Source organism: uncultured Mobiluncus sp., assembly GCF_947087965.1.
GTDB lineage: Bacteria > Actinomycetota > Actinomycetes > Actinomycetales > Actinomycetaceae > Mobiluncus.
In genome coordinates this window covers 173014-230684 of the sequence record NZ_CAMUES010000003.1, presented here as the reverse complement: position 1 = coordinate 230684, position 57671 = coordinate 173014, and the positions used below count along the sequence as shown (strand labels likewise).

General features: G+C 58.3%; 55 protein-coding genes (2 of these 55 only partly in view). 8 read left to right on the top strand and 47 right to left on the bottom strand.

Annotation, left to right across the window (positions count from 1 at the left end):
* Together galK and galT are read right to left on the bottom strand one after the other, a co-directional pair.
* A protein-coding gene (gene galK / locus Q0V70_RS04975; protein WP_297589108.1) for a galactokinase crosses the window boundary here: on the bottom strand, positions 1-555 show its 5' end (the start). 816 nt of this gene lie to the left of the window's left edge; 555 of the gene's 1371 nt are visible here — the first part of the coding sequence; it begins with the start codon at positions 553-555; its stop codon lies beyond the left edge, outside the window.
* Between the two features lie 113 nt (positions 556-668).
* Entirely contained in the window at positions 669-1928 is a 1260-nt protein-coding gene (gene galT / locus Q0V70_RS04970; RefSeq protein WP_297589105.1) for a galactose-1-phosphate uridylyltransferase, read from the bottom strand.
* 203 nt (positions 1929-2131) lie between these two features.
* On the opposite strand from galT, the gene Q0V70_RS04965 reads away from it, so the two are divergent.
* Positions 2132-4180, top strand: coding sequence for an NAD(+) synthase (locus Q0V70_RS04965; protein ID WP_297589101.1), 2049 nt, complete (start codon positions 2132-2134; stop codon positions 4178-4180).
* A gap of 154 nt (positions 4181-4334) precedes the next feature.
* On the opposite strand, the gene gdhA is transcribed toward Q0V70_RS04965, so the two are convergent.
* From gdhA to Q0V70_RS04745, 44 genes are all read right to left on the bottom strand, one after another.
* The gene (gene gdhA / locus Q0V70_RS04960) at positions 4335-5675 is read right to left on the bottom strand and encodes an NADP-specific glutamate dehydrogenase (RefSeq protein WP_297589099.1); all 1341 of its coding nucleotides are present in this window, start codon (positions 5673-5675) and stop codon (positions 4335-4337) included.
* 202 nt (positions 5676-5877) lie between these two features.
* A complete protein-coding gene (locus Q0V70_RS04955) occupies positions 5878-6480 on the bottom strand; it encodes a redoxin domain-containing protein (RefSeq protein WP_297589096.1) in 603 nt (200 codons plus the stop codon).
* A gap of 126 nt (positions 6481-6606) precedes the next feature.
* A complete protein-coding gene (gene purL / locus Q0V70_RS04950) occupies positions 6607-8937 on the bottom strand; it encodes a phosphoribosylformylglycinamidine synthase subunit PurL (protein ID WP_297589093.1) in 2331 nt (776 codons plus the stop codon).
* A 71-nt stretch (positions 8938-9008) separates the two neighbouring features.
* A complete protein-coding gene (gene purQ / locus Q0V70_RS04945) occupies positions 9009-9713 on the bottom strand; it encodes a phosphoribosylformylglycinamidine synthase subunit PurQ (protein ID WP_297589090.1) in 705 nt (234 codons plus the stop codon).
* Complete coding sequence (gene purS / locus Q0V70_RS04940; RefSeq protein ID WP_297589086.1) at positions 9710-9970, bottom strand: phosphoribosylformylglycinamidine synthase subunit PurS; 261 nt, start codon at positions 9968-9970, stop codon at positions 9710-9712. Before purS ends, purQ begins: the two co-directional genes overlap by 4 nt.
* Positions 9971-10040: 70 nt before the next feature.
* A complete protein-coding gene (locus tag Q0V70_RS04935) occupies positions 10041-11024 on the bottom strand; it encodes a phosphoribosylaminoimidazolesuccinocarboxamide synthase (RefSeq protein WP_297346959.1) in 984 nt (327 codons plus the stop codon).
* A 1063-nt stretch (positions 11025-12087) separates the two neighbouring features.
* A complete protein-coding gene (locus Q0V70_RS04930) occupies positions 12088-12576 on the bottom strand; it encodes a hypothetical protein (protein ID WP_297589084.1) in 489 nt (162 codons plus the stop codon).
* Complete coding sequence (locus Q0V70_RS04925) at positions 12573-12932, bottom strand: response regulator (RefSeq protein ID WP_004007547.1); 360 nt, start codon at positions 12930-12932, stop codon at positions 12573-12575. Before Q0V70_RS04925 ends, Q0V70_RS04930 begins: the two co-directional genes overlap by 4 nt.
* Positions 12933-12953: 21 nt before the next feature.
* Complete coding sequence (locus Q0V70_RS04920; RefSeq protein WP_297589082.1) at positions 12954-13418, bottom strand: chemotaxis protein CheX; 465 nt, start codon at positions 13416-13418, stop codon at positions 12954-12956.
* Between the two features lie 80 nt (positions 13419-13498).
* Positions 13499-13873: a response regulator gene (locus tag Q0V70_RS04915; RefSeq protein ID WP_297589080.1), complete on the bottom strand. Its 375-nt coding sequence runs from the start codon at positions 13871-13873 to the stop codon at positions 13499-13501.
* Positions 13870-14694, bottom strand: a complete 825-nt coding sequence (locus Q0V70_RS04910) for a protein-glutamate O-methyltransferase CheR (protein WP_297589076.1) — start codon at positions 14692-14694, stop codon at positions 13870-13872. Before Q0V70_RS04910 ends, Q0V70_RS04915 begins: the two co-directional genes overlap by 4 nt.
* Complete coding sequence (locus Q0V70_RS04905) at positions 14691-15818, bottom strand: chemotaxis response regulator protein-glutamate methylesterase (protein WP_297589073.1); 1128 nt, start codon at positions 15816-15818, stop codon at positions 14691-14693. Before Q0V70_RS04905 ends, Q0V70_RS04910 begins: the two co-directional genes overlap by 4 nt.
* A 244-nt stretch (positions 15819-16062) precedes the next feature.
* Positions 16063-16500: a chemotaxis protein CheW gene (locus tag Q0V70_RS04900; RefSeq protein WP_297589070.1), complete on the bottom strand. Its 438-nt coding sequence runs from the start codon at positions 16498-16500 to the stop codon at positions 16063-16065.
* Between the two features lie 6 nt (positions 16501-16506).
* A complete protein-coding gene (locus Q0V70_RS04895) occupies positions 16507-18993 on the bottom strand; it encodes a chemotaxis protein CheA (RefSeq protein ID WP_297589067.1) in 2487 nt (828 codons plus the stop codon).
* A gap of 183 nt (positions 18994-19176) precedes the next feature.
* The gene (gene csrA, locus Q0V70_RS04890) at positions 19177-19572 is read right to left on the bottom strand and encodes a carbon storage regulator CsrA (protein WP_297589065.1); all 396 of its coding nucleotides are present in this window, start codon (positions 19570-19572) and stop codon (positions 19177-19179) included.
* A 542-nt stretch (positions 19573-20114) separates the two neighbouring features.
* Positions 20115-21521, bottom strand: a complete 1407-nt coding sequence (locus Q0V70_RS04885) for a hypothetical protein (protein ID WP_297589062.1) — start codon at positions 21519-21521, stop codon at positions 20115-20117.
* Positions 21496-23589 (bottom strand): flagellar biosynthesis protein FlhA, encoded by a 2094-nt coding sequence (locus tag Q0V70_RS04880; protein WP_297589059.1) that lies wholly within the window; start codon positions 23587-23589, stop codon positions 21496-21498. The genes Q0V70_RS04885 and Q0V70_RS04880 overlap by 26 nt, the downstream gene beginning before the upstream one ends.
* 115 nt (positions 23590-23704) lie before the next feature.
* On the bottom strand, positions 23705-24808 hold the full coding sequence (locus tag Q0V70_RS04875) for a flagellar biosynthesis protein FlhB (RefSeq protein WP_297589056.1): 1104 nt from the start codon (positions 24806-24808) through the stop codon (positions 23705-23707).
* Complete coding sequence (locus Q0V70_RS04870) at positions 24805-25551, bottom strand: flagellar biosynthetic protein FliR (protein ID WP_295027912.1); 747 nt, start codon at positions 25549-25551, stop codon at positions 24805-24807. The genes Q0V70_RS04875 and Q0V70_RS04870 overlap by 4 nt, the downstream gene beginning before the upstream one ends.
* Before the next feature lie 14 nt (positions 25552-25565).
* Positions 25566-25838: a flagellar biosynthetic protein FliQ gene (locus tag Q0V70_RS04865; protein ID WP_282920902.1), complete on the bottom strand. Its 273-nt coding sequence runs from the start codon at positions 25836-25838 to the stop codon at positions 25566-25568.
* The gene (gene fliP / locus Q0V70_RS04860) at positions 25835-27088 is read right to left on the bottom strand and encodes a flagellar type III secretion system pore protein FliP (protein WP_297589052.1); all 1254 of its coding nucleotides are present in this window, start codon (positions 27086-27088) and stop codon (positions 25835-25837) included. The genes Q0V70_RS04865 and fliP overlap by 4 nt, the downstream gene beginning before the upstream one ends.
* Entirely contained in the window at positions 27081-28028 is a 948-nt protein-coding gene (locus Q0V70_RS04855; RefSeq protein WP_297589049.1) for a flagellar biosynthetic protein FliO, read from the bottom strand. The genes fliP and Q0V70_RS04855 overlap by 8 nt, the downstream gene beginning before the upstream one ends.
* A 29-nt stretch (positions 28029-28057) precedes the next feature.
* Positions 28058-28807, bottom strand: coding sequence for a flagellar motor switch protein FliN (gene fliN, locus Q0V70_RS04850; RefSeq protein ID WP_297589046.1), 750 nt, complete (start codon positions 28805-28807; stop codon positions 28058-28060).
* The gene (locus tag Q0V70_RS04845; protein ID WP_297589043.1) at positions 28804-29724 is read right to left on the bottom strand and encodes a flagellar motor switch protein FliM; all 921 of its coding nucleotides are present in this window, start codon (positions 29722-29724) and stop codon (positions 28804-28806) included. Before Q0V70_RS04845 ends, fliN begins: the two co-directional genes overlap by 4 nt.
* A gap of 106 nt (positions 29725-29830) precedes the next feature.
* Positions 29831-30424, bottom strand: coding sequence for a flagellar basal body-associated FliL family protein (locus Q0V70_RS04840; protein WP_297589041.1), 594 nt, complete (start codon positions 30422-30424; stop codon positions 29831-29833).
* Between the two features lie 205 nt (positions 30425-30629).
* The gene (locus Q0V70_RS04835; RefSeq protein WP_297589037.1) at positions 30630-31544 is read right to left on the bottom strand and encodes a flagellar motor protein MotB; all 915 of its coding nucleotides are present in this window, start codon (positions 31542-31544) and stop codon (positions 30630-30632) included.
* 56 nt (positions 31545-31600) lie between these two features.
* Positions 31601-32371 (bottom strand): motility protein A, encoded by a 771-nt coding sequence (locus Q0V70_RS04830; protein WP_297589034.1) that lies wholly within the window; start codon positions 32369-32371, stop codon positions 31601-31603.
* Positions 32372-32373: 2 nt separating this feature from the next.
* Positions 32374-32646, bottom strand: a complete 273-nt coding sequence (locus Q0V70_RS04825; RefSeq protein WP_297589031.1) for a flagellar FlbD family protein — start codon at positions 32644-32646, stop codon at positions 32374-32376.
* Between the two features lie 125 nt (positions 32647-32771).
* Positions 32772-34226: a flagellar hook protein FlgE gene (locus tag Q0V70_RS04820; protein ID WP_297589028.1), complete on the bottom strand. Its 1455-nt coding sequence runs from the start codon at positions 34224-34226 to the stop codon at positions 32772-32774.
* A 17-nt stretch (positions 34227-34243) separates the two neighbouring features.
* The gene (locus Q0V70_RS04815; protein WP_297589025.1) at positions 34244-35005 is read right to left on the bottom strand and encodes a flagellar hook assembly protein FlgD; all 762 of its coding nucleotides are present in this window, start codon (positions 35003-35005) and stop codon (positions 34244-34246) included.
* 16 nt (positions 35006-35021) lie between these two features.
* Positions 35022-36569, bottom strand: a complete 1548-nt coding sequence (locus tag Q0V70_RS04810) for a flagellar hook-length control protein FliK (RefSeq protein ID WP_297589023.1) — start codon at positions 36567-36569, stop codon at positions 35022-35024.
* Position 36570: 1 nt separating this feature from the next.
* Entirely contained in the window at positions 36571-37749 is a 1179-nt protein-coding gene (locus Q0V70_RS04805) for a C40 family peptidase (RefSeq protein ID WP_297589019.1), read from the bottom strand.
* On the bottom strand, positions 37746-38285 hold the full coding sequence (locus tag Q0V70_RS04800) for a flagellar export protein FliJ (protein WP_297589016.1): 540 nt from the start codon (positions 38283-38285) through the stop codon (positions 37746-37748). Before Q0V70_RS04800 ends, Q0V70_RS04805 begins: the two co-directional genes overlap by 4 nt.
* 12 nt (positions 38286-38297) lie before the next feature.
* Positions 38298-39632 (bottom strand): FliI/YscN family ATPase, encoded by a 1335-nt coding sequence (locus Q0V70_RS04795; protein ID WP_297589013.1) that lies wholly within the window; start codon positions 39630-39632, stop codon positions 38298-38300.
* On the bottom strand, positions 39629-40333 hold the full coding sequence (locus tag Q0V70_RS04790) for a FliH/SctL family protein (protein ID WP_297589010.1): 705 nt from the start codon (positions 40331-40333) through the stop codon (positions 39629-39631). Before Q0V70_RS04790 ends, Q0V70_RS04795 begins: the two co-directional genes overlap by 4 nt.
* Positions 40323-41342 carry a flagellar motor switch protein FliG gene (gene fliG, locus Q0V70_RS04785; RefSeq protein ID WP_282922615.1) on the bottom strand — a complete coding sequence of 340 codons (1020 nt, stop codon included), beginning with the start codon at positions 41340-41342 and terminating at the stop codon, positions 40323-40325. Before fliG ends, Q0V70_RS04790 begins: the two co-directional genes overlap by 11 nt.
* Before the next feature lie 8 nt (positions 41343-41350).
* The gene (gene fliF / locus Q0V70_RS04780; protein ID WP_297589007.1) at positions 41351-42961 is read right to left on the bottom strand and encodes a flagellar basal-body MS-ring/collar protein FliF; all 1611 of its coding nucleotides are present in this window, start codon (positions 42959-42961) and stop codon (positions 41351-41353) included.
* Entirely contained in the window at positions 42961-43392 is a 432-nt protein-coding gene (locus Q0V70_RS04775; protein WP_297589004.1) for a flagellar hook-basal body complex protein FliE, read from the bottom strand. The genes fliF and Q0V70_RS04775 overlap by 1 nt, the downstream gene beginning before the upstream one ends.
* A 7-nt stretch (positions 43393-43399) precedes the next feature.
* Positions 43400-43798 (bottom strand): flagellar basal body rod protein FlgC, encoded by a 399-nt coding sequence (gene flgC / locus Q0V70_RS04770; RefSeq protein ID WP_004007579.1) that lies wholly within the window; start codon positions 43796-43798, stop codon positions 43400-43402.
* A complete protein-coding gene (gene flgB / locus Q0V70_RS04765; RefSeq protein WP_297589001.1) occupies positions 43795-44142 on the bottom strand; it encodes a flagellar basal body rod protein FlgB in 348 nt (115 codons plus the stop codon). Before flgB ends, flgC begins: the two co-directional genes overlap by 4 nt.
* An 802-nt stretch (positions 44143-44944) precedes the next feature.
* Entirely contained in the window at positions 44945-45283 is a 339-nt protein-coding gene (locus tag Q0V70_RS04760) for a transcriptional regulator (RefSeq protein ID WP_297588997.1), read from the bottom strand.
* Positions 45273-45719 (bottom strand): flagellar export chaperone FliS, encoded by a 447-nt coding sequence (gene fliS / locus Q0V70_RS04755; protein WP_297588994.1) that lies wholly within the window; start codon positions 45717-45719, stop codon positions 45273-45275. Before fliS ends, Q0V70_RS04760 begins: the two co-directional genes overlap by 11 nt.
* Before the next feature lie 97 nt (positions 45720-45816).
* The gene (fliD, locus tag Q0V70_RS04750; protein WP_297588992.1) at positions 45817-47439 is read right to left on the bottom strand and encodes a flagellar filament capping protein FliD; all 1623 of its coding nucleotides are present in this window, start codon (positions 47437-47439) and stop codon (positions 45817-45819) included.
* Between the two features lie 135 nt (positions 47440-47574).
* Positions 47575-48873, bottom strand: coding sequence for a sigma-70 family RNA polymerase sigma factor (locus Q0V70_RS04745; RefSeq protein WP_297588989.1), 1299 nt, complete (start codon positions 48871-48873; stop codon positions 47575-47577).
* A gap of 179 nt (positions 48874-49052) precedes the next feature.
* On the opposite strand from Q0V70_RS04745, the gene Q0V70_RS04740 reads away from it, so the two are divergent.
* From Q0V70_RS04740 to Q0V70_RS04725, 4 genes are all read left to right on the top strand, one after another.
* Positions 49053-49538: a flagellar protein FlgN gene (locus tag Q0V70_RS04740; protein ID WP_295027952.1), complete on the top strand. Its 486-nt coding sequence runs from the start codon at positions 49053-49055 to the stop codon at positions 49536-49538.
* A gap of 126 nt (positions 49539-49664) precedes the next feature.
* Positions 49665-51710, top strand: coding sequence for a flagellar hook-associated protein FlgK (locus tag Q0V70_RS04735; RefSeq protein ID WP_297588985.1), 2046 nt, complete (start codon positions 49665-49667; stop codon positions 51708-51710).
* 5 nt (positions 51711-51715) lie between these two features.
* On the top strand, positions 51716-52690 hold the full coding sequence (locus Q0V70_RS04730; protein WP_297589191.1) for a flagellin: 975 nt from the start codon (positions 51716-51718) through the stop codon (positions 52688-52690).
* Complete coding sequence (locus Q0V70_RS04725) at positions 52687-53139, top strand: flagellar assembly protein FliW (RefSeq protein ID WP_297588983.1); 453 nt, start codon at positions 52687-52689, stop codon at positions 53137-53139. Before Q0V70_RS04730 ends, Q0V70_RS04725 begins: the two co-directional genes overlap by 4 nt.
* 66 nt (positions 53140-53205) lie before the next feature.
* Here Q0V70_RS04725 and purD read toward each other — a convergent pair whose 3' ends face one another.
* Entirely contained in the window at positions 53206-54468 is a 1263-nt protein-coding gene (gene purD, locus Q0V70_RS04720; protein WP_297588981.1) for a phosphoribosylamine--glycine ligase, read from the bottom strand.
* Between the two features lie 80 nt (positions 54469-54548).
* Here purD and tmk point away from each other — a divergent pair, with 80 nt between their 5' ends.
* The 3 genes in view from tmk to Q0V70_RS04705 are tightly spaced (at most 23 nt apart) and all read left to right on the top strand, a layout consistent with a single transcriptional unit that may run on beyond the window.
* On the top strand, positions 54549-55268 hold the full coding sequence (gene tmk / locus Q0V70_RS04715; RefSeq protein ID WP_297588977.1) for a dTMP kinase: 720 nt from the start codon (positions 54549-54551) through the stop codon (positions 55266-55268).
* Between the two features lie 22 nt (positions 55269-55290).
* Complete coding sequence (locus Q0V70_RS04710) at positions 55291-56601, top strand: DNA polymerase III subunit delta' (protein ID WP_297588974.1); 1311 nt, start codon at positions 55291-55293, stop codon at positions 56599-56601.
* Positions 56602-56624: 23 nt separating this feature from the next.
* On the top strand, positions 56625-57671 hold the 5' portion of the coding sequence (locus Q0V70_RS04705) for an alpha/beta hydrolase (protein ID WP_297588972.1). It continues 522 nt past the right edge of the window; the window shows 1047 of its 1569 coding nt (coding positions 1-1047); the start codon lies at positions 56625-56627; the stop codon falls past the right edge of the window.

Below are 57671 nucleotides of genomic sequence, written 5' to 3'. Positions count from 1 at the left end.
AACCCCGACCGCCACGGCACATTCTAACGCCGCCGATGAGGACAGCCCCGACCCCAGCGGCACGCAGGAATCCACCGCAATATCGAAGCCGGTCGCCGCCCCCGGGCGTTCCAACACGTCCTCCAGACTCAGAATCGTGCCGCCCACGTAAGCCGCCGGGCCGCGGACCAGGCGCGAACCGTCCTCGGGAATCGCGTCCGTCAGGCCCCGGGAAAACTCGTCCAAGTCCAGTTCCAGCGCCTCGCTGCCGGGGGCAAATTGGGCCGAAATGAGGCGTAACCGGCGATCCGAGCGCGGGCGCATCGCGGCATAAGTCGCGTGGGGCAGGGCCATCGGTAACGCGACCCCGCCGTTGTAATCCGTGTGCTCCCCGATGACATTGACCCGTCCCGGGGCGCGAAACACGCCCGCTGGCTCGGTTCCAAACGTGTTGCGGAACAGGTCGGTGACACGTTCAGCGCCCTGCTCCACCGGGTAAGGGTCCATAAATAGCGGCTGGGATTGGTCCGGGGTGGCCAGGGCGTTGCCCGGAGTGGCGGGGGTGGCGTCGCTCATGTTTTGCCTCGTTTCGTGGTCTGGGTTTGGGTATCAAGTTGTAAAGGGCGGTTGACTTAGTTTACCGACCGGGTGGCCGGGCAGGGAGTCGGGCGCGTAGCGGAGTCGGCGGTTTAGTGGAAAGTCGTGGGGTAATCTAGCCCCGCAAAAGCGTCCAGTTCCACGCACTCGCGCGCCGCCTGACGGGCGCGAGTGGCAATCCGTTCCGGGGTCGTGTCGGAAATCCAGGCACCCATCCCCGATTCGGAACCCGCCAGGTACTTGAGTTTCCCCGGCGCGCGCTGGAAAGAGAAAAACTCGCAATGCAAGCCCAGCTGGCCGCGACCGTCCGCGGAAGCCACCGGCGCTTGATGCCACGCCGAAATATAGTTGACCGGCAGATACGCCCCCGGCTGCGCGTCCTCGCCACGGGCCGGCTCGCGATGAAAATGGTTCGCCACAATCATCATCTTCAGGTAAATATCGGCCAGCGACTCGCGCTGCGCCGCATCCAGAGCCGCAAAATCCGGCACGATACGCCGCGGCACCAGGTGAAACTCGATGGGCCAGCGGGCCGCGACCGGAACGTAGAGCACCCAGTGGGCGTTTTGTGCAACCAGGCGCGTGCCCGCCCTGACTTCTGCGTCCCGCACGGAGGCGATGAGGTTCACCTCGGGGTCGCCGGTTTTATCCGCCAGGGCGCGAGCTTGGCGCAGCATCGCCGCGGTCTTCGGCGTCAAGTAAGGGTAAGCATAGATTTGCCCGTGGGGATGCGACAGGGTCACCCCGATGTCCTCGCCGTGATTTTCAAAGACAAAAACCTGTTTGATCTGGGGTAACGCCGAGAGCGCGGCGGTGCGGTCAGCCCAAGCCTCAATGACGGTTCGCATCCGCCCCGGCCCCATCGAAACCAGGTTCGTGTGCAAATCCGGGCCGAAACACACGACTTCGCAACGCCCATTGGCGGGACGCTCACAGAACAAGTCCTGGCCATCCGGGTGAGTTTCGGCATTGTTTACGCCGGGGACTTCCAGCAGGGAGGGGAAACGGTTTTCAAAAACCACCACGTCATAGTCAGTGTCCGGGATTTCGCCGTCTTGGTAAGTCGCGCCCGGACGCGCTGGGCCCAGCGGATTGGCGTCGGCGGGCGGTAGGAAAGTGCGGTTCATGCGGTGAGCCGCCATCGGAATCCAATCCCCCGTCAACGGGTCGCGGCGCATAATCGGGCCCGACACCGCCGTTCCATCCCCCGGCTCAAACCGAGGTGGCAGCGGACGCGGATCGTCACTGCGGCGAGTCGCCGCCCCGGACACATAGGGCTCAGAATCGTCAAAATAGAACAAATCGCGGCCATCAGCCAGTTTTATCGCAGTTTTTCGTACCAGGTGTTCCATCACGTACCCCTTTCGGGTTAATTCTAAGCGGAATGCGCGGCCAAAGTGTGGGTATGTGCCAAGTCCGCGCATCTGGGTCAGTCGGGGCGAACCGTGTCGGAGTCGGTGGTGCGCGCGGGGGCGAATCAACGAATCGGTGAAGCGACGGATTGGCAGATTGGCGGAGAGGGCCGTGGGCGGCACGGGGCGACTAAACTGGTTTCATGGATAACATCTATGCTCATGGAATCGCGCGCGTAGCCAGCGCGACTTTTACGATTCAGCTGGGAGACCCCCACGCCAATGCCCGCCAAATCGTCGAACTGGCCCGGGCCGCCGCCGCCCAACACGCCGCCCTGGTGGTGTTTCCCCAAGACTGCCTGACCGGCGTCACCCTTGGGGATTGGGGTGCGAACACTGCGGTCGCCAACGCCACCGTTTCAGCGCTGCACTGGATTGCGACCCAGACCGCGGATTTGTCGATTGTGACCATAGTGGGGGCGCGCCTCGGCGGGGTGTCGAGAGCGGTGTCCATCTGGGGCGGAGAGGTCCACGACGACTTAGACCAGAGCTGGGGATTTTCCGCCACGAACCTGCCCGGACTGCATATTTTGCCGGTCGTCGGTTCACTAAACCGGCTGGCCGCAGCCGACAACCCGGCTCCCATCAGCTTCTATACCCGCAACTCTTTCGGCGCCGCCATGTCGGGGAATTCCTTGCCCTCCGCCACCGTCATCGCCCACCTGGCCGCACCGGCACACACGGTCGGTTCCACTCGCCACCTGCACCGCGCGGCTCGCGCCCTCTCTGCGGACCTGCACCTGGCAGTCGTACAAACGATTGGCTCTCACGGCGAATCCTCCACCGATGGGGCCTACAGCGCCAGCGGATTTATTGCCGCTGACGGCCAGGTCCTGGCTGCGGAAACACACCTGAACAGTGCCGGTTTGACCCTGGCCGACATCGTGTTGCCCGAACTGGCGCGAGCGGTGCGCTACACCGGCCCGGGCTATACCGAACTGACCGGGTACGGAAACTTCGAGGTGGCGCTGGATTTGGACACCGAGATTCCCCTGCTGGAGCCGCCCGCGCAGCGTCCCCTGGTTCCCGTGACGAACCGGCGCTACCGGGCTGACCTGCGCGAAGCCTTTGATATACAGCGCGATGCCCTGGTGCGGCGCCTGCAGGCGTTGGGGAATGCGAACATTATCTTGGGGATTTCCGGCGGCCTAGACTCCACCCTGGCCCTGCTGGTCGCTAAAGCGGCTAAAGCTGCGCGCGACAGCGCTTTAGCGCATGAGTCGGCGCGGCAAACGGCGGAGCCGAACCGCGACAGCAACGATTGCGGACCGGAGATTCTCACCTTTACCCTGCCGGGCTTCGCCACTTCGGAACACACGAAAGGCAACGCCCAAAAACTCGCCGCCGCGCTCGGGGTGAACTGCGAACTTATCGACATCCGGCCAACTGCGACCGAAATGTTGAAAACGATGGGACATCCCGCCGGACACGGCGAGGCGGTCTATGACATCACGTTTGAGAACGTTCAAGCCGGGCTGCGCAGCGACTACCTGTTCCGGCTGGCCAATCAGCGCCGCGGGTTCGTGCTGGGGACCGGGGATTTGTCCGAAAGCGCGCTAGGGTGGACGACTTACGGAGTCGGGGATCACATGAGCCACTATTCGGTGAACTGCGGCGTGCCCAAGTCGATGATGCCCGATTTGATTCGTGAGGCCGCCGAGGTGCTCATCGAACGGGAGTTAGTTGCTGACCCCGCGGGCTTGCTGGACACGGTGGAATCCATCATCGCCACCGATGTCACCCCGGAGCTGATTCCCGACCACGACAGCAACGGGAAAATCGCGCACCAGACCACAGAGGGGTCAATCGGGCCGTACCTGTTGCACGATTTCTTCCTGTATCACACGCTGCGGGGAGCCGGACCTGACCTGGTCGGATTCCTGGCGCTGGCGGCGTTCACCAAACCCGCGGGGTGTGCGTGTCAGGACGCCGGGGATAAGTGTCAGGACACCAGGGACGCGAAAGACTCCACGGGCAGCTGGTCAAACGAGGGCCGCTACTTTAGCCGCGAGGAAGTCCTGAAATGGCTGGAAGTGTTTTACCGCCGCTTCCTGACCCAGCAGTACAAGCGCTCTACCTCGGTCGATGGGCCGGTCATCTGGGAGGGCATGACGCTGTCGCCCCGCGCCGGATTCAACTTCCCCTCGGATTTATCCCCCGCGGCCGCCCTGGCGCAACTGAAAAACCTGTAACCCGACGCTGGAAAATTCGTTCGATACCCGCGCGGGTATGGATAACCTGGCCAAAAGCGGCTCAAAATCTGTTTAAGCATTCAAGGATACCGGTTTAAACTGCTCGGTATGCCATACGGCATACCGAGCAGTTTTTTAGTATAAGCGGCGATAATCAGATGACGCCGTGAGCCAGCATGGCATCAGCCACGCGGCGGAAACCGGTGATGTTCGCGCCGTAAACGTAGTCGCCGGGCTTGCCGTAATCCTCGGCGGTCGCCAAGCAATCGGTGTGAATGTCGCGCATCATGGCTTCCAAGCGTTCCTCGGCATACTCGAAGGACCAGCGGGAACGCGAGGCGTTCTGTTCCATCTCGAAAGCGGAAGTCCCCACGCCACCGGCGTTAGCGGCCTTGCCCGGAGCGTAGGAAACGCCAGGAGCAGCCTGGAAGATGTCAATCGCCTCAGGAGTCGAGGGCATGTTTGCGCCCTCCACCACATACTTGCAACCGTTTTTCACCAGGGTCTGCGCATCGTTGGCATCGATTTCGTTTTGGGTCGCGGCAGGCAGAGCCACATCAACAGGAACGGCCCAAACTCGGCCGGAATCGTGGAACTCCGCGCTGGGACGCTGCGCGGCATAGTCGGAAACGCGGCCGCGGCGATGTTCCTTAATCTCTTTGAGCAAATCCAGGTCGATGCCGTCCTTGTCATACACCCAGCCGTTTGAATCTGAGCAGGTCACCGGCTTGGCGCCGAGCTGTTGAGCTTTTTCGATGGCGTAGATTGCCACGTTGCCCGAACCGGAAACCGCGCAGGTCCGGCCTTCCAGGGATTCTCCCCGGTCCTCGGCCATGAACCGCGCGAACATGACCTGACCGTAACCGGTCGCCTCGGTACGGACCAGGGAACCACCCCAGCCCAGACCTTTTCCGGTCAGGACGCCGGCCTCGTGCACGCCGGTCAGACGCTTGTACTGGCCGAAGAGGTAGCCAATCTCGCGACCACCCACACCGATGTCACCAGCGGGAACGTCAGTCTTATCGCCGATGTGACGGTACAGCTCGGTCATGAAAGACTGGCAGAACAGCATGACCTCGTTATCCGACTTGCCGTGCGGGTCGAAGTCCGAACCGCCCTTACCGCCGCCGATGCCCTGGTTCGTCAAGGCGTTCTTAAAGATTTGCTCGAAGCCCAGGAACTTGATGATGTTGCGGTTCACCGACTTGTGGAAGCGCAAGCCGCCCTTGTACGGGCCGAGCGCACTGTTGAACTCCACGCGATAGCCACGGTTGACCTGGACTTCGCCCTTGTCATCAACCCAGGGAACCCGGAAAATAATCTGGCGTTCCGGCTCGGTCAGACGCTCCAACAGGCCGTAATCAGCGTATTCGGGGTGACGTTCGATAATCGGATCCAGCGAAATCAGTACCTCAGTCAAGGCCTGGAGGAACTCCGGTTCACCGGGATTACGATGATCAGTTTCTTGTAATACTTTTTCTAGTTTAGGATGCATGAGTTTACGCTCCTTTGTTTAATTTATTTTGTCGCGCCAAATATACCATCGGTCTCATTTCGCAAACGAATCGTTCCGCATCTTGGACACGTGACGGCACGTTCCCGACAAACCCCCACCACCGACCTTGTGCGCACCACAGACCCAAAAAAGTGACCGGGAAACCTGGTGAGGTTCCCCGGTCGAGAAGATGAAAACAGACTCAGATAGACAGCGACACGAGGTTCGTGGCCGCTTTGAATACGTCGAGGGTCGGTTCGCCCGGATGCCACCCGCAGGAGGTCAAACCGCCAGACTGCAGGGCGTTGAGCTGGCGCAACAGCTCCTCAGCGTTACGCCCGACCGAGCCGTCGTCGACCGAAACGAAACGCACCCGATTATCGGGGTCAACCAAGTAAGACGCCCGGTCGCACACGCCGTCGCAGTTCAACACCCCGACAGCTTTCACAAATTCTTGAGTCAGGTCGCTGGCCAGCGGGAACGGTATGTTTTTCAGTAGCTCGTCCTTGGAGCGCCAAGCCAGGTGGACGTACTCGGAATCAGTGTTCACCGCCACCACGTCACAATGGCGTTCCTGCAGGTCTTCGTAAACTCCGGCGATGCCAGCCAGTTCGGTGGGGCACACAAAGGTGAAGTCCTTGGGCCACATGATGAACAGGCGCCACTGGCCCTCCGGTACGTCAGCGGAGCGCACCCGGGTAAAGTAGTCTTCTTCCTTGTTCACGGGCAACTCAGAGAGTACGCCGCCCACTACGGCCTGAAAGTCGTACTCCGGGAACTCGTCGCCAATCGTCAAAATCGCCATCGTTTGTCTCCTCTGGACTTAGAGTCAGCACCAGCCGCTGACGTGGTAATTGTATGCGAAAGCTGCAAATTATGCAGGCTTAAGCGGTATTGCTGGCCGGCACGGGTTCAATCTGGCCGGCAGGGTTCAATCGAACAAGTCGGGCAAGACCTGGTTGCTGGCTTGAACCAGTTCTAGCGCCGAGAAACGCACTTCGCCCTGTTGCACAGTTATTGCCAAATCGGACCCGCCGCTCTCGCCAATCCGCCACACGCCGATACCGGCCGCCGCCGCGCTGCGATACACCGCGTCAATATGGTCCGTACGGACGCAAGCCACGGCTCGCGCCTGAGTCTCGCTGAACAGCAGCGCCGTCGCTCCCAATCCGGTATCGGCTTGCAGCTGACGCAAATCCAGGCGCGCCCCGATGTGGAAACGGCACGCCATTTCCACCAGGGCCTGGGCCAAACCGCCGTTAGAAATGTCGTGCGCACCGAGGTGAGCAAAACTATCCGCACCGGCAATCAAGACCTCGCCCAAAGCCTGCTCCGCGGCAAAATCCACTACCGGCGGTTTCCCACCAAAATGCCCGTGGAACCGCGCCCAAGCCGAACCATCCAGCTCCGCCGTGGTTTCGGCACCGAGCAGCAAAATCTGTTGTCCTTCAGCCACGAAAGCGGCGGGCACCACCCGCGTCACCGAATCCATCAAACCCAGCATCCCCACCACCGGGGTCGGATTGATGGAAGAATCCGGCTGGCTCATCGTGTCTCCTGACGAGTTATACAGCGACACGTTACCGCCGGTCACCGGCACTTTCAGGGTGACGCAGCCGTCCGCCAAGCCCGTCATCGCCTGGACCAGCTGCCACATCGCGTCCGGGTCCTCCGGGTTACCAAAGTTCAGGCAGTCCGTAATCGCCACCGGACGCGCCCCGACCACGCAGACGTTGCGGTAAGCCTCCGCCAGCGCTTGCTGCGCCCCGGTGTAAGGATCCAGCTTCGTGTACCACCCGTTCGCGTCCGTAGACAGCGCCACGCCGCGCCCGGTCTCTTCGACCACGCGAATGACCCCGGCATCATCCGGGTAGCTAAGGCCGGTATTGCCGCGCACGAAGCGGTCGTACTGGTCGGTCACCCAATTTTTTGCCGCCGCATTCGGGTTGGTCACACACACATCAAGGATTTCTTGGCGCAGTTTCTCCGGGTCGTTATCCCCCGGCATCTCCAGCTCGCCGCGCGCCATCGCTTCCAGCACCGTGTTCGCGTTCAGCGCGTCTTGCCAAGCCGGTTTCGCATAAGGGCGGTCATAAACGGGCGAGTCAATGGCGACGGTCTTTGGGTCGACGTCCACGATGCGCTGGCCGTGATGGTCCACGGTCAAGCGTCCGTCCCCGGTCACCGTGCCAATCACGGCGTATTCCACGTCCCACTTGCGGACAATGTCCTCAAACTCGCTGAGGTGGGCGGTCGAGACGATAGCCATCATGCGCTCTTGGGATTCGCTCATGAGGATTTCACCAGCCGTCAAAGTCGGGTCGCGCAGCAGGACTTTCTCCAGGTCTACGTGCATTCCCGAGTCTCCATTGGCGGCCAGCTCGGAAGTCGCGCAGGAAATCCCCGCCGCGCCGAGGTCCTGGATTGCCTCCACTACCCCGGCGTCAAACAGTTCCAAACAGCACTCAATCAGGACTTTTTCCATGAAGGGGTCGCCGACCTGGACGCTGGGACGCTTCGTGGGCATGCCGTCCTCGAAAGACTCAGAAGCCAGGATGGAGGCCCCACCGATGCCGTCCCCGCCGGTGCGCGCCCCGAACAGCACCACGTGGTTACCCACGCCGGTCGCATTAGCCAGGTGAATGTCCTCGTGCCGCATTACTCCCATACATAGGGCGTTGACCAGCGGGTTTCCTTGATAACTGGAGTCGAACTCGGTTTCGCCGCCGATGTTGGGCAGCCCCAGGCAGTTGCCGTAGCCGCCCACGCCCGCGACCACGCCGTGCACCACGCGAGCCGTGTCTGGGTGGTCTACTGACCCAAAACGCAGCTGGTCCATGACCGCCACCGGGCGCGCGCCCATCGCCATAATGTCACGGACGATACCGCCGACCCCGGTGGCGGCGCCCTGATAAGGCTCCACAAAAGAGGGGTGGTTGTGCGACTCGACCTTGAACGTCACCGCGTAGCCGTCCCCGATGTCAACCACCCCCGCGTTTTGGCCCATACCGACCAGCAGGTGTTCCTTCATTTCCGGGGTGGTTTTCGCGCCGAACTGTTCCTTCAGGTGCTTCTTGGAGGATTTATACGAGCAGTGTTCAGACCACATGACGGAATACATCGCCAGTTCCGCCGCGGTAGGCCGGCGTCCCAGGATTTCTTTGATGTGGGCATATTCATCATCTTTCAGCCCCAAAGCGCGGTAATCTTGCGGTTCATCGGGGGTCTGTTGGGCATTTTCAACAGTGTCATAAGTCGTCATGAGTGGCTTCCTTTAATAGTTGATTGGGTGGGCGGTGCGTTTTGCTGCGACTCCTCGATTTGGACTTTCGGTTAGCCCAGCACTGAGCTAATGGCGGAAGTAAAGAACTTGAGACCGTCAATTCCGGTCCGATTTTGCTGGCCGGGGGTAGGGCCGAAACCCGACTCCACGGCGTGCTCCGGGTGCGGCATCAAGCCGACCACGTTACCTTTTGCGTTCGTAATCCCGGCAATGTCATTGAGCGAACCGTTGGGATTGCCCAGCGGACCGGCATAGCGGAACACGACCTGGCCTTCGCCTTCGAGGCGCTCCACGGTGAGCGGGTCAGCCCGGAAATTGCCCTCCCCGTTCTTGAGCGGAATAAGGATTTCTTCGCCCGCGCTAAAAGCGCTGGTCCAAGCCGTGTGAGTGTTTTCGACTCGCAACACCTGGTCGCGGCAGATGAACTTTTTATGCTCGTTACGCATCAGGGCTCCATCCAGCAGGTGCGCTTCGGTCAGCACCTGGAACCCGTTGCAAATCCCCAACACCGGCATACCCCGACCGGCAGCTTCGACGATAGACTCCATCACCGGAGCGAAACGCGCAATCGCGCCGCACCGCAAATAGTCCCCGTACGAAAACCCGCCCGCCAAGACTACGGCATCAACCCCGTGCAAGTCCGCGTCCTGGTGCCATAACTGCACCGGCGTGGCACCGGCCAAGCGCACCGCCCGGCGGGCGTCCTGGTCATCGAGGGTTCCCGGGAACGTCACGACCCCAACTTTGGCACTCATGCGTGATCCTCCGTGACGGCTTTGACAGCCACAACATCCTCGATAATCGGGTTGGACAGCAGGGTTTGCGCGGCCTGGCGAGCCGCTTCAAGGTCCGCTTCGGTCACGTCGCCAGGGGTGTCCAAAGTGAAGCGTTTGCCCTGGCGCACGTCCACAAAGTTGTCGATGCCCAGCCGCGACAGCGAGCCTTTAATGGCTTTGCCCTGCGGGTCGAGAATCTCTGGTTTCACCATAACCTCAACAACGATTTTTCCCATTTTTCTTCCTTTTTTTCCTTGGATAGGTATTGGGGCGACTTTCCGGGGTTCCGGAAAGTATTTCAGAGTTTTAGATGAGGGGCTCGCCGGTCAGAATCCGGTAAGCCTCCAAGTAGCGTTCGCTGGTGCGCTGGACCACCTCGGGGGGCAGAGCCGGAGGCTTGGCATCACCGTGACGGTCCCACCCGGACTGGGGTCCTGTCAGCCAGTCCCGCACATACTGCTTGTCGAAACTGGGGGTGACCTGGCCTTCCACCCAGGCATCGGCGGGCCAGAAGCGGGAAGAATCCGGGGTGATGACTTCGTCGCCCAGCACGAAGGACGCGGCGGCATCATTGAGGGTATCGCCGTGAACGTAATGTCCGGGCAGCGCCCCGAATTCGAACTTGGTGTCAGCCAGGATAATCCCGCGTTCAGCCGCGATTTCGGCGGCTTTGCGGTAAATCAGCAGGGTCAGGTCCGTCAGGCTCTTGGCCACCGCTCGGCCGTGCAGTTGGGCAATACGGCCAGCGGAAACGTTTTCGTCGTGTTCGCCCAGTTCAGCTTTAATTGCGGGGGTGAAAATCGGCTCGGACAGTTTCGAGGCCTCACGCAGCCCCGGCGGCAGAGCAATGCCGCAAACCGCGCCTGATTGTTGATATTCCGCCAATCCCGAACCTGTCAGGTAGCCGCGAGCCACGCATTCGACCGGATACATTTCCAGGCGGCGGGTTATCATCGCCCGTCCTGCAACCTCTGCCGGCACGTCAACATCCAAGTAGTGCGTATCAACCAGGCCATTGAGCTGGTTAAACCACCAGCGAGACAGTTGCGTCAGCACCGCGCCCTTACCGGGAATCGGGGTATCAAGGATAAAGTCATAAGCCGAGATCCGGTCGGTCGCCACCAACATCAAGCGGTCTGCGGTGGATATTCCGGCGGCATCTTCGGGGATAAAGATTTCCCGGACTTTGCCTGCCGCTGCCTTTTTCCACCCGGGAACGTCTGGAATCTCAGTCACTGGGTGCTCGAGAACGTCGCTGGGAACATAATCTGGAGCTACAAAATCAGCCATGCGTTCATTCTTTCACACATGCGCCAGCGCCCTCAAACCACTGTGCTTGGCCTCGTCTGGCCCAGATTTTGCCGCAAGGGCGGCGCCCGTATGCCCGCGAGTGCTGGTGGGGTTCGGGCTGGGGGTGTTGCTATTTGGTGATTAAATCGGGGTTGCTGGTCTATATGGTCACGTACCCGTGTTTAATCACCGATTTCGATCACGAACTGCCGAGTAACGTAGTGGTGAGTGTGCGCGGGCTTGCTCTGTGCGTGGGATTTGGCTGGGGCCTGCACGGATTCTGGCGATGCCGAGTAAGGCCGCGAGGTCTGGCGGTGTTCGGGGGGATGCCTCTCAGTCGCAGAAATACTTGGAAAGCTGCGCTTTCCGTACCGCTTCCTGGACTTTGGCAATGCAAGCGAGCTTGCGCTGCCAAAGTCTGCGTCGCGGTGGTCTCCCGTTCTTTTTTTCTAAGCGGCAAAGCCGCTAAGAAAAACTACGAACACCCGTGTCATGCCAGGGGACGCAATCTCGCAGAGATTGCAAGTACCCATATGCTCCTTCGAGGTCCCCCCTCCACCACCGCCCTCGCGTAAAACCGGCCCGTCTTGCACGAATGACCGATTTCACTTTGCATAGTGCCGGCTCTACACAGCTAGAATCTTGCTGACCTGCAGGTTTGTGAAACCGGGAGTTGATGATGGCCCAGATTCTGGGTTGAAATCGGTCGTTCGTGCAACTATTCCGAAAAACCACAGGAGGTTTTACGACTGAACAGCGCTGAATTCAGGTTATTTACACCGGAATTTAGGCTGGCGGGGCGGGGAGCGTTGGGGGCGACTCAGCGAGAGGCTGGGGGGTGAGCGTTTTGCGACAATAGTCGCGCAAAACGCGAGGGGGCCCTCCCCCTTCCGCCTCTCGCGAGCGCACCCGAGCGACCGCCCCGCGCCATAAAGACAAACAGCCCCGAAAATCCTCGGATCACCCGGAATAAAACCTATTTAAACAGCTCGGTGTGCCATATATGGCACACCGAAGCAAATTAATAGGATTAACCCCGGGGCAAACCCCAGCGACAACGCCGCTAGTTAAAGCACATGACGCCGAAGCGGCCCTTGCCGTAGCCTTCGATGTCGAGGATGGAATCGCGGCGCTCCACGTAGGAGGTAACCATCTTGTACTCGTTAGCCGGCAGTTCCTCGCCAGGGGTATACATCAAACCGATGGTGACGTGCGGGGCACCTTCCTTGTTCAACAGACCAGAGAAAATGTTGAGAATCTCGTAGACATTCTCAATGTAGCTGTCAGAGAGGATGCCGTTGTTGATTTCGTCTTGCGCCCCAGCAGCGGGAATCAGCTGCAGAGCGGCGCCGGCGTAGGCACACAAATCCAGATCCATGATGCAGGCGGCACACACATTGTCCATAGCATCGTTAAAGAACGCCACGCAGCAACCGAATTCCTCATCAGGCTTCAAAATTTCATAGTCCGGGGAAAGCTCAACGGTTCGCCCCAACAGCATTTCGTACAGGTCACGGATTTCTTTTCCAGTAGGCAAAGGGGTGGCACTCATCGGTTGAACGCTCCTAAAATCGACTTGAACGTGGCGGCATCAAAAGGTTTTTGAATCAGGAAGTTCGCACCCGCCTGTTGTGCGATTTCCCGCATCTGAGGGGAACCCTCGGAAGTCACGAACCCGACCGGAATCTTTGACCCGGTCGCCCGCAGCTGCTGTAGCATCTCAATACCCAGCATATTTGGCATATTCCAGTCAGAAAGCACCAAATCAGGTGATTCCGATAGCGCTAACTGCAAAGCCTGGGCGCCATCCTCGGCTTCCATAACTTCCCAATCAAATCCTGCTTGGCGCAGGGTACGCACCACAATCTGTCGCATCACTCGCGAATCGTCTGCAACAATAATACGCATCGACTACCTCCGTGTTCGCCCTTATGCCGCATCCGGAGTGGCATTAAGGTCACTTATTGAGACTACCAGGAATTTGCCTTTCCAGTTGAGGTTTACGTTAATAAAAGGCGATTCTGGTTGTATCGGTTTTTCCTTTCTAACCTGTGGAATGATAAGGTTTCCGGAATCTTCCACAATAGATTTCATGTTTCCACCAATAACATTGACGATTTCCCCGAAAGCGTCCTGTTGATCTTCCTCGGTGACCTCATCGGTTTCAACCAGGAGGAACAGGGCTCTAGTCAGGTCCTTTGCTGTGGAATCTTCCATCTCTAGCATGACGCGCAACTGCTTATCCCCTTGTGAATCCACCCAGGCATAAACCGGATTCTGGAAGGGCTCGATTTCGTCATGCCACTCCTTCACAGTACCTTCACGTTTATCAATCAGAACATAAAAGACATCGTTAGCGATGTTCAGCACCGCTTCCCGAACTTCCTGATCCATTATTTCTCCTTGTGTTCCTTACTGGCGAAAGACTCCGGGTCTCGGTTTCACCGGCTGTTCCGCAGGGCTTGGCAAGTTCCTCAAGTTCCCAAGCCCAACAGCATGAGCTTTTCGTTGACCGCTTCGGGAGTAAAAGGTTTGATGAGGTACTCGTGCGCCCCCGCCGCCAAAGCACGCACAATCTGCGAGTGCTCCGACTCGGTGGTTACCATCATCAGGGTGATATTGCGCAGTTCCTTTTCCGCGCGGATATTCACCACCAAATCCAACCCGTTCATCACCGGCATATTCCAGTCGATTGTCGCCAAGTCGACGCGTCCCGTGGCGGGGTCGTGCAAGACTTCCATAGCCTGTTCGCCATCTGCGGCTTCCAGGATTTCAAAGCCTTCACGGCGCAGGATACCGCCGATAATTTTGCGCATAGCACGGGAATCGTCAACGACTAATGCTCTCATTTCCCGCCCCCTTTCAATTTGTATACCGCACCTTGTGTCAACGTCATGCGCTCCCAAACGGGATCCATCCCCATCGTGGTTTCTGCCGCACCCAGGAACAGATACCCGCCAGGCACCATAGAATGCGCCACACGACGCAAGACTTCTCGCTTCGCATTGATGTCGAAATAAATCAACACATTGCGAATAAACACGATATGGAAAGGACCGCCTTTAGGCGGGGTCGACAAAAGATTGTGTTCCAGGAAGTTAACCCGAGATCGCAGCGACGGGCTAATAACCCAGTTGGCGCCTTCGCGCTGGAAATACCGCACCAACATAGGCGCCGGCAAACCACGGTTCACTTCCAGCTGGGTATAGAAACCCTGCCTGGCCTTGGCTAACACTGTCCGAGAAATGTCAGTAGCAGCGATGGAAAAATTCGGAGCCTGGTCCATCTCTAACAAGCTCATCGCAATGGAATAGGGTTCCTGACCGGTGGAACAAGCCGCGGACCAAATCGAGAGGTTGCGGTGACCGGCCTCAATCAGGCTGGGAACTACGGATTCTGTCAACCCCTTAAACGGGGTGACGTCACGGAAAAATGAAGTTTCGTTGGTGGTCAGTGCCTCGGCAATGTCTTGCAGGTCACCAGCCCGGCGAGTCGCGATAACCTGTTGAATCCACTTATCCACTGCGGCAGGCCCGGTGAAACCGGCTTCCCGAGCCAAAGGAATGAGCCTGGATTCAACCAGGTATTCCTTTCCGGCGGGAAGTTGGATAGCACTGCGTTGCTTGACCAATCCCGCCACATAATCAAATGTTTGGCGGGTCAGACTCATCGTCGAGCCTCCGGGGTATAAGTCTGGACGTGACGCTGAATCTGGGTCGAGATTTCATCAAGCGGGCAAATTTCGTCTGCAAAGCCGGCGTTGGCTACCGCCCCCGGCATCCCCCACACCACGGAGGTCTTTTCATCCTGGACCAGGGTACGGCCCCCGGCCTCCAGAACCTTGCCGCAACCGTTCTTGCCGTCCTGGCCCATGCCGGTCAGCACCACCGCCAACATGTCTCCACCATAGAGATTCACTGCGGATTCAAACATGACGTCCACGGAAGGGCGGCAAAAGTTCACCGGCTGGGTCTGGGTCAACTTCACCCGCGGAGCCCCAGCGTTGCCCGCAAAAGTCATATGGAAGTTGCCCGGTGCCAGATAAATATGACCCGGAGCCAGCATCATGCCTTCCGAAGCCTCCTGCACGATTGCGGAAGTCAGTTTGTCCAAACGGGCCGCCAACTGGGTGGTGAACACGGGGGGCATGTGCTGAGTGATGACCATGGGCACCGGCATGGGATGGCTCAGCCCGGAAATGACCTTGGTCAAAGCCTCAGGACCGCCGGTGGAGGAGCCGAGAATGACGATACGAATCGGCTTGTCTGGCATGCCGGCGCGATCGTGCAGTTTGAGCGGACCGGCAAACATGGACGGTACGGACGAAATATTGGCGCGCGCCTCGGGGGACAAGCTGGAGGACGCCGCCCCCATCGCCCGAACTTTGCTGGGCAACAAGCCCAGAATGATGGGAACCAACTGTTCCCGTACACTTTGGATGGATTGCTGGACGGAACCCTGGTTCGCAGGTTTCGTCACGTAGTCAGTGGCGCCGGCAGATAGGGCCTCCAAAGTCGCGGTCGCGCCGCGCTGGGTCAAGGTGGAGAACATGATGATGGGGTCTTTGCAACCCAGCTTACGCAGCTCCCGCACGGCTTCGATGCCGTTCATTTCGGGCATTTCGATGTCCATAGTGATGGCATCAGGCTTCAGCTGTTTCCACTTCATCAGCGCCAGTTTGCCGTTCGGGGCAGTACCCACAACCTCCAGGTTAGGGTCGGCGTTAAGCGCATCTGTCACGATTTTACGCACCACAACGGAATCGTCCACGACGAGGACTTTAATGCCTGACATCTTCTCTCCCTCAGCTGCGAGTTATACCTTTAAAGGCTAACTGGTTTTACAGTTCTTCGCCCGACAACGGACGGCGGTTTTTGCGGGGTGACAAATGTCAGACCGCGTGCCGCTTTACGTACATTTTACCCGATAAGCCGCACCCCAAAAAACACTGTTGCGCCCCACCCTTGTGCAGACAAATCGGAGGGAGCCACCGCAGTGACCCCCTCCGACTGTGCAATTCCTAAGCCACGGCAGGACCTCACGCTCCGCGGGCTTCCGCGCCGATAGCGACGACGCGCTCCACGTCGAGAACCAACAGCAGGTCATCGCTCAACTTGTACGCACCCAAGATGAGTTCGCGCATGTCCTGTCCCAGCGTGTCCGGCGGAGCCTCGAAATCAGACTCGTCAACCTCGCGAACATCACCAATCGAATCCACCATCAGCGACAGGGTCTCACCGTCCAGAACCACCACGACCATCATGGCTTCACGGAGATTCTCCCGAGGCGGCAGGTGCAGTTGGTTACGCAGGTCAATCAGGGTCGCGATTTGTCCGCGCAGGTTCACCAGGCCGGTAATGGCGGTCGGGGACAGCGGCACGTTCGTGATGTCCTCACCGTGCAGAATCTCGGTGACCTGATTGACTTCAATGCCGTAAAGGGCTCCGTCCAAACGGAAAGTTACGTACTGCGTCATCGCTCATCACGCCCCGACCATGTCCAGGCGAGAGTTCATCTCGAGTTCCGCGTTGAAGTCTTCGATTTCGTCGAAGAAAGTCGGGTCGGCGGCACGGACGGCTTGTTCGACGTCCAGCAGCTCGGTAACCCGGTCCTTCAGCACCGCAGAGCCCAACAAGCCGTGGTCTTCGATGTTGGAGTGCTTGCGCTTGTCGTCGGCCACGATGTCCAGAATCTCGCGGACCACCATCGCCACGGAACGATCGCCGCGGCGATACACCACGACCTGCAAATCCTTGGGCTCCTCGTAGTCCATGACCCCGAGCAAACGATCCAAACGGACGATAGGCAGAATCTGACCCCGGTATTGGATGACTTCGCGGCCACCCACGCGTTCCACCGCCTCGACACTGATGTGCTCCAAGCGAGTAACGGCAGCCAGCGGAATCGCCACGCGGCGCCCGTCGCCAATACCGACCACCAGCGCTTGACCGGTCATCTCGGAGCTGCGAGCCTGTGCGGCTTCCGCATCCATCTGAGCCTTCTGGGCAGCCTGGTTCGTCGCGCCGGTCAGGGACTTGCGCGCCACCGCACCGATATCCAGAATCAGCGCCACGCGGCCATCGCCCAGCAGGGTCGCACCCGCGTACAGGCCGATGGACTTGAGCTTGGAGGACAGTGGCTTGACCACGATTTCTTCGTTGTTGATGACCTTGTCGACCACCAGGCCGAAACGCTGGTCGTCGTTTTGCAACACAGCAATGACGCCGTTGGCTTCGGAGCCACGGTCGTTGGATTCCTCGGGATGCAGCACGTGGCTCAAGCGAATCAGCGGCAGCAACATGCCACGCAGGCGGTAAACCGGCGAGGCGTTCACGTACTCCATCGAAGTTTCCTTGCGAGACGAATCCAAAACGACCAACTCGAGCAGGGACACCTGCGGAATGGCGTAGAGCTCGCCGTGGGACTCGACCGTCAAGGACGGCTGAATCGCCAAGGTCAGCGGAATCCGCATCCGCCAAGTCGAGCCCTTGCCGAGTTCAGACTCGACGTCAACCGTACCGCCGATGGCCTCAACAGATGTCTTGACCACGTCGGTGCCGACCCCGCGGCCGGAAATGTTCGAGACTTTCTTTGCGGTCGAGAATCCCGGCAGGAACAGCAGGTTAAAGATTTCCTTGTCGCTCATCTCGCCGAGCTGCTGCTGGGTGACCAGGCCTTTATCCAGAGCCTTGTTCGCCACCACGACCGGATCGATACCCGCGCCGTCGTCAATAATGTCAACCACGACCTGACCACCGGCGTGGTAAGCCTTCAAGGTCACCGTGCCTTTCGGGTCTTTCCCGGCAGCCTGGCGGACCTCGGGTAGTTCCACCCCGTGGTCAACCGCGTTACGCACCATGTGCGTCAGCGGATCCTTGATGGCTTCCAGCAAGGAACGATCGAGTTCGGTGTCGCCGCCAATCATGACCAGCTGCACGTTCTTATCAGTCTGTTTCGCCAGGTCACGTACCACGCGCGGCATCTTGGACCACAGGTGTTCGATGGGCTGCATGCGGGTCTTCATAATGCCCTCTTGCAGCTCGGTGGCGACGATGGACAAGCGCTGAGACGACTGCACCAGGTTCATGTCGGTCATCGAGTCGGTCAGGCGCACAATCTGGTTACGCACCAACACCAACTCGGAGACTTCGCGCATCAACACGTCCAGCAGGTCGACATCCACGCGGATGGAAGAATCCGCGGCAGAACGCGAGGAACCGTGTTCCGCCGGCTTGGCTTCGTCCTTCTTGGATGCCGCCGGTTTCGACTGTGGGGCGGAGTTTGCCGGGGCGGCCGGCGCCGGTTTCGCCGCCGGAGCCGGTTTCGCGGCCGGGGCAGCCGGGGCAGCGTCCTCACCCAAGTTCACATTGCCGTTCTCATCAGCCACATTGGTCAAGAACGGAATCTCGGCCGGAGCTTCCTCGGCGGCGGCTGGCGGGGCCGCCAGGTCCTCACCCAGGTTCACGTTACCGTTCTCATCGGCCACATTGGTCAAGAACGGAATCTCGGCCGGAGCTTCCTCAGCGGCGGCCGGAGCCGGTTCACCAGACATGCTGTCAGCAGCGGGCACTGGCGCACTCGACGTCTTGCCTTGAATAGCTTCAATCTGAGCGATGACGGATTCGATGTCCACATCGCCTTCTTGACCGGTATCTTCCACTGAACCCATAATGTTGCGGATTCGGTCTACCATCAACAGCAGTACGTCAGCGGTGTCTTGGTCCATCTCACGTACGCCATCACGCAGCTCGGAAAGCAAGTTTTCACCACGGTGTGCCAACTTCTCGAGCCGGTTGAACGCCAGGAATCCTGACGTGCCTTTAATTGTGTGAATAGTCCGGAAAATCGAGGACAGGAGTTCTTTTGAACCCGGTTCGGATTCCAAAGACACCATGTCTTGCTCAAGTTGATCGAGGTTCTCATAGGACTCGACCAGGAATTCGCGGACAATTTCATCCATTTCGCCCATAAAGCGACCTCCCAAATAAGTGGTGCCTGCGGCACCGTCTACGCACCAGTTTCGTACATTTAAATGAGTTTGTTAGCGAATTCAGTGAATTTTCAGCGATATTTCTTGATTTCAGGAGCGCATTTGGACGGTTTGCTCAGGTTTATGGGATTTTATCCAGCTCAGGCGGCGGGCTTGCGGCGATTAATTCGTCTGTGGGGGGTGCGGTTTCGGAATCGGTTTAGCAGCGAGATTTGTCGGCGATGCTGGTGAATTTGGGGAGGGCTTGGGTGTCTGAGGTTGGGCAGTAGCGCCCGGCAGAGCTATCGACCCCTTCATCAACCGGCGCAGGTCCAAAGGCTGTCCGGATTTGGGCTTGATAGAGTGCAGGGACTGCAGGGCTGCGGCGGCCTCGACGCCCGACATGGCGGCCTGGTTTTCTTCAGAAACTGCCTGCAGCAGCTCGGCCCGGTTGACCGGAACGGAACGCGGGGCATCCACACCCAAACGCACCGAATCGCGGTGAACTTCCACAACGGTAACCACGATGCCGTCACCAATGACAATCTTTTCGCCTATGCGCCTAGATAAAACCAACACGGGACTACTCTACATGAGATAACCCCGCAAACTCACGATTTTGCACACAATCCGCGAAAAACCACCGTCATTCCTCGCCATGAACCATATGTCGGGCCTGTCTGGCACTAACGACCGATTTCACTAGGTCCAGGCGCAACCGCCTGAAACCAAAATCGCCACAACCTGCAGGTCTAGAGAAACGGGAGTCGGTGATGGCCCAGATTCGGTGTTGAAATCGGTCATTCGTGCAACTAGCCCAGATACCAAGGGAGGTTTCACACCCAAACAGCGCTGAATCCGGGGTTAAATTGTCGGGAGAATCGGAGGCTGCTCGCTGGGTTGTGCCTAAAGGTGGAGAATAGCCGGGTAGCTGCCATTATTGGCAGCTACCCGGCTATTCTCCCCTTATAATCCCCGCGCACGCCGAAACCCCGGAAGGTTTTACGCCTGAATAGCGCTGAATCCGGGGTATATACACAGGAATTCAGGCAGGCTTGCGGGAGGGAATCATCGGCAGCGATGCCAAATTGAGACAGCGCAACCCGGCCTTCAGGGAAAAATCAGTGAGCGCCGGCAAAAATGTCTTCCAGCAGCATCTTCCAGGCCTCGCCGCGCGCGGGAACCCCATCCAGCATGCCAATGGGAATGCCCACTTCGAACAGGGCGCCGGGATGGTCGGATTCCCAAATGCGCTGAACCGCCAGAGCATCGGGACGTATCGCGTCCGGCAGGCCGCGAATCCAGCTCTCGATTTTGTCCGCGGGACTACGCGCGTCGACTACCGCCCAAGTTTGATCGACATAGATAACCGAGATGAGTTTCGCCATGGTGCGCCGATGGGCTTCAATGAGCGAATCCGCCAAAGCTAGCACGCAGGTTTGCCCCGGATGGGCCTCCATCAGGGACTTCAATTCTTCCCCGGAACGAGCCCGCAAAGCCTCGCCGGGAAGGGTGGTCTTCGGCCCGCCCAGCACGCAATAGGCGTCCTCGCCCAGCCGACCCGCCAAACGCTGCGCGGTTTCCACAATCGACAGGGATATCGGTGAGGAACCGACCACCACAATCGTGGAACCGGGCTTTTCCAGCAGGGGCACCGGCTCGGGCAAAGCCCCCAGCACATCATCCAGCGCCATCTCACTGGTGTCCACGGTGCCGTTGGCAACGGACTCAGCCAGGTTTTCGCCTCCCGGCACCCCGGCAAACAACTCCGCCGGGAATCCCAATTCGCTCAGAGCCGCGGCCGGCAATTTCGGGTCGGAAGCAACGCGCGGAGCAGAGGTAACGATACGCCCAGCACTCGCACCCGGCGCTGCCGCCCCTTGCAGGCGCGCATCAAAAGCCCCGCCGGCAGGCCGCGCCATGGTCCCCATCGAGCCGGCTAAACCAGCGGTTTCACTAGCCTTGGGAGCGGCACTCGGTTCAGGCTGAGTATCGTTGATGAGGGAAGCGGCATCCCCGATTCCCATCTGAGCCATCTGGGCTTCGAGCTGGGCTTGAGCGGCTTCGGTATTGGAGCTGAGCTGGGAACGCGCTTCGTCAAGCAGGTGTTCCAGATCGGGGTCTTTCTTGGTGGGGGAAGCGGTGCCGCCATCGTCTCGCACCTTGCCTTTGCCGGTCGTATTCGCGGCAGAATCAGCGGATTCACCAGTATCCGTGGGGGCCTGCTTTTTCTTTCCTAAGCCGGCTTCTTCAGCATGTTCCGAAAGAGTCTTGTGGGTGGGCTTGGGTTTGGCGCTCGCCGTAGCGGCAGCCGCAGTCCCGATGGCGTTGCGGAAGCTCTGGGGCGGTTCGCCGACCCCCTCGACTTCCACCAGGACTTCATAGTGTTCCTTGGCGAACATCCCGGCCAGGCCGCCCTTGCGGACTTTTTCGGCTTTGAGCACGGTGACCCGTCGGCCCATCCGTTTTACTTGGCCGATGAGGACGTCAAGGCGATCGCCTTCAACCAGATATCGCGTGGCTGCCACTTATCGTTCCCATCGTCTCGATCATTACTTTCGCGCCCGATACTTCGGTGTACGACAGCACCGGCAAACGCGCTATACCAAGGTTAACAAGTTTTCGCAGCGCTGGGCGTAAGACAGGCGCACAAACTAAAACAACAGAAAATCCGGTCTGCTCCGCCTGCTCGGTCACTTCGCGAGTCTGGTTCAGGAAAGTCTCCATCCGATCCGGGTCCAGAGCCAGTTGGGAGCCATCGTCGCCGGGACGCACGCTCTCCAACAGGGACTGTTCAAAAATCGGATCCAAGGTAATGACCCGCAGTACCCCGTCCATCACGTACTTTGCCACAATCGAGGGCCCTAGCTCCGCTCGAGCCGCCTCGATGAGCTGCTCAGGTTCGGTGGTCTGCTTACCTTTCACGGACAACGCCTCAAAAATCCGGGGCAGGTCCAGGATGGGGACCTGTTCTTCCAGCAGGCCTTGCAGCACGACTTGGACCTCGCCCAAGGACAGCATCGCGGGGATGAGTTCCTCCACGGCGCTCGGGTTCGTCTGGCGCACCCCGTCGACCAGGATTCGCACGTCTTCACGAGACAGGAGCCGCGCTGCGTTCTCGCTGACCAGCGCCCCCAGGTGGGTAATCAGCACAGAAACACGGTCCACTACGGTCGCTCCACCCAGCTCGGCGTTGTAGCGCAGCTCCACGGGAATCCATTTGCCGGTCAAGCCGAATACGGGTTCGTTGGTGATTTCACCAGGCAGGTCGTCCAGGATATCGCCCAAGGCCAGAACCTTGCCGGGCGGGGCGATACCGCGGCCGACTTCCACGCCGGACATGCGGATGACGTAGGTGGACACGGGCAGGTCTACAGAATCGCGGGTGCGCACTGGCGGCAGGACGAAGCCCGATTCGAGAGCCACTTTGCGGCGCAAGCCGCGCACTCGCGCCAGCAGGTCGGTGTCAGTGTTCGCTCCCACCAGGTCGATGAGGTCGGGAGCGAGGAGGATTTCGAGGGCCGGGACCCGCATCTGTTCGATGAGTTGTTCGGGGGTTTCACCCGCGGGCTTGGAGTCGTCCTCCTCGATTACGACGTCTTCCTCAGCCTCGACTTGCTTGAGTTTCGCCATGGAGCGCCATCCGGCATACAGCAGCATGGCGCCGATGACAAAGAACGGAGCCTTCGGCATGGCCGGAATAATCCCCATAAAGACGCAGGCCATTCCCGCGATAAACAGCGCGGCAAAGGACTGGGTCAGCTGGCGAGAAAAGTCCCCGCCGATACCGCCCTCGGGAGAATCCTTGGAACGGGTGACGATAACGCCGGTAGCCAAGCTCATCAGCAGGGACGGAATCTGAGAAACCAGACCATCACCGACCGTCAGCTGGGAATACGTCGCGATGGAGTCACCAACCGGCATGCCCTCCACGGCCATACCGATGATGAAACCGGCGATGAGGTTGACGATGGTGATGACGATACCAGCGATAGCATCGCCTTTAACGAACTTGGAACCACCGTCCATAGCGCCGTAAAAGTCGGCTTCGGAAGCAATCTCGGCACGCCGGGCGCGAGCGGTTTCTTCATCGATGAGACCGGAGTTCAGGTCGGCGTCGATTGCCATCTGTTTACCGGGCATAGCATCCAAGGTGAAACGCGCCCCAACTTCTGCCACACGTCCCGCGCCGTTGGTAATGACGACAAAGTTGATGATGACCAGGATGACGAAGACCACCATGCCGACCACAAAGTTGCCGCCCACCACGAAAGTCCCGAATGCTTCGATGACTTTGCCGGCTTTCGCGGAACCACCCCCGGAGCCGGGCGTCAAAATCAACCGGGTCGAAGCGATATTCAAACTCAGCCGGAACAGTGTCAGCACCAAAACCAGGGTCGGGAACACCGAAAAGTTTAACGGCTTGGAAACGAACATGGTCGTGAGCAAGGAAATCATGGACAGCATGATGGACATGGTGAGCAGGACGTCCATCATCCACGGCTGCAGCGGGAAAACAAGCAACATAACGATGCCGACAACCCCCATGGGGACTATCAGCTTCGGTATCAATGCGGCATCAAATTTGCCCTTCACGTGCCGGTCTCCTCACGGCCATGGACTCCATTCCTCACTTATCTTACCGTTGCCCTATCGGCAAAAGGGTCGTTTACATTAGTTTTTCCAACTTTTAAGGGGAAAAACTGGACCGTCAGGATTCTTTTCCAAAGAGGTAAGAGGGCATCTTGTGAACCCCGCCGCGAGTCCCGCGTTTTTTCAAAATCAACACGAACGCCAGAACCTGGGCGACCGCGGTGTACAGCTCTTCGGGAATCGCCGCCCCAACCTCGACCGTGGAATACAAAGTCCGCGCCAGCGAAACGTCCTCTACCTGGGGAATCTTTGAATCCTGGGCGACTTCACGAATCCGCGAAGCAATATGGTCCACCCCTTTCGCCAGGACTTTCGGGGCGCCCTGACCCGCTTCGTACTTGAGGGCAACAGCGTAGTGAGTCGGGTTTACCACCACTACGTCAGCGTTCGCGGCGTCGGCAATCATCCGGTTGCGGCTCATGGCGATGGCACGAGAGCGGCGCTGGGATTTGATTAACGGGTCGCCTTCGTCCTGCTTATATTCTTCTTTGATTTCCTGCTTGGACATCTTGGTCTGTTTCTGGTTCTTTTTAAAGATAAACAAAGCGTCCAGCACGGAGACCGCAATGCCGGCGATAACCGAAGCCCAGATGAGCAGCCACATCTTGCCCTGACCATAGGCAATCAAATTCCACAACGAGACATGTCCGGCCGCCCCCATAATCTCGGCGACCCCGGAAATGACCACGTACAACACGATGCCCACGGCGATGGTCTTAAGCAGGGCCTTCAAACCGTTCCACAGGGGTTGGATGCCGACGACTTTCTTCACGCCCTTGACCACGTTCAGGTTTTGCAGTTTGGGCTTCAAGTGTTTGGCGGAAGGAAACACGCCTTTACCTTGGATAATGTTCACCATCACGGCGACCAGCAAAATGGCCAGCATGAACGGTAACAGGGTCCACACAATCGTGCTCAGCGAGGAGGCCAGGAAACCCACGATTTCCTGCTTTGCGGGAACTTTTTTCAGGGTGACCGCCGTCAAGGTCTGATGGCGAGCCTTTTGGAACGCGGTGTCCATCATGAACGGAAGCAAGGCTGCCCCGGCGGCCAAGGAAATCCACCCGGTCAGATCCTGGGACTTTTGCAGGCCACCTTCCTCACGAACTTTTTTCAGATGCCGCGGGGTGGCCTTTTCAGTCTTTTCGCCGGAATCGCTCACATGAACACCCCCTGGAAACTCACCATGACCTTGTCCATCAGTTTCTCAACGACCTGGGGAATGACCACCATAATCAGGGGGGCGGTGAACGCGGTCATCATAATCTTTAGCGGGAAGCCCAAGGTAAAGGCGTTCATGGCCGGCGCTACTTTGGTCAACAGACCCAGACCCATGTCGGTGAGGAACAGCACCAGCAACAGCGGCCCGGCAATCTCTATGGAGGCCACCATCAGCTCGCCGAAACGAAAAACCAGGCGGTCGGCGTAGTTGGCCATGTCAAAGACCGCACCGACCGGCATGGCGTTAAAAGAGCGCGCCAGTCCCATTATCAGTAGCTGGTAGCCGTTGGTAGCGAAAAGCATGGCCATGGCCGTCAGTTCGTAGACCCGCCCGAAAGTCGCCTGGTTCGTCATGGTCAGCGGGTCGAAAGCCTGAGCCATCGCAAAGCCGCCTTCAAAGTCGATGAGCGAACCGGCCATCTGGAGCGCCGCAATGATAATGCGCACCATCACCGCCATAGAAAATCCAATGAGGGCTTGAATCAGCAGCTCAAAGAGGAATACGTCCGATTGCTCTATCGGCCCGACCCGGCTCATGCAGGCGAACCCCAAAGCAGCTCCCAGCAGCGCCTTAACCCGGCCGGAAATGGCGCGGCTATTGAAGGGCGGACACAGCGCCAGGAAAACGGTAGCGCGCACGGTGGCCAGGGCAAAAGCGGTAAAGAGAGCGAGATTGATGGTCATAGCCCCACCTCGCCTTAAGAATTCAGCAAGGCTGGAATCCGCGCCATCATGTCCTCGGTGGTGGTGACCAGGGTTTGCAGCATCCAGTAGCCCGAAATATACAGGGCAATCCCCACCGCAACGGTCTTGGGGACGAAAGTCAGCGTCACTTCCTGGATTTGGGTGATGGACTGGAACAACGAAATCAGAAAGCCCACGACCAGGGAGGTAATCAAAATGGGTGCCGCCAGCTTGGCCCCCATCAACATGGCGGTCAACGCGAGGTCCAAAACTGCGGAGGAGTTCATCGGTATGTTCCAATCAAGGTCTTGGTCAACAAGCCCCAACCGTCAACCATGACAAACAGCAAAACCTTGAAGGGCATAGAAACCATCACCGGAGGAAGCATCATCATACCCATACTCATCAGGGCAGCGCCCACGACCAGGTCAATGACCAGGAAGGGGATGAACACCACGAACCCGATGATGAAGGCGGAACGAACTTCGGAAATCATGAACGCTGGCACCAGGGTGGTAAAGGGGGTTTCCTCCAGGCTGGGCGGATTAGGGCGGTCCGCGGCGCGGGTCATCAGGGCGATGTCCTCCTCGCGGGTCAGCGGTCCCATGAATTCGCGCACCGGCTTTTCCGAGAGTTTCAGCATATCCTGCACTTGAATCTTGCCGTCCATATAGGGCTGCACGGCGTCTTGCCAGATAGACGTGATGGTGGGGCTCATGATGAACAGGGACAGGAATATCGCCAAGCCGGAGATGACCTGGGTCGGAGGAATCTGGTTCAGTCCCATCGCATTGCGCGCCATCGCCAAGACGATGAAAATCTTGGTGAAGGACGTCATCATCAACAGCAGTGACGGCGCCACCGAAAGCACGGTAATCAGCAGGAACACCAGGACGGCGGTGGAGGGCGCTTTATCCCAGCCGTTGATGTTCAGTTGAATGCCGGGTTTTTCCGGATTGACCGGCGCGTTCGGGTCATTGGGGCCGATGATTTGCCCCGGATCCGTTAACGGGTCGGGTTGCCCAGGTTGGATTACGTTTGCTGAACTCACAAGGGCGGGTTGCCCTGGTTGACTGAGCGCGGGGACTGCCGACTGGCTCACGGTTGACGCGACCGGGGCGATTGCAGGGTCGGCCGAAGCGTGGGGCATGGAAAAATTGATGGCAAAAACCGCTATGACAGCCAGGAACCAAGCCAGCTGCAGGCGCAGACGAGCCACGCGCTGTTCCGAGCTCAGCTCTCGATGTTTCAGGCCGAATCCGAAGCGAGAGCCGCGGGCACGTTCGCGCTTTTCCCGCTCCAGGCTAGCGGCATCGACAGCGGTTCGCCCGGAACCGATGGTGTCCGCGCTGAAATCAGGGGGCAAGGTAAACGTGACGCCCAGGCGTTCCCAGTGAGCAGCGCTGGTGCGGTACTGGTCACGCACGACTTGACGAAAGGCAGCTTGACGCCGCGCTTGGCGCGCCTGGCGCTCCCGCGTAAAGGCTTGAAACTCCGCCACCGAAGCGGCGTGTTGGGTCAGCAACATGTCACTCATGCGGACTCACCGCCGAAGTCTGGGACGCGGCGGCAGGAAAAGTTTCGTCTGCCGGCTTTTTCTCACTCGCCGCGGGTTTCGTAGGCGCTGTTTTCGCGGGGACGAGTTGACCGTCCGCAGCAGGTTTCTGGGGTCCCTTGGCCCCAAATTCGGCGGCAATCTGTGAGGCTAGAGCATCCATCTGTTCCTCAGTGACCTGCGATTTCGGCTTGGCCTTGGCCGCGGCGGGGACGGCTGGCGTTGCGGGCCTGGCCTGCACAGCAGTACGGCTTGGCGTGACGGAACGAGCCTCGGTAGGCTTCGGGCTAGCCGACTGCGGCGAGGGGCGCGAGTCCCGCTCGGCACGTTTCGTGGCACGAGCCAACAGCTCCCCAAAAGGCCGGGACACCGGCTGATTAGCCCGCTCCTGAAAAGCCTCGGCGGCAGCGCTCAGTTCCGCGGACATTTCCTCCGTGTCGTAAATTTCGGCGATGGGAGTGACGGCGGAATCCCCCGCCCCCACCAGGAACATTCGCCCACCAATCTCGATGAGGGCGACTTGGGAAACCCGAGACAGCTGCAACCGAGACACCAAACGCAAGCCCGGACCCTCGTAATCACCGAGGTTGGTGCGCTTGAACCAACGCCACAGCAGCCACATCAGCAGGAATACCACCACGATTCCCACGATGAAGCGCAGGAATATCATCATGGGGTTCTCGGCGGGCTGACCGGTCAACGGCACGTCCGGGGTGAGAGTATCGGAGGCAGGGGAGCTCTCTGCGGGTGTGGTCGAAGGGGAGGCCGAACCAGAGCCGACCAGCTTCGTGTTGCCGGTCGGGCTGGGACTGGCCGGGTCTGAGGTTTCGGAAGCACCTAGAGCCGCGGCAAAGTTATTGAGGTGAACGTAACCGAGCGTTGTCCACGCCACACCGGTCTGTAAGACGCCCAGTAAGCTCACCGCTCACCCCTTTTCGACTGATCCATTCACTAGGACTGGCTCTGATTCTGTTGATCGGCCAGAGACACGATCTCCGTAATACGAATCCCGTATTCTTCGTCAACCACGACAATCTCACCGCGAGCAATGAGGCGGCCATTCACCATAACGTCAGCGGCTGAACCGGCGGAACGATCCAACTCGATAACGGAGCCGGGAGACAAATCCAGCACGTCATGCACCGCTAACTTGGTGCGCCCAATCTCGGCCGTCAAGGTCATCTCGACGTCATAAAGCAGTTTCATCGATTCGGCGCGCTGCTCCGGAGTGGCAGTGGCCTGGGTAACCGGGCCTTCCGGAGTCTCCTGGGCTTTGTCCTCTGTGGTGGTTTCCTGAACCGGCGCGGGACGCACTGCTAACCAGCCCTGTACCGTGCCGTCGGCCTCCAAGGTGGCCTTAATCCAGTCTTCACTGTCCAGCAGGTCGTCTACGGTTCCCTCGGTGGTGTTCTCCATGACCCCGGTCCCCAGGGCGGAAGTGGCCGCTTCCAAAGCCGGCAACAACGCCTGGGTCTGGGTCATCCCCTCTGCACCCTCCAAAGCTTCCGCAATAATCGAGGAGGCGACCAAACACACCTGCAGAGATTCTTCGGCGGATAGAGTCGTGACCACCGCGGGAGAATCAGCACCCGGCATCGGGTCGCCGGGCTCCCATGAGGATGCGCTAAGCTCAGTGGTCGAGGGTAGTAGTGGTATGACCGCCTGAGCAGCATCCAGTACCTGAATCGGGGTCACGCTCATTTCTTTTCTCCTTTGTTAACCGAAACCACCATCGCCGCTAAACGCGACCCGGAAGTTCCTGCAGCCGTTTCTGCCAAAATCAAATCTCCAACCACCATATCCAAAGGACGAGAGGTCGGGTGGATTAGAGGTAAGGTATCGCCGATAGCCAGGCCATCGAGTTCACGCGGATTGACCTTCCGGGGAGTGAAACGCACCGCCACCTCAACCGGCACGTCTTCGATAGAATCCACCAGCAGCTGACGCACCGCGGCGGCTTCCGCTTTTTGCTGTTCAGTACGAGTGTCATGGACATCGCCCTGATGGATTGCGTCCGTAATCATCGACACCGGCATCATGATGGAGCAATTGTCCTGGTGTTCCCCGGCAGTCAGAGTAATCGGAGCAAACAGCACCGGAGTGGAACCGTCCACGACCTGCACAAACTGAGGAGCATACTCGATGGTGCGGAACTGGCTGCCCAGCGGCAACATCGACTGGAAAGCTATATCGAGATCGGAAAGCACCCGCTTAAGGAAGTCAATCAGGACCGAAACCTCGACCTCGGTCAGTTCCCGGTCAGGAGTCGATTCCACATCTCCGGTTCCACCCAGCAGGTGATCGACCCAAGCCAGAGCGGTTTGGCGAGGGAATTGCAGAACTCCCTTGTTGCGCCCCCCTTGGAAATCGATAATCACCATCAGAGTCTGAATCGGCAGGGTCTTAATGTAATCGTCATAAGACCGCATGGACAAATCCCCGACTTCACCGGTAATCACCACATGCAGGCGTCCTACCAGCTGGTTAACCCAGTGCCGGGTAAAGGCTTCCAGAGCCATCTCCATAATGCGTGCGTACTCACGCGGGAGCTTCATCGGTTTACTAAAGTCGTAAACTCTCGCATCTACGTCAGTCTGAACGGTACTTGTCTTTGCCATCGTTTTCCATTTTATCCAGGTAAACCGTTAGAGTTTGGGGTTTTCCTGCGTTGTTAGAAAGAATTTGCCTTCAGTCGCGGGTGTTCCCCGCCAGCAAGTTTGAGCTTTACTGGTAGGCAAAAGTGGTGAATTGGACAGTCACCACGTGTCCGTTATAAGGCGGAATCGGGCTCTTGTTCAGCTCAGAGATATATTTCTTTTGCAACTCCTGCACCGCGCCAGCCTTGTCCAAGTCCTCTTTTTTCATGCCTTTGAACAGCCGCAAAGCCGCGTCGCGAGCGGGGGACGGATCGATGTCCGAGCTGCCCTCGCCCTCCGGCTTAATCTCTTCGTCAAAGTAGATTGTGGCCGCAAACGACATGAAACCATCATCGAGGTTGATACTCAGCGGCTCCCCAGTCGACACCGACTGCTTGCCCATCACCAAAGCCTTAGTGGTCTCTACGGGTTTCGGGGATTCCTTTTCACCGTCTCCTCCCCCGATGACACCGAGCAGCTTCAGCGCCAAGAACACGCCCACCGCTAATACGGCCAGAATCACTACAATCAGGACGACGAGCAGAATCTTTTTCGCGCCGCCCTTCTTGCCCGATCCCGCTCCCGCCGGAGGCGCGGTTGGGGGCATAGCCGGTTTAGCGGCTGCCGGGACCGGTTTTGCGGCGGTGCCTCCCGCTGGTTTCGCTCCAACACCGACTGGCATATTTCCTCCCTTAGGTCCGGACCAGCATGGCCGGTTCCGGTCTGTGTTTAGAATCGGACCGCGTCAGAGACTTTGCAATTGACCTGCACCGGGACGATTCGTAATTATCTTTTTCCTACGTTACCTGTAAAGTCTTGCTTTCGGGGCGGCTTGACTCCGAAAATCTAGCTTATTCGATGTCATAGTTCGATGAAACCCGCCATGCCTAGTTCTCATTGCCCGCGGCGCCTTCCGGGGGCGCTAGGGACGGGCCAATATTGGGGGGCGGCGGGGCGATGTTGGCATTTGTCCCACCCGCGAGCTGTTTCGCCGCATCAGGCAGTAAGGCGCGGACGGAATCTTTTGCGGTTGACATAATGACAATATCCACACGCCTGTTGAATGCCCAAGCATCCTGGCCGTCCGTAGCCTCAGTCTGGTGATCGGCTCCATACGAAATCGTTCGCAGTTTCGCCCCCGGAACTCCACCGTCCTTTAGCGCAATCAGTACCTCGATAGCACGAGCTGAAGCCAGGTGGTAGTTAGAGGGGAATCTCGCGTTAGCGATTGGTTGCGGATCGGCATAACCTTCGATGGCAATGCTTTCTTGCAGGGATGCCAAAACCGGGGTCACCGCACTGAGTACCTCACGAGCGGTGGGCTGAATCGTCGCCTCTCCAGTCTTAAAGTAGGTGTCGTTGGCGACCATGCCCAACACCAGACCCTTGTCGGTGATTCGCATCGCCAGGGCGCCTTCCTTGCCAGCCGCTTTCAATTGTTCTTCAACCTGTTTCTTGATGGCGTTCAAGTGACTGGCTTCCCTCATGGCCTGCATACGTTCAGGCTGAGATTGAGGATTTTGGTTCAGGTTACCCATCAGACTGCCCAGCTGCACCGCTGAGGTGGAACCGGCTAAAATTCCCAGTCCCCCATCGGTTTGGAGCGGATTGGCAATCTGAATGGTGGCGTTGAAACCGGCCGCCAGGGACGTGCGCAGCTTGGCCAATTTGCCCTGATCAACCTGAGAAATCGCGTACAGCACCAGGAACAGGCACATCATGACGGTAATCATGTCCAGATAGGATACTGCCCAACGCTCGGTGTTGTCAGGTTCCGGACATTCATGCTTACGCTTTGCCATACAAGTTCCTCCTCTCGGCGTTTGCGGAAAAGTCGTTTCCTAACGACGGGTCAGGGCTAGGCCGCTTTTTCGGCCTTTAGTTGGTTCGGCGGAATCAACGAGCGCAGACGTTCGCCAACCTGACGCGGGTTCGCCCCGGACTGCAGACTGATGAGCCCTTCCATGACGATTTCCATTCGAGCCAACTCCAGATTGGAGATTCTCTGCATACGGGAGGAAATCGGCAGCCAAATCATGTTCGCACTGAGCAGACCCCACAGGGTAGCCACGAAAGCCGAAGCAATCAGCGGGCCCAAAGTCTCAGGCTCGGACAGCTGCGTCAGCACATGCACCAGGGAAATCACGGTACCGATAACGCCAATAGTTGGAGCGTAACCGCCAGCGACGTGGAACCAGGCATAAGCGGTCTTGTCCGACTGCTTGCGAGCCTCGATTCTATCTGTCAGCATGGAGCGCAAATCTTCGGGATCCATGCCATCGATGGCAGCCATCAAACCCTCACGCATGAACGAATCCTCAATGCCTTTCGCGGCGTCTTCCAAAGCCAACAGACCTTCGCGGCGGGCTTTTTCAGACAGCGACACGATCGTGTCAATCGCGTCGGTAGCATCGGGGACCTTAGCTGTGAATGCTTTCGGAACCTGGCCAAAAGCATAGAGGAAGTCTCTCATGGTAAACGACGCCATAGTCGCCAGAAGCGTCCCCCCAAAGACCAGGGTCATAGGCGGGGGCAACAGGATGTTTGTAATCTCGGCACCCTCCATATACAGCATGGCTACTACTGCCGAGAGCGCGCCAACGATGCCAACGATTGATGCGGGATCCATACTTAGTCCTCCGAATCTTTCTCAATGTTCACCACGGTAAGCCTCGCCGCAGGCGTCGAAGTCCGGGAATCGTCTTGGATGATTTCCTCAACGCGAGCCAGCAGGCGGGCGCGGTCCTCACGAATCAGTTCGATGACTTCGGTCACGGTTTGGGAAACCACGTAGCGAGTTGCGTCCACCATGACAATAATCGTGTCAGGCGTGGACTCGACGCGCTCAATCAGGTCAGGGTTCAGGACAAAGTCCGACCCGCCCAAGCGTGTCAACGCAATCATGGTTCCTCCTCTGCGCGGTTTTCCTTAACTTCGGTGTTTTTTCTGAAATCTAAAGGTTTTTCGGGATTTTTCCGGGAATTATGCTGGAATTTTCACTCCTGGCTCACTCCTGGTCTGTCCCTAACCTAGCGCTTCATGTTCACCAGTTCCTGCAGGATTTCATCCGAGGTGGTGATAACGCGGCTGTTCGCCTGGAAGCCGCGCTGGGACAGAATCAGGTTCGTGAACTCGGCGGCCAGGTCTACGTTCGACATTTCGATGGCGCCGCCCGTCATGGCGCCGCGCTGGCCGGTGCCGGCTTCGCCAATCTGGGGCTGCCCGGAGTTACCGGATTCCATGAAGTAAGAGCTGCCGGCCTTTTCCAAGCCCAGCGGGTTGGCAAAGCTGGCCACCGCGATACGCGCCAATGGACGGTTGTCGCCGTTCGAGAACGTGCCACGAATCGTGCCGTCAGCCTCGACCGAGTAACCCGTCATGTAGCCCGCCATATTGCCATCGACCTGCTTTTGACCGAAGTTATTAACCCCGCCGAAGCCGGTCATCGCCGACAGATCCAGGTTAATGGGTTGCTTGGTGACATTCGGCTGCAAGATTTTTGTTGACTTCGGGGTCGTTGTTTCGTCCACGTTTATTTGATCCAGCTTGAAATTAACGGTCTTCAGAGCCTTCTGGGAGGCCTCGTCCAAGGTACCGTCAGTCTTAAATTTAAAGGTCAAAACACCATCGGTATTTGCGGTTTTCACCTTTGAACCGCCCACGCTGACCGAACCGTCTGCCTTCACATCCAGCTTGATACGCGCCCCCTTCTTATCGGTGGTTAATTCACGCTGGGTTTCATCCAGTTCTTTGTACGCGTTTGCGTCGTATGCACGCAGCTCCCACTCCGGTTCCGAACCGGGATTAGCAAAATCGCGACGCGCGAAAGTCAGCAAGACATCGTGCGGGTTGCCCTTATCATCGTAAGCATGCACGATTTGGGAACGCTGGAACGCGTTATCCGGCGAAGTCTTGGAGCCGGTCGGATCCATATAAATTTGGTCAGCGGGAATGTTACCGCCATAAATGACCTTGGTAGTCGGTCTGCCCTCTACCGTCTGAGTTAGCGGCAGGGTGATATTGCCGGGAGTACCCGAAGCGTTAATGGTTCCGTCCTTGTCGCCCATCCAGCCCTGCACGAACGAGCCGTCTGCCGCGACGACCTGACCTTGGGCATCCAAACCAAAGGAGCCGTTACGGGTGTACACGCTGGAACCGTTGGTTTTGCGCAGGACATAGAACCCGTCGCCATTAATCATGGTGTCCAGGTTACGGCCCGTCATCTGGGCCGCGCCGCCGGTGAAGTTTTGGGTGATGGACTGGAGCTTCACACCCAAACCGACCTGGGCGGGGTTCATCCCGCCGCGCTCGTTTAGTCGAGGCGCCGCCCCGGAACGCACCAGCTGGCTGAACGTGTCCTCGAAACGAGTCGACGCGCTCTTAAACCCGGTGGTATTGACGTTAGCGATGTTGTTGGAAGTGACATCGAGCATGGTCTGGTGGACACTCAAGCCCGAGATGCCGGTAAATAGTGAACGTAACATTTTCTCTTTCCTTTGCTCTATGAAGCCGCGGGGGCTGGAGTGTTGTTTCCTTGATTAGTGGTCTGTGTAGCCGGGGCGGGAGTGGCTCCCGGCTGGTTCGGGGTGGTTCCAGTGGCGGTTCCCGAAGCCGCCGGCGTGTTCTTGGGTTCGGTGGCCGCGCCTGTCTTTTTGCCCTCCTGCACGGCGTCCTTGATGGCCTTATCCAAAGGCGTGTCATCAGTCGGGTCGGCGATACCGAGGATGTCGCTCATGTCGACCTTTTGGTTGCCGATGTGGGCCAAGACTTTGCCGTCAGCCAGGAACTCCACGGCTTCAATCTTGCCCGCGGTCGTCACGGCGTTGCCATCAGCATCAACGGCGTCATACACGGCCGTCTTGCCGACCATGGTCGTACCCTGGGCGCGCTGCTGAGCCTCAAAAGACTTCTTGGAGGCCTCGGTCATCTGAATCATCTGTTCCATGTTCGTCATGGTCGAGGTCTGTTCCAGCAGCTTCGCGGTATCCATCGGCTCGGTCGGGTCCTGGTACTTCAACGTCGCCAACAGCAACTTCATGAAGTCGTCCTTGCCCAGCTTGCCGGGGTTTTCCTTCGTTTGAGCAGCCTTATCGGTCTTTTGTCCCTCGTTCATTTTCTTAAGGAACAGGGCCTGCTTTTCGGCATCGCTCATTTCCTTGGTGGTGGCGAGGGTTTTCGCGTCCTCTTTCGCTTTGGCGTTCGCCCCGATTGTGTAGTTATCCACAATCGGATTGGCGCCGGCGCTTACTGCATCAACTGGCATAGTGTTCTCCTCACAATCACGCGAACATATCCACCGAACCATCAGTGCCGTCCTTCAGGACGTCACCCACCTTCGGCCTGGACACAACGTCTTCTGGTTCAGTTTCGGATCCATCCGTACCGGCTGCGCCCGCCTGGCCAGCCTGACCGGTTTCCCTCTCGGAAGAACCGGTTCCAGCGCCCGTGAACTGGGCAAACTCTTGGGCGTTTTCCGCCACATCCAAATCCGCCTGCAACCCGGTGGAAGCCAGGTCACGGCGCAAGTCGCTGAGCACTTGGCGCAGCTGGTCGCGCGCCGCCTCCGAAGCTCCCAACAGCTGCAGATGCACGGTGCCGTCAGCGTGGAAGTTCGCCGCCACCCGCACCGGACCGAAGGTCTCGGGGTTGATGGCTAACTTCAACTGATGCTGACCCTGACCCAACACTTTCAACCGCGACAGCTGGTGCTGCATCTGGTCAAAGAGCTGCTGGCTCAAGTTCGGGGCGTAAGTCGGAGCGGCTTGGGCCACCGGGTTCGGGGCGGAGGCAGCCGGAGCAGCGGCCGGCGCGGCAGACGCCACGGGGGTCGTCTGAGCCGAGGTGCCGGACACGGCGCTCACCGCGGAGCTACCCGCATTGGACGCTCCCGCCGCGGTTGCATTCGCGGTGTTTCCAGCTGTTTGCCCGACCGCCGCCAAGGCTTCGGACATTATTTCTAGCTGCTCGGTTGCTTCAGGCACCACCGGAGCTGCGACCTCAGGTTTTGCCGGAATCAGTGACGGGGCTTTACCGGATTTCAGCTGGGCGGCGATGTCTGCCCCGTCTATCGGTTTTTCTGTCTGCGGCGTCTGGACCACGGTAGCGGAGGGCTCCGGAGTGTCCGGAGCGGCCTCGGGCTGAGTCAAAGCCGGTTCCTCAGTTTCAGACGCTACTGTTTCCGTTTCTATATCTGGCGCTGGGGTCTGTGCCGTGGTTTCCTCCGGGGTGAGGGGGACGGCAGACTCCTCCGGGACCACTTCCGGGGTCGTTTCAGCGGTTTCCGTCAGCGTTTCCACAATCTCTGCGGCCACATCCGTCCCGGTTTGCGGCGCAATCGCGACATTTGCGGCGGTGTCCGCAGCGGGGGTGGTTTCCGCAGTCTGTTCAGTATCGGCCGATTTCGTGGTGTCCTGAGCCGGCTCATCGGCCGGTTTCGTTTCATCAGCGCGATCCTTTGGGGTGGTCGAATCCTTCGCCGCAACTTTTTCGGGGCGCCCCGGACGTTCCGGGCGTTCGGGACGCTCGGGCTTGTCAGCCCGGACATTACCAGGCTGACCAGGATTGTCATGACGCGTACGGGACGGACGCACCGACGCTCCCGGTTCGGTCGCCCCGACACGGGAAGGCTTTGCCGGAGCAGGGCGGGAATCACGAGCCGAGCCGGGGTGGTTTTCCCCACGGCGCACCACGCCTTCATCGGGAGTGCGAGCTTCGGTCGCCAACGCACTCATGAGGGACTCAAAAGCGGTGGTGTCGGCTGCTTTCGCACCCTGCGAAGCCATTTGGGCAGCCACCGCGGCCGCATTCGTGTTCTTAATATCAATCATGTCACACCCCCAAAGATGAACGTAGGGCGCCCAACGCACTCAAGGACGACGCGGTATTACTCAAGCTCGCGTTGGCTCCCATCGTGCCACGGTTTTCGGCCAATGCCCCCAAGCCGCCGGCCGCGTTAGAGCCGTACAGTGAGGAGCCGCCCAAGAACTGGCTGAGCAGGGTCGAGCTGTAAGAATTATTCGAGTTCGCGGTTCCCATCAAGGCGGCCAGCGGATTCGCACCGGCAGTGCCCGCTCCCGCTCCTGACAGGGCTCCCACCAGCGCGGCAGCCAGGTCCGCAGACGGATTGCCCGGGTTCGCCGCACCGCGGTTAGCCGGACCGGAAGCCGCGTTATTTTGAGCCAAAGCCGCATTGCCCAAGGCTCCCAGCAAGCTCACCAAGCCCGCCGCCACGGCATCCGGCGAAGGTGCCACCGCACTGCCGTTATCTCGGAAAGCCGCGTTCGCGGTGACCCCGGCCGGGGCCTCTGATTTATCGGAATCTTCCACGGACGGAGTGACGTGGGAAGCGGCCTTGGCGGTTTCCGGAGCCTTCGGCGCGTTTACAGTCGAAACGGGTGCCCCCGGAGCATCTCCCGCGGAGGGCATCACGCGGCGAATGGTCACAATCGGACCCAAGTCAGAAACGTTGGCTTCCGTTACGGTCTTGCCCGGGCGCGGCGCGTGAATCGCCTTGCCGTTGCCGACATACACTGCCACGTGTCCGGAGTTGCGCAGAATCAGCAGGTCGCCGGGCTTCGCATTCTCAATGCCGTCAACTTCCACGCCGGAGTGCTGCTGATCGTAAGTGACGCGCGGCAAAGTCACGCCGACTTCCCGGGCGGCAGTTTGCACCAATCCGGAACAATCCAGCCCCTTGGCGGGGTCGGTACCGCCCCACACGTAGGGCACCCCGATGTAGGACCGAACCTTTTCCACGAAAGCCTCAGCGGTCCCGGGCGCTCCTTGAATCTGCCCTTTACCGGAAGTCCGGGTGGGAGTGGCCTTATTGGCTGCGGAAATTTGGCTGGCCAACTTGGTGCTGAAATCTCCCGTGGTCTCGGAATTTTTAGACGTTGATTTTGCCGCCCCACTCTCGGTCACCGAGACCGGTGGACGGCCGTTATTATTCAACGCATTAATCATGTCTTGAATCGCACTGATTCTTGACTGGACACTAGCCAGGCTCACAATTGACCTCCCTTGGCAAAAACAGGGCTTTGCTGACCGGTTGAGCCTGTCACAGACTCACTCGGGAGCGTTTCCCTTATCGTGCGAATACGTGGTTCCGCACCGGTTTTGCCTTCCGTGGCACTGCCAGTGTTGCCCATGTGAGACGCAAGCTCATCAAGAACAACCTGTTCCTTATGCAAGTCATCGGCAATAACTTCTTCCGCATGACGATTTTCAAGTTTTTCTAAGGTTGCAGTCAGGCGACGAGCCCCCTGCCATTCATCCTGACGCCGATCCACTACCGCTTGCGCGTACTCTTTTCGAGCAATGCCCTCTTGAATCTGCATCATCGCCGCGTTACGCATCGCCGCAGCTACAGCTAGGTTTGTGGCCCCGGTAGTCTGCATGGAGCCGAGCCGCGCCCGCGCCGAGGACAGCTGCTGGTCAGCGTGGTTTAAGTCCGCGTGAGCCGAGGCGAGACGACCCGCCGCCTGATCCTCTTGGAGCTGGCGTAAATTGAGTAAACCCTGAAGACGGAACGCGCGATCTACCATTGACTACACCCCCTACGCCGCTTTCTCAGACTTGAAGGCTTGATAGAGATCAAACAGTTGTGACCAAGCCGCGTCGAATTCGACCTTCTCATCGGTCTTTTGAGTCAGGAACGCTTCGATGTCGGCATCATATTTCACCGCCGTGTCCACTTCGGGGTTCGTGCCCGCCTGATAAGCCCCCACGTCCAGCAGGTCCTGGACCGAACGCTTTGCCCCCATAATCTGACGCAGGGCGGTAGCGGCCTCCTGTTGTTCCCGGGTGGTGACTTTGGTAGCCACCCGGGAGATGGAGCCCAGGGCGTCGATAGCCGGATAGTGCCCGGCCACCGCCAGTTTCCGATCCAGCACCACGTGCCCATCCAGGATGGAGCGCGCCTGGTCAGCGATGGGTTCGTTGTGGTCGTCCCCATCCACCAGCACCGTGTAGATGCCGGTCACGGACCCGACTGAACCGGAACCGGCTCGTTCCAACAGTTGAGCCATCATCGAGAAAGTCGAAGGCGGGTAGCCGCGAGTGGCGGGCGGTTCGCCTACGGACAGCCCGATTTCGCGCTGGGCCATGCAGGTACGCGTCAGGGAATCCATCATCAGCAAGACGTGGCGGCCCGCGTCCCGGTAGTACTCAGCGACCCGGGTGGCAGTGAAAGCGGCGCGTTTGCGCAACATCGGGGACTCGTCAGAAGTCGCCACCACCACGACAGAACGGGACAGACCCTCCTCGCCCAAGTCGTCTTCCAAAAACTCCCGGACCTCCCGCCCGCGCTCGCCCACCAGGGCGATAACACAGACTTCGGCATTCGTGCCGCGAGCAATCATCGACATCAAAGTCGATTTGCCAACCCCGGAACCGGCAAACAGGCCAATGCGCTGGCCTCGTCCCAAGGTCACCAGGGTGTCCAAAACCCGCACCCCCATCGCGACTGGCATATCAATCCGGGCGCGCTCCAACGCGTTGGGAGCGGCCCCGTGAATCGGTACCCGGTCAGCCGCATAGATAGGGCCTTTACCATCAAGCGGACGACCCGCCGCATCAATGACCCGACCCAGCAGAGCCGGACCGACCGGAACTGTGGCCGGCAGACCGGTACCGCGAACCGGAGAACCAATCCGCAAACCGTCCAGATTATCCAGGGGCATACACGAGGCGATGCCCGCGTCCAGCGCCACCACTTCGGCGGGAACTCCCGGGTCATCGCCAACCAGCACGACTTCACCCACAGAGCATTGCAAGCCGCGGACCTGCACAGACAGGCCTACAACGGACTCCACCTCACCGACTCGTTGGGGGCGCGAGGCGTTCAGCAAACTCACAAAAGAGGGTAAAGTGGCCAGCTCCAAGACGCTCACTCCTCGGCTGCTTGAGCGGACACCAGAGCCTCTCGCGCACGCCGCACAGCCGAAGTCAGCCGGGCATCCAGCAAACCCTCCGGCATGTAAGCCACTGCGTCGCCCGGATCCAGTTCCGAATCGGGAACCAGCTGTACCGGGCAATCCACACCCAAGCTGGTCAGCGTAGCCACATCCTGTGGGTTCATATTGACCTTCACAATGTCTTTCGGGTCATTCATAGACAAAGCCCGCTTTAACGCCGCCTTGGCGCGAGTCGGCGCATCGGATAGCTCCGTCCCGATCAGGGCTTCCGCTAAATCCACTGCCGCTTCCATCAGCGCGGCTTTCATGTCTTCGATGACCAGGGCGTCCCGGGAGGAAACCGCATCGGCAATAGCCTGGATTTCATCCATCGCATCCACATAAGCCTCGGTGCGGGCTTCTTCCGCCAGGCGCGCGTCCTCATTGAGGATGTTGCGTTCCTGTTCAGCTTCGCGAGTCGCCCGTTTTTGACCGGCAGCCCACCCGGAAGAAAAGCCTTTGGCGTATCCGAAGGCCTGGGTGGATTTGTCGTCGCCTTTGGCCTGGTTGGAAGCGCCTGTCAGACGGAACGCTCCCGCCGTAGCCGACCCGGTAGCGGTGGATAGCGGCACCGGATTGGGCGCACCGCCGCGTCGCTGGTTTTCTTTGACCTCCAAGAGGTCCTGATCAAGCCACATATTCGTCTTCCTCCTCGCGGCGGATGACGATTTGGCCAGATTCCTCCATCTTGCGAATCAGCTGGACGATTTCGGAACGAGCTTCCTGAACCTGGCTCATGCGCACGCTGCCCAGCATGTCGATTTCTTCCATGACATTCTGGCGAGCACGCTCGGAGAGGTTCTTCATCAAGCGAGAACGCAGATCTTCGTTCGTGCCCTTCAGGGCCATCGCCAGGCGAGCCCCGTCGACCTGACGCAGCACCAGCTGAATACCCCGATCTTCGAGCATAACGATGTCCTCAAAGACGAACATCCGGGAGCGGACTTCATCAGCCAGGTCCTCGTCACGTTCTTCCAGCCCGGTCAGAATCATCTTTTCAGTACCCGGATCGGCCCGGTTGATGATGTCGACCAGCGGTTCGACACCGCCGATAGCTTGCATTTCTTCAGAGTTAATGACCTGCTCAGCCTTCTTTTGCAGGGAAGCGGCCACCAGAGTCACCATTTCGGGGTTAGCCCGTTCCATCTGAGCGATGCGCACTGCCACATCGCCTTGAAGTTTCGGACCCAGACCAGCCATGACACGCGCGGCGTGATCCGGACGCAGGTGCGCCAGCACCAGGGCAATCGTCTGGGGGTGCTCGGAGGACACCAAAGTCACGATTTCACGCGGGTCGGCGGATTTCAGGAAATCGAAGGGCTGCCCCTGCATGCCCTGCATCAGGCGTTCCATGATCTCCGCAGCTTTTTCCTTGCCGAAAGTCTGTTCCAGAACTTTCTGGGCGTAGTCCAGACCGCCGTGGCCCAGCTGCAAACTTGCCGATGCTATGGAGTTTTCATAGAACTCATCGATGACGTCCGCGGTGATTTCGCGAGGTACGTTGGTCATCCGCAAGATTTCAGCTGACAGCGCCTCGACCTCATCGTCAGTCATCTCGCTCATGACGCGGGCAGCGCGATCCTTACCGATTTGAATCAGCAGCAAGGCAGCTTTCTGTAGCCCGCTCAAAGTCAGTGCTTGTGACATTACCATGATTAGTGACCTCCCATCCAAGCGCGCAGCTGCTCAGCAACCAGTTGCGGTTTGTCGAGAGCCAGTTCGGCAATCTCCTCGCGCTTGGCTTCAATCTTTAGCAGGATTGGATCAGGCTCGGGCTCCGGTTCAGGCTCGGGCTCCGGTTCAGGTTCCGGAATCGTGGCCGCCTCAATCTCCAGAGCTTCTTCCTCCGGAGCGCTCAAGGTGTAAGGATCGGGCAGCTGATCCAGCTCGCCGAGGTCCAAAGCCTCACGTTCGCGAGCCTTGGCCCGCTTCTTGGCCACCGCCGCGATGATAATCAACAGCAAGATAATCAATCCGGCAATAACCGCCTGACGAATCAGGGAGGCGGTCTTTGCTGCGGCCTCCGCGGCAGCTTCAGCCGCAGCAGCCTTTTCAGCCGCTTTCTTTGCCGTGTCGTCGAACGGAGAACGCGAGATATTTACAACGTCTCCGGTAGCAGCATCAATGCCGGTAGCCGCCGCCACCATGTCACGCACTTGCGCCATGTCCAAGCGCCGGGCGGTATCTTGATTCAATACAACCGACACGGACTTGCGCAGCGCCGCTCCGGGTCCACGAGTGGACTGGGTCACTTCTTCGTTGACCGCGTTGTTTTGCACGTTTTGGGTGTTGGAGTAGTTACCGCCGTTATTGCCGTTCAGCTCGTAAGGGTTGGCAATGTTATCCGGCCCCAGCACGCCACCAACGATGGCCCCGCCGCCGCTGTACTGTTCGGCCGCGTTCGAGGCGGACAACTGCTTAACCCCGCCCTCCGGATCGGTAAAGATACGAGTGGTCTTAACCTGGTTATCTTGTGAGAGGTCAACTTGCGCCGAGACACGGGCATTACCGACCCCCACCAGGGGTTCCACTACCGCCAAAGCCTTGGCGACCAAACTCTTTTCCATTTCCGAAGCCGCAGCCGTACCGCCTTCGACCTTGTCGGACAGGCTGTTACCCAGCGTATCGACCACGGTCACTCCCGACTTATCCAAGTTCGGCACGGAAGCGGAAACCATGTTGATAACGGCTTGCACCGTGTCATTGGAAACGTCTTTGCGATTCTTCGGGGTGATGGTCACAGAAGCGGTGGTAGCAACGGGTTTCTTCGGGTCGGCAAATACGGATTCCTGCGGAATAGCCAGGGCGACCGAAGATTTTTCAATATCATCCATGGTGTCGATGGTCTTGGCCAGCTCACCTTCCAGGGCGCGCTTCTTGGCCATTTGCTGTTGGAAGTCGGAAGCCGCGACGCCCAGGTTATCCAAAACGGCATAACCGGCAGTGGGCTGTGCGGGCAGGTCGGCGGCCGCCAAGCTCATACGGGCGCTCTGCACATCTTTTGCCGGCACCTTGACCACACCATTGTCGGCGACCTGATATTTGATGCCTTGCGAATCGAGCTGTTCGGTGACGGCGGCTTGATCTTTATCCGTCAAGCCGGAGTACAGGGTGGTGTAGTCGGGGCGTGCCACCCAAGAGTAAAGCACCACGCCGCCCAAGATGAGCACGGCTACCCCGATAATCGACAGGGTCTTTTGGCCTAAAGAAAACTGGCCGACGGTACTTTTGACTTTATCTACTGCGTTTACGATGACCGGTGGCATTATGCTTGCATCCTCATAATCTCGTTGAACATGTCAACTGCCTTGTTCCGTATAGTGGAGGTCAGTTCCATAGTCAGCTGGGATTCTGCGGCTGCAATAGTGTATTGGTGGACATCATTGAGTTGCCCGGTCAGGGCCTGCACACCCAGCTTCTTGGCGGTACTCTCACGTTGCTGCATGTTGTACACCGCATCGGCAAAAACATTGCCGAAAGAGGTTTCCGCGACATCGCGGACATCTCCACCCAACGGAGTCAGACCGGTGCCAGTCGGGACGATGTGCGTGGCATTGGTGCCAAGACGCGCCGGACCGGCTTGGGTGGCTGCGGAACGTGAGAACCCAAGGGATTGTACTAAGTTATTGGTCAGCTGCTGGGTTCCGGTCAAGGAACTGGTCAGCTTGCTACCAATACCGTCTACAGAGTAAGGCATGGCTTACTTACCTCCCGATTTGCAATGCCGCTTCGTAAGTGGACTTTGCACGATCCACCACAGCAGCGTTTGCCTGGTAAGCCCTTTGCGCCATAATCAACTGGGTCATCTGTGATCCCAAGTCAATATCAGGGTGGCGGACATACCCTTCTTCATTCGCGTTCGGATCGCGGGGGTCGTACACGATCCGGCCGTCGGTGCCACCGAGCGCAATGCCCGATACCATCGTGCCAGCTGGACGCCCGTAATCAACAGCCTGAGCCACGACGTAGCGAGCCCGGAAGGCCTCTTCGTTCATAGGCTTGGTGGTGTTGATGTTGGCAATGTTATCCGAGATGCAGTCCAACCATTTACGGTTGACTGTCATGCCGGTTCCAGCGATACCGATTGCTCCAAACGTGGTCATGATGTCGTCCTCATGGCAGAGCGAATGTTGGTGTATTCCCCACTGATTGCTTGGGTAGCCAGCTGAAAGCGAAGAACCGTATCCACGCTGGAGATGGTCTCAGTGTCCAGGTTGACATTGTTACCGTCTATACGAGTGGGCTCCAAAGAGCGGGCAGTGGCGATATGCGTGGTAGCAGGGTGTCCGAACTCGACGGCACGAGCCAGTTCGCTTTCGAACGATACCTTGCCAGATAAGAATCCCGGCGTCTGAATATTGGCAATGTTGTCGGCGATGACTCGCTGACGCATGGACAATCCATCCAGCGCGGTTCGCATTGCTACGTAACCAACAGAATCAAACATGACGACCTCACATGTTCTCTCGCTGGATCATTCCTTCGATCCTCATTACCCGCATAACTTCCTGCTAGCGGTTCAGTGCTTTTTGCGCTGACATATTCAGTATCGGCAGTTCCCAAGCGATTGTCGAGGAGTTTTGCTAATTTGTTTTGGGGTTCATGGGAAGTATCTGCGAACCCCACTATTTTTACATTAATTAGGTTTTTGTTAATACAAATGCCTGGACTATATGCCCTAGTAAATAGGGTTTCTGGAAGATTACACAGCTGTAACTTACCGTATTTTCAGCGTCGTATTTTTACCACCATGTCAGCTTTCAAATCGGCAGCTTTCGTTCATCAAAAGTTTCTATATCTATAAAGCTAAACGGCACTTTGTTCAGTTGTTTTTCAGCATATTATGCGGCCCGCTCCGACATAGATTTTTTCTCCCGCTGTCAAATTATTGCCATTTTTGTGTATATTCACGCGAATTTCCCCGCGACCAGCTCTGATACAAAAACTTTAGAGATGGTAACATTCTGAAGCTTAGCTGAGTGTTAGGGTAACCTTCCCCAGACTTACAAATTTTTACTAGCCTGTAGATTTCGATACAAAATTAATTCATTAGCGTTCATAGACTGAACATAGTTAGGACTTTCATCCCGGGTGTGATGTTAGTCACACTACCTGATTTGTATGCATTTACTCAGCGGTTTTACTGCTTTTTTGCCCGAATACTCAGAGAACTCTCAGGAAAAGACGCTTTCCTGAGAGTTCCCCATGAACGCAAACGGTGGCGACACCCCTGAGTGCGCCCCGCGCTTTTACCCCTCTAAATCTAAATACCGGGGACCTGGTTCGATTTTCTGTTCAGGAGGAATCTTGCGGAGTTTATCGCGTTCTTCCCCGGCGCGGCGCAGCTCTTCTTGATTCTTACGCATGGCAGACGTGACTTGTTTCCCCAGCTCCGACAAGTCCTTTTGCACCTGACGCGCTCGCGGAGCCAAATCCGGAGGTAACGGCCCCAACCGCGGGGGCTGCCAACCCGACTCATCGGAAGGAACCTGACCTGCAGCCAGCTTCCGGCTGTCCGCAGCAATCTGAGCTTCCAACCGATCCAGCTCGTCCTCCCACCCCGAGGAGTTATCGCGTTTAGCCGACACCCAAATCACCTCGTGAATTGCGCTTCACCTCACCGGGCTTAGCTACCCCCACAGACTTTGCTTCCTCCGCTTCCAACTGTGCGGCCGCCTGTTTCCACGCGTCCGCCAGCGGTTCAAACAGCTCCCGAATCTCTTGAGCTTTATCAGCGTCGCCCTGCACGTTGGCGTTGACCAGTTCTTTCATGGCATACACATACAAAGCCATCAAACCCTCAGCGCCGTCCCACACGTCCATCCGCAGGGACGACATCAACTCGGCGATGATGTCCTGGGCATGAGTCAGATTTTTATGCGCTTCAACCCGGTTCTGACCGCGCAGGGCTTTCTCAGCCCGTCCAATATCAAGCAGCAACCGGTCGTAGAGCATCGTCAACAACCTGGCCGGCGAAGCCGTGACAATAGAGTCCTGCTGGAACCTATTAATGGCGGTCTGCATACTTTCCTCCACTTAAATAAAACGTACCCTTTAACCATACTTCGGCTGGGTTCACAATGTATGAAACCCAGCCGAAGAATGTTAGATTATGCGGTTTTTACTGGCCTCCCAGCTGGGCTAACTGTCCAGCCAACCAAGCCTGCTGCTGTTGCATCCGAGCCAGCATCGTCTCCAGAGAGGAATACTGCTTGTAAAGCTGCGCCTCTTTACGTGCCAGACGATCGTCGTATTCGCTGACACGGTTGTTATAGTAGGATACCGTGCTTTGCTTCGACTCAATAGTCTTGGTTAAAGTACCTTCGGTAAAGTCAGAAACCTTGGAAGCCATGTCCCCAACCTTCTTGGCGAACTCCACCATGACCTGCTGCACCTTTTCGGGGTCGCTTTCCATAGCCTTCTTAAACTTCTCGGCATCGAACTTCAACTCCACCTGAGAACTGTGGAACTTACCGTTTGCGCCTTTTTCGACACCACCTCCGAGGCTAATTCCAAACGAGGCTAGGGAATAGGTCTGTGACTTACCCTCGGCATCCGTAAGGGTTATCCCGCTGGAAACCAGACCCATAATCTTGTTCTTGAGGTCGCGTCCTTCCGAGTTACCCAGCGGACCGGCTGCGGTATAGGTGAAACGCTTGTTGGTGAGCGGATCAATGCCTTCCTTGGTGACGCTTTGCATACCTTTATTTAAGGTGGTCAGGGCATCCGTCAGGGCACCCATCATCTTTTCCATCTTGCCCGCGGCCACATCGAAGTCCCGCGTGGCGTTAATCTTAACACCTTTTAACAGGGCATCGGTATAGACCGGGGTGCCGTCAGCATTCGTCTTTTGCACCACGTTGGACAAGTCAATTTTGACGTTATCCATAATCTGAATCTGGTTCGATCCGTAGGTGCGTTCCTGGCCGAGCAGGCGAATCTTGGCATCCGAAGATTGATGGATGATGTTCAAAGCCTGTTCCTGAGCACCGGTACCCGCCACGGCGTGGGCCAAAGCGGCAGCATCCTCGTAAACGTACTGAGCCGAGTTCGTGGCCGCGTCCGTCTTGGAAGATTTGGCGGTCAGTCCCAGACCCTGGGTGATGTCACCGGCGAAAATCTTATAGTCGCCCTTGTTGGCTCCGGTTTCAGCCCCGTTAATCTGAAGCAAGTATTTGCCCGTGCCATCGGGATTGTCGCCGACACGCACCGCCGTAGCGTTTACTCCGGAACCAGAGGCCGCATTGATAGCCCTAGCGAACGCCGAGGCATCGGCTGAAGTCGGGGAAATCGTGGTGATTTTGTCACCAAGCATGATGGAAATCTTGGGCGGCTCACCACCCTTTGCCTTGGCGGCATCGTAGAGGCTCTGGATAGCGTCCTGATCCAAGGTTGCCTGCTTCGACTTCGCCACCTGCAGAACATCGAATTCGACCGAGCCAACTTGGGCTCCGGGCGAAGTGGTCACTCCCACCATCGGATCTGAAGACGTCGCCTTGGCGGCTTCCCAGATTTCTGAAGTATTGAAACGGACGCTTTCCTTGCCCACACGCCCATAAACATCCCAAGCCGCCCGCTTAATGTTGGCGAACTTGGTGTTCATATTTTGGAAAACTTGAACCTGGGACTTGTATTCCGCTTGCCTTCTTTGCAGCTTTATCAGCGGAACCTTTTCCAAGGACATCAATTTTTCAACAATGCCCTGGGTATTGAACCCGCCCAGTCCTGGTAATGCAATTCCCATGATGTGCTCCTTCCATGGAATAAAAGGTGTTATCCCATCCTGAGATAACGCCGAGGTTCAGAACACCGACAGGTGTCCCACTGACACTACCTCATGCATAATTGTCGGTCATTATCCCTGAGAATTAAGGGGAAATTATTTTTTTCGTCGATTTCGGCGCGCTTCCGCCCGCATATTCTGTTGCCGAATGGACAATCCTCCCAGGTAAGAGGTGGTTGGCGGGGTTGGTGGTTTTTCTTCTTCCGCCGGGAGTTCCGCTGCGGATTCGCCACCACGTAAGCGGGCTTTGTCTTTACTTTTAGGTTTCTCGGTAGCTTCGGCGGCGCGCTGGGCTTCTTGCTCCGCTTCGAGACGAGCCTTTGCCTGCGCTGTGCCACGGGCGTGACCAGCCAGGAAGCTCTTGGTGGAAGTACCCGACGCAACCTCGGTAGCGGACTCTTCCGACTCTTTATGGGGAGACGACCCCGCAGACGCGCCGGGCGAAACTTGTGACAACGAATCACGCAGAGACGATGAACGAGGACGCGGTGTCCCGGAAGGATCCCGCGGACGACCCCGAGCTGACGAAGAGACGGGGGGCGCAATGAGCGTGTCCTCTATCTCCGGGTCCGTATCCGGGTCTCCACGCAACATTTCGTCGGCGTGATCTTCAATCTTTTGGAAGTAGCTCTCGCGGCGTTTCTTAACGATGCCGGTAACTTCCTCGTTTTCTTCCGCAGCCGCTTCGGGATCGAGGTGGCGATTCATCCCCTCACGCATCAAGGTGAGGGCTTCGGAACGCAGCTGAGACACTCGAGATTGGGTTACTCCCAGCTCGTCAGCCACATCTTGAATCGGACGTTCCTCAAAAAAGACCTGCTCCACCACAAAGCGCAAACGCTGCGGCAGGGCGCGAACCGCAGCGCGCAGATACACCAGGCGTTCGTCATCCAGCAGCGTGTCTTCCGGGGAGGGGCTTTCATCAGGGACTTCCAAAGTCCGGTCGTCCTCGTTACCGGCGGGTGCATCCATAGAGACGACGCGGCGGGCGGCATCTTGCTGAGCGGACTCCACTGACTCTACGTCCACCCCCAGAGCCGAAGCGAGTTCCTCTTTCGTAGGGGCGCGTCCCGCAGCAGCGGTGAGGGTAGAGGTCATTTCCTCCAGCTGTTTGGTGCGTTGACGAGCCCCGCGGGTCGCCCAGTCCATGGAACGCAGTTCGTCGAGCATGGCTCCGCGAATCCGGTAAACCGCGTAACGATGGAACGGCACACCGGTCTTTGGGTCATAAGTATTAGCGGCTTGCACCAGGGCCAAAGAACCCGCCGAAGCGAGGTCCTCGCGCTGTACAAAAGACGGGACACGGCGCAACAACTCCGCCACTTGGTAACCAACCAAGGGGAGGTTTTTTTCAATTAGCTCGTTGCGGTTCACTTCGCCGAGTGAAGCCTCCACCGTGTCTCTCCTCAGAAAAAATTGCAGGTGCAGTCCCAGTCAGTTTACCTTTTAAACCATTTAATTAGCGGTAGATTAATGAGGAATCATCAGGATTGAGTGATTGGCAATTTTGCGGGTAAGTTTAGCTAAAGAGCAGTCAGGCTTTGACGATTGGGCTGACTGAGGAGGAGAGCGCTATGTCGTTAGACGCATTGTCACGCCAACTGTGGAAACAACGTGAAACTCTGGAGGTCATGCTGTTCAAGCTGGAAGAAGAACGTTTGATTACTTCCACAGCCTCGTCCCGGTGGTTGCCACGCGCCACTCGTGAGCTGGAAGCCGTCATTGCGCAAGCCCAGACGATGGAACTGGAACGCTCCATGGAATCTGAAGCCGTGGCGGTCGACTTGGGACTGCCCCCCGAGGCATCCCTGAAAGAAATTGCTGAAGCGGCGGACGAACCGTGGCAGACCCTGTTGAACCAACACCGCGAAGCCCTCATCTCCCTGACTTCTGAAATTGCCGATATGTCCAAGGCGAACCAAGAAGTCCTGTCCTCCCTCCAGCGCGCCACCCAAGAAACCCTGATGAGTATGCAAGGGGCGGAAGAAACCTATGGTGAGGACGGGGGAATCCACGCTTCGGGAACGGGTGAATCCACCATGCTTGACACTTCAATGTAAGAACAAGAACACGGGGTTTTGAAAAAATTCTCATATCCGAGCCTTTCAAGCCGATGAGCTTAAACGTGGACGCGTGAGGCGTCACAAAGATTGAGTAAGCACACAGGCTAGGGAAAGGACACTCCGATGGGTTCAACGTTTTCTTCGCTGAACGCCGGACTGACCGGTCTTTACGCAGCCCAACGTCTCATCGAGGTTTCCGGGCAGAACATCAACAACTTGAACACTCCTGGGTACACCCGCCAGCGTGTCGAACAGCGGGCTCTCGGTATCGGTTCGGAACCGTCTATCTTTGCAGGTTCCGTCCCCCAGGGCGGCGGCGTAGAGATTACCCGTATCCGTCGGCTCGACGATTTCTTTTTGGATGCGAAACTGCGTTTAGAGACCGGCCGTGCCGCCGGCACCAAAGAGACCAGCATCGCTTGGAAAGGCATCGAGTCTGCGATGGACGAGCTGGGTCGGATGTCCGTGTCCGATTCCATGCGTACTTTCTTTAAGTCTTGGGGAGACGTCAACAATAACTCCGATAACCGCGGGGCGCGCGCCACCACTCTGGGGGCCGCTGAAGCCTTGGTCACCAATATTAAGACCGGCTACACGCACATTAATGACCTGTGGAAGAACGGGCGCGAACAGCTCGAGGCGCTGGTGGCAGACTTGAACACCACGATGGATTCTGTCCAAAAGCTCAATGACCGTATCCGCAAGGCTACCGTGGCTGGCGGCAACGTTAGCGGCGCGGTCAACCACCTGAAAGATGAGCGCGACCAGCTGATTATGCATATTTCCAAGCTGACCGGCGCGACCGTCCGCCAGGGCTACTCGGTGTACACGAAAGAAAACGCGCCACACCCCAATATGATTGGCCAGGCCTACGACGACGGCACCGTGGAAGTCATGCTCGGCGGGAACTCCCTGGTCGGCAAAGATTACGTGAACCACTTTGAGGTGGAAGGTGCGCGCGATATGGCCGGCATTGACTCGGCTCCGCGAGACAAGTACAAGGCCGCGGTTGATGCGCTGAAAGCCGGGGGCAAGGATACCGGTACGATGTTTCCCTACCACGGCCAGCAAATTCAGCAATATCAAGCGCATGTACAGCGCTACGAAGTCGGCGACAAGATTCTGAACGCTGACGGTAGCGTGAAAAAGACCCTGAAATCCGGCGATCCCGAAGTCGGCACCAAGTACGTGGCCTTTTACGATATGAAAGCTGTCCAAGAGGGCACGATGAAACTGAAAGATGCCAAAGTAGCCGGCACCGAGCAGGGTTTTACCGACTTTACTTTTATGAAGGACGAGGGTCCGGTGCGCCTGCGCTGGGCACTCGGCGGACACATGGTCGCCATCGAGGACGGCACCATCGGCGGGTTGATGCAAAACCTGAAACCGGCCCAGTTCCCCGGAGTTTCCGGCACCATCGGCAACGGCGGGGCTTGGGCGGAAACCGGCAAGCTCTACAACGACTTGGCGACGAACCTGGCTACGGAAATCAACGCGATTCATGCCAACAACACCGGCGAAGGCGGGACGAACAACACCAAAACCCTGGTGACCAAAGAAACCAAGTTCTACAAAGTGGACTTGTCCAAGGACGTAAATGACCCGCATCGCCAGGAACCCATCGGCCCCACGCTAAAGCGCAGCGACTACCCGACGGACGAAGCCTACGATGCGGAAATTAAAAAGACCGTCGCCGATTTGGAAAAAAACCATAAAGGCTCTGCCATCGTGTATGAAAACGAAAAAGAGGACGGCGGAGACTTCTTTAAGTTCGCCGCCACCGACAACACGCTACCGGCCGCCATGCGCCTGTCCGTCGCCATCAAAGACCCCCAGATGATTGCTGCCGGCCAGTACACCAACGGGGTCTATGACGGCTCGGTTTCCCTGGCTTTGGGCAACCGTCAAGACGCGCCGACCTCGGCGATGAACGAATGGTCCAAGTCTGTGGTGGACATTGGCGTACACGCCAAGAGCGCCGACGACAAGCACACTTTGGCGGAGCAGACGCGGCTTATCGCCGAACAACGGCAAAAGTCACAGAGCTCTGTTGACATGAATGAAGAAGTTATTAACCTGATACAGGGCCAGCACGCCTACGCGGGCGCGGCACGCATCATGAGTACAGTTAACTCGATGCTTGAGGCCCTCATCAACCTAGGTAGGTGACTGACATGATTACCCGCATGACAACCTCTATGATGGCTGGCACTACGCTGGCTACGATTCAGCGCAACTTTAACCGCCTGGCTGATGTAAACAAGCAGCTGTCCTCGGGCAAGCGCATGTCTTTCGCCTCCGACGATCCGGCCTCCTCCGTCTCCTCTATGCGCCTGCGCAAGGAGCTGGCCGCGACCGAACAGTTCAAGCGCAACATCAGCGATGCTAACTCCTGGCTGGCGACTTCGGACGCCGCCATGCAATCCGTTGCGGATCGTTACACGGAAGCCCGGACCTTGCTGATTAACTCCATTGACGGGGCCTTGGGGGATAAATCCCAAGGCGCTCTGGCCGCGCAACTGCGCAAGATTGCCGAATCTATCATGTCGCAGGCTAATTCGACCTACCTGGGTCGCACCGTTTTTGCCGGTAACTCGGATAAGGGACTGGTGTTTAAGACTGGCTCTGACGGGCACGACACGATTTTCCTCGCCGCCGAGAAAGACGAAATCACCGCTAAGACTGTCGATCGCCGTATCGATGCGGACACGACTGTGCAAGCCAACGTAGACGGCAACAAACTGTTCGGCACCGGCACTATTAAATGGGACGGCAACACCCTGAAAACCGACAACAACCCGTCAGTCATGAACCTTCTGATTGCGGCTGCCCAAATTTTGGAATCCCCGACCGGTCCGGCAGGCGAGAACCGCCAGAAGATTGAGTCCATCCAAAAGGAACTGGGTGAACGTTTCGCGAAACTCCAGGAAGCGCAATCCGCGGTCGGTGCCCGGCACAAGCAGGTTCTGGAAGCGCAAAACAGCGTCGTTTTTGACCTGCAGCAGGTCAAAGGCCAGATTTCTGACGTAGAGGATATCGACATCCAAAAGGTCACGATTGACATGTCCCTGGCTTCGATGGCTTATCAAGCATCTCTAAGTTCAACGCAGCGTGTCGTGCAGCCAACTTTGCTAGACTACTTACGATGAGCACCAACGACGAAGTTACCGAAAACACTGAACAAGCCGGCGACGGCGAGGAATTTCCGACGCTCAAAATCCGGATGGTTCGGCCCATGCCAGGCCTGGAAAGCCACCTGGATTTTAGCCTCTCCGCGGTTGACGAAACTGGGGTTTTGTGGACCCTGAAGTCCATCATTGACCCCAATGTTCGTCTATTCGCGGTCCCCCCGGTGGCATTCTTTGACGGATACACCCCGATGATTCCCTCCTCCGCGAAGGAACGTGTCGAGATAAAAGACGGCGAAGAGCCCTTTATCCTGGTCATTGTGCACCCGGCATCCGGTTCGTACCCCCACACGGCAAACCTGCTGGCACCCCTGGTTATCAACCCAGAGAACATGAGTGCGATACAGGTCGTGCTCGAGGATCAGGACTGGCCGTTACAGGCCCCTATCGGCGACCCCAAGGAATCCTAAAATTCGGTTTTCGGTACCACGATGACCTTTCAGCGCCCCGGCATGAGCCGCGGCGCCACAGTGGTTTCAAAACTCGGCAATGTCGGTGCGGTAGTGCGAATTCTCCAGGTTGATGCTCTCTAGTGCCCGATAAGCGCGTTTCCGGGCTTCATTCAGGTCACTTCCCCGCGCGACTACTGACAGTACCCGCCCCCCGTTGGCAACTACCTGACCGGAATCGTCGACCTTCGTACCCGCATGAATAACGTGAACCCCAGGCACCTGACTCGCGGCCTCTAGACCGGTGATGACACCGCCCTTCACGGGTGCCTGCGGATAACCGGAGGCAGCCAACACCACATTCACCACCGCGTCATCGCTGACCTTGAGCTGTTCAGCCGCCGCCAGGTTACCGTCTGCCGCCGCTGCCAACAGCGCCAATAAATCCGTGTCCAGGCGTTCCAGCACCGACTGGGTCTCCGGGTCTCCAAACCGAACATTAAACTCAACCACCCGTGGACCGCGCGAAGTCAAAGCCAAACCTACGTACAGCAAACCGATAAATTCACAGCCCTGGTTAGCCAGCACGTTACACACCGGCAGGGCGATTTCTTGGGCCACCCGTTGCTCCAGATCCTCTGGAGCCCACGGTAGCGGCGAGTAAGCACCCATGCCGCCCGTATTAGGCCCCTCGTTACCGTCATAGGCACGTTTGTAATCCTGGGCAGCCGGCAGAGCAATGGCCTCGTGACCATCGCAGATACAGAACACCGAGGCTTCGGGACCGTCCAGGAATTCTTCAATCACGACGGCGGGCTCGTGGGGATTCGCCATCGCTTCAATACAGGCGGCGGCATGGGCCACGGCGGTATCAAAGTCAGACGTCACCACCACGCCTTTGCCGGCAGCCAAACCGTCTTGCTTCACCACGTAAGGAGTCCCGAAACGCTGCAAAGCATCCCGTGCCTCGTCCAGGGTGCGGCAGGCTACCGAGGCGGCGGTAGCGACCCGCGCCTGGCGCATTATCGTTTTCGCGAACGCTTTCGAGCCCTCCAGGCGGGCGGCCAGACGTCCGGGACCGAAAACTCGGTAACCCGCCTCACGCAGGACATCAGCAACCCCTTTGACCAGCGGGGCTTCCGGCCCAATGACCACCAGGTCGGGACGCAGAGACTGGGCCAGTTCCAGCACTTGTGCCGGGTCATCAGCCACGCATTCCACGTTTTCGCCCACCGCGGCGGTACCGGGATTACCGGGGGCAATCCACAGTTTCTCCAACAGATTTGATTTCGCAATAGCCCTGGCCAACGCGTGCTCACGCCCGCCGCTTCCCAAAAGTAAAACCTTCACAATTTCAGTTTAATAGCTTTTTAGGCTGTTCAATAATAGGAGTAAAATTTTGCCCTCGGGTCGACTGTTAGGATGTGGATATGTCGTTTACAGAAGCGCTCGGAATGGGCGAGTTTCGCCCGCAAACTAACGTTGATTTTGGCCGCGTGGCTGAAATTCGTCCCACCCAGGGTCTGTTTGTGGCGTTTGAGGGCTGCGACGGAGTGGGCAAGACCACCCAGATCGCGCGGGCTGCCTCGTGGGTGCGGGAACAGGGCTGGGAAGTCGTCGAGACGCGTGAGCCCGGCGGGACCGACCTGGGGGTGGCCTTGCGCCAACTGCTGCTGGACGCGGGGGACGTATCGGCTCGCGCCGAGGCGCTGCTGTTTGCAGCTGACCGGGCCCAACACGTGCACAAACTCATCATTCCCGCTATTAACGACGGCAAAGTCGTGATAACTGACCGCTACCTCGCGTCCTCCATCGCCTATCAGGGGCACGGGCGGGAACTCGGAGCCAGGGAAATCCGCGATTTGTCCATGTGGGCGACGGGGGGATTAGTTCCGAATCTAACGGTGCTGCTGGACCTGGACCCTGAGGTCGCGGCGGCTCGCCAAGCTGCCGATGCGTCCCTGGGCAGCCCGGACCGGATGGAACGCGCCGGACTCGACTTTCAAAAGCGCGTCCGGGATGACTTCCTGCGGATGAGTGACGGCCAGGATACTTGGCTGGTCATTGACGCGAGCCTCCCGGTAGAGGAAATCGCCACCCAGGTGCGGCTACGCCTGGCTCAGCTCCTGCCGGTCATCAAGTCCTGGTGAGCCGGAAAGTGGCAGTGAACCCATGAGCATCAACCCCAGCGGCGGCGTGTGGGCCGAGGTAGCCGGACAAACCCGAGCTATCTCGCAGTTCTCCCAGGCAGCCGTGGCCGCCCGAAACCTAATCGCGACCCCAGACCGCCCTGCTGACCCCGTAACCTCTGTGGAAAACGCCGCGCCAGCTACGCGGACGGACACAGGCACCAACCTCGCGGCCATGACACATTCCTGGCTGGTGGTCGGCCCGCCCGGATCGGGACGCTCCACCGCCGCCAAAGCCTTCGCGGCCGCCTTGGAATGTGAGGACCCGGACAACCCCGGCTGCGGAATCTGTGCGGCCTGCCGCGACGTGCGCCAAGGCACCCACGCTGATGTCAGCGTCATGACCACCGAAATGGTCGAAATCAAGTTCGATGATGTGAAAGCCCTGGTCCAGCAGGCCTACCGGCGGCCCGTCCGCGGACCGTGGAACATCATCATCATCGAGGACTACGACCGCATGAGCGAATACAGCTCCAACCTGCTGTTGAAATCCATTGAGGAACCGCCCGAACGCACCATCTGGGTACTGTGCGCCCCCAGCGCCGCCGACGTGCTCTCGACCGTTCGCTCCCGCACCCGCCTGGTTCAGCTCAGCCTGCCCAGCCCTGCCGCCGTGGCGGAACTGCTGGTTCGTCAAGACGCCTCCATCAGTCCCGAATTAGCGGCTGAAGTCGCCGCTGCCGCCGAATCGCACGTGGGACGAGCGCGGGCCTTGGCTTATGACCCGCAGCTACGTGACGAAAGGGTGGGGATGCTGCGGATGATTTCGCAAATGCACACCACCGTCGAGGCGATATGGACCGCAGCCGCCCTGGTGAAACTGGTAGACAAGCAAGCCGAGGCCCTGCGCGGCGCCAACGACCGGGAGGAACGCGCGAAAGTCCTGGAGGCTTTCGGTTTGGCGGCCGACACGCCCGATTCCAGGTTGCCCCGGGATGTGAAGTCAGCCCTGCGGGGAGCTAAGCTCAGCGAGACCGATGCGCACCGGCGAGCCCGGCGGGCCAGCTTTGACACTTGGGATCGAGTTTTGGGCGACATTTCGGGTTTTTACCGCGATGTCATGCTGGCACAAGCGGGGTCGACCCAGCCGCGCATCAATCTGTCTCGACCCGCCGGTGAGCTGGTCGATGCTTACGTATCTCGTGTCGGTACCGGACCGCAGCCCCTAGCCCAAACCACAGCCCGGTTGGAGGCGATTCGCAGGGCTCGGCGCCGCCTGATGGGAAACGGCAACGCTACCTTGGACATCGAGGCGCTTTGTGTGGAACTGGTGGACCGGAATAGGGCAAAATGAGCTTAGGCGAACGGAAGGAAGACATGAACAAGCTGACAAAAGGTCTGGGGATTGTGGCTGCCGTAGGACTGGCGCTAGCGGGATTGGCAGGCTGCGCCCCACAGAAACCCCTGGCGCAACCTTCCAAACCACCAAGCCCCACCCAAACTGTGGACCAGCCGAACCTTGCCGCGTATTATTCCCAAGACCTGCAGTGGAAGAACTGTGGCGGCGACTTCGAGTGCGCCATGCTGGAAGTGCCCCTCGACTATGCAAACCCCCTGGGCGAACACGCCAAGATCGCGATGAAACGCCTGAATACCGCCAATCGTGAGACCCGTATCGGGACGCTCATCATGAACCCCGGCGGGCCCGGCGGCTCGGGACTGGAAAATATGAAACCCGAAAATGTGGCGTATTTCTTTAGCGACACGGTGCGCAAGTATTACGACGTGCTGGGATTTGACCCCCGGGGTGTCGGGTCTTCACAGCCCGCCATTAAATGTCGCACTGACCAGGAACTTGATGAGGATAACTCGACCTACTACGACCTGTCTACCGAAGCCGGACGCGCAGCCGATATCGCCGACTATAAAGCCCTGGGGGAAAAGTGCCTCAAGAATTCCCCGCAGATAACCCGGTTTGCCAGCACGGAATACACCGCCCGTGATTTGGACATTATGCGCGCCGCTGTTGGCGACGACAGGCTTTACTACCTGGGATTTTCTTACGGTACTTACCTGGGTGCGATTTACGCGGACCTTTTTCCCTCCCGCGTGGGACGCATGGTGCTGGACGGGGTGCTCGATCCATCCTTGAACATGAACCAGGTTTCTGCCCTGCAAGCCAGCGGGTTTGAGGCCTCCCTGCGAGAATTCGTGACCGAGTGCCAGCAAAAGCACACCAAACAGTGTCCGCTGCACGGTGACGTAGACGCGGGAATGGCACAAATTAAAGCCCTGCTGGACTCCCTGAAAACCAACCCGATGCCCGCCAAGAGAGGCCGCGAACTGACCGCCCCCCAAGCCTTTACTGGGCTGATCGGTAATATGTACAACACCGCATCATGGTGGCAGCAGCTGTTGCCCGCC

Excerpts from the sequence above, each read along its gene's own strand:
- galT (WP_297589105.1), bottom strand. The coding sequence starts at position 1,928 with ATGGAACACCTGGTACGAAAAACTGCGATAAAACTGGCTGATGGCCGC.
- Q0V70_RS04965 (WP_297589101.1), top strand. The coding sequence starts at position 2,132 with ATGGATAACATCTATGCTCATGGAATCGCGCGCGTAGCCAGCGCGACT.
- gdhA (WP_297589099.1), bottom strand. The coding sequence starts at position 5,675 with ATGCATCCTAAACTAGAAAAAGTATTACAAGAAACTGATCATCGTAAT.
- Q0V70_RS04955 (WP_297589096.1), bottom strand. The coding sequence starts at position 6,480 with ATGGCGATTTTGACGATTGGCGACGAGTTCCCGGAGTACGACTTTCAG.
- purL (WP_297589093.1), bottom strand. The coding sequence starts at position 8,937 with ATGACGACTTATGACACTGTTGAAAATGCCCAACAGACCCCCGATGAA.
- purQ (WP_297589090.1), bottom strand. The coding sequence starts at position 9,713 with ATGAGTGCCAAAGTTGGGGTCGTGACGTTCCCGGGAACCCTCGATGAC.
- purS (WP_297589086.1), bottom strand. The coding sequence starts at position 9,970 with ATGGGAAAAATCGTTGTTGAGGTTATGGTGAAACCAGAGATTCTCGAC.
- Q0V70_RS04935 (WP_297346959.1), bottom strand. The coding sequence starts at position 11,024 with ATGGCTGATTTTGTAGCTCCAGATTATGTTCCCAGCGACGTTCTCGAG.
- Q0V70_RS04930 (WP_297589084.1), bottom strand. The coding sequence starts at position 12,576 with ATGAGTGCCACCCCTTTGCCTACTGGAAAAGAAATCCGTGACCTGTAC.
- Q0V70_RS04925 (WP_004007547.1), bottom strand. The coding sequence starts at position 12,932 with ATGCGTATTATTGTTGCAGACGATTCGCGAGTGATGCGACAGATTGTG.
- Q0V70_RS04920 (WP_297589082.1), bottom strand. The coding sequence starts at position 13,418 with ATGGATCAGGAAGTTCGGGAAGCGGTGCTGAACATCGCTAACGATGTC.
- Q0V70_RS04915 (WP_297589080.1), bottom strand. The coding sequence starts at position 13,873 with ATGAGAGCATTAGTCGTTGACGATTCCCGTGCTATGCGCAAAATTATC.
- Q0V70_RS04910 (WP_297589076.1), bottom strand. The coding sequence starts at position 14,694 with ATGAGTCTGACCCGCCAAACATTTGATTATGTGGCGGGATTGGTCAAG.
- Q0V70_RS04905 (WP_297589073.1), bottom strand. The coding sequence starts at position 15,818 with ATGTCAGGCATTAAAGTCCTCGTCGTGGACGATTCCGTTGTGGTGCGT.
- Q0V70_RS04900 (WP_297589070.1), bottom strand. The coding sequence starts at position 16,500 with ATGACGCAGTACGTAACTTTCCGTTTGGACGGAGCCCTTTACGGCATT.
- Q0V70_RS04895 (WP_297589067.1), bottom strand. The coding sequence starts at position 18,993 with ATGGGCGAAATGGATGAAATTGTCCGCGAATTCCTGGTCGAGTCCTAT.
- Q0V70_RS04870 (WP_295027912.1), bottom strand. The coding sequence starts at position 25,551 with ATGACCATCAATCTCGCTCTCTTTACCGCTTTTGCCCTGGCCACCGTG.
- Q0V70_RS04865 (WP_282920902.1), bottom strand. The coding sequence starts at position 25,838 with ATGAACTCCTCCGCAGTTTTGGACCTCGCGTTGACCGCCATGTTGATG.
- fliP (WP_297589052.1), bottom strand. The coding sequence starts at position 27,088 with ATGAGTGACATGTTGCTGACCCAACACGCCGCTTCGGTGGCGGAGTTT.
- fliN (WP_297589046.1), bottom strand. The coding sequence starts at position 28,807 with ATGAGCGTGACCCCGATTCAGGTACTGGATGCTGCTCAGGCGGTCATA.
- Q0V70_RS04845 (WP_297589043.1), bottom strand. The coding sequence starts at position 29,724 with ATGGCAAAGACAAGTACCGTTCAGACTGACGTAGATGCGAGAGTTTAC.
- Q0V70_RS04840 (WP_297589041.1), bottom strand. The coding sequence starts at position 30,424 with ATGCCAGTCGGTGTTGGAGCGAAACCAGCGGGAGGCACCGCCGCAAAA.
- Q0V70_RS04835 (WP_297589037.1), bottom strand. The coding sequence starts at position 31,544 with ATGGCAAAGCGTAAGCATGAATGTCCGGAACCTGACAACACCGAGCGT.
- Q0V70_RS04830 (WP_297589034.1), bottom strand. The coding sequence starts at position 32,371 with ATGGATCCCGCATCAATCGTTGGCATCGTTGGCGCGCTCTCGGCAGTA.
- Q0V70_RS04825 (WP_297589031.1), bottom strand. The coding sequence starts at position 32,646 with ATGATTGCGTTGACACGCTTGGGCGGGTCGGACTTTGTCCTGAACCCT.
- Q0V70_RS04820 (WP_297589028.1), bottom strand. The coding sequence starts at position 34,226 with ATGTTACGTTCACTATTTACCGGCATCTCGGGCTTGAGTGTCCACCAG.
- Q0V70_RS04815 (WP_297589025.1), bottom strand. The coding sequence starts at position 35,005 with ATGCCAGTTGATGCAGTAAGCGCCGGCGCCAATCCGATTGTGGATAAC.
- Q0V70_RS04810 (WP_297589023.1), bottom strand. The coding sequence starts at position 36,569 with ATGATTGATATTAAGAACACGAATGCGGCCGCGGTGGCTGCCCAAATG.
- Q0V70_RS04800 (WP_297589016.1), bottom strand. The coding sequence starts at position 38,285 with ATGGTAGATCGCGCGTTCCGTCTTCAGGGTTTACTCAATTTACGCCAG.
- Q0V70_RS04790 (WP_297589010.1), bottom strand. The coding sequence starts at position 40,333 with ATGTGGCTTGATCAGGACCTCTTGGAGGTCAAAGAAAACCAGCGACGC.
- fliG (WP_282922615.1), bottom strand. The coding sequence starts at position 41,342 with ATGTCACAAGCACTGACTTTGAGCGGGCTACAGAAAGCTGCCTTGCTG.
- fliF (WP_297589007.1), bottom strand. The coding sequence starts at position 42,961 with ATGCCACCGGTCATCGTAAACGCAGTAGATAAAGTCAAAAGTACCGTC.
- Q0V70_RS04775 (WP_297589004.1), bottom strand. The coding sequence starts at position 43,392 with ATGCCTTACTCTGTAGACGGTATTGGTAGCAAGCTGACCAGTTCCTTG.
- flgC (WP_004007579.1), bottom strand. The coding sequence starts at position 43,798 with ATGACCACGTTTGGAGCAATCGGTATCGCTGGAACCGGCATGACAGTC.
- flgB (WP_297589001.1), bottom strand. The coding sequence starts at position 44,142 with ATGTTTGATTCTGTTGGTTACGTAGCAATGCGAACCGCGCTGGATGGA.
- fliS (WP_297588994.1), bottom strand. The coding sequence starts at position 45,719 with ATGCAGACCGCCATTAATAGGTTCCAGCAGGACTCTATTGTCACGGCT.
- fliD (WP_297588992.1), bottom strand. The coding sequence starts at position 47,439 with ATGGGAATTGCATTACCAGGACTGGGCGGGTTCAATACCCAGGGCATT.
- Q0V70_RS04740 (WP_295027952.1), top strand. The coding sequence starts at position 49,053 with ATGTCGTTAGACGCATTGTCACGCCAACTGTGGAAACAACGTGAAACT.
- Q0V70_RS04735 (WP_297588985.1), top strand. The coding sequence starts at position 49,665 with ATGGGTTCAACGTTTTCTTCGCTGAACGCCGGACTGACCGGTCTTTAC.
- Q0V70_RS04730 (WP_297589191.1), top strand. The coding sequence starts at position 51,716 with ATGATTACCCGCATGACAACCTCTATGATGGCTGGCACTACGCTGGCT.
- Q0V70_RS04725 (WP_297588983.1), top strand. The coding sequence starts at position 52,687 with ATGAGCACCAACGACGAAGTTACCGAAAACACTGAACAAGCCGGCGAC.
- tmk (WP_297588977.1), top strand. The coding sequence starts at position 54,549 with ATGTCGTTTACAGAAGCGCTCGGAATGGGCGAGTTTCGCCCGCAAACT.
- Q0V70_RS04710 (WP_297588974.1), top strand. The coding sequence starts at position 55,291 with ATGAGCATCAACCCCAGCGGCGGCGTGTGGGCCGAGGTAGCCGGACAA.